This window comes from Roseomonas sp. KE2513 (genome assembly GCF_016107305.1).
GTDB lineage: Bacteria > Pseudomonadota > Alphaproteobacteria > Acetobacterales > Acetobacteraceae > Roseomonas.
Genome location: NZ_RCVR01000041.1, coordinates 1 through 41,468 on the forward strand (window position 1 = coordinate 1; position 41,468 = coordinate 41,468).

Sequence of the window (41,468 nt, forward strand, 5' to 3'; positions counted from 1 at the left end):
GGGAGCGCTGCTGGCCTAAACACTTAGGTATAGCGCTCTGACGCACTGGAGGGCGCAATTCATGCAAACATTCCTTTAAACATTTGAGGGACGTGATGGTAGAGCCGTCGCTCTCCGACGAGGAGGCGCAGGAACTGGCCGAGGTGTTCCGTATGCTGGGGGACCCCAACCGCCTGCGAATCGCGGTGCTCTGCCTTGGCGACCCGCTCTGCGTCGGCGATGTCGCCGAGCGGGTCGGGTTGTCGCACGCACTCGTTAGTCATCACCTGCGCGTCCTAAAGGCGGCGCGGTTCCTCACTGCTCGCAAGCGCGGCAAGCAGGTTTTCTACGTAGCAGCCGGTGACAGGGTGCGCTGTGTAGTCCGTGACATGGTGGGGCATGTCGCCCAACCACGTGATGGACTTGGCATCGAGACGGGCGGCACTGAGGAGAACGAAGGCAATGGTCAGTGATCGGCCGGCCCCGGGCGCTAGTGGAGAAGGGGTTGCTCGACCGCTCTGCTTCCGTGTCGAGGGCCTTGCCGGCCTGGACGAGGTTCGAGCTTTAAGGGCCGCGGTGGGACCGTTGGTGGGTGGGGAGGAGAAGCTCTCCTTTGACACGAAGGCCGGGCTTATGGCCGTTTTCGCGGGCACTGGGGTGACCGAGACGTTGGCCGCGGTGATGGCTGGCATCGGCATGCGGGCGGAGCCGAGCTATGGCGGAAAGTGGGTGATGGCACTGTGAGAAAGGCGGCGTATCGAGGTGGGTGACAAGCCTGCCTGAAGCTCCCGAAGGAGCGATACGCCGAGATGAGCAATAGCATTGTTGTCCCTCTTCGTCAGCCAGAGACGGTCGAGGATCCGTTGACGGCGGTGTTGAGGAGTGGGGCCCGCCGGCTGCTGGCCCAGGCCATCGAAGCCGAGGCGGAGGCCTTCCTGGCCGAGATGAAGGGCTTGCAGCTGCCGGATGGGCGCGAGCGCCTGGTGCGGCACGGGCATGGCCCGGAGAGGTCAGTGCAGACCGGGATTGGCCCGGTGCCGGTGCAGCGGGTCAAGCTGCGCGACCGCGGCGCCGACGAGGTGGCAGGTGGCGAGCGGATCCGCTTCACCTCGGCGCTTCTGCCGCGCTGGGCGCGGCGGACGCGGAGCCTGGATGCCCTGCTGCCGATCCTCTACCTGCGTGGGGTCTCGATGGGCGACTTCCAGGAGGCGCTCGGGGCCTTGCTGGGCAAGGAGGCGCCGAACCTCTCGCCCTCGGTGATCGGGCGGCTGCGGGACGAGTGGGGGGTGGACTATGCGCGCTGGCAGCGGCGCGACCTATCGGCCCGGCAGTACGTGTATGTCTGGGCCGACGGCGTCTACCTGCAGGCGCGCATGGAGCCGCAGGCCGAATGCATGCTGGTGCTGATCGGCGCCACGCCGGAGGGCAAGAAGGAGTTGCTCGGCTTCCAGGTCGGCCTGCGCGAGAGCGCGCAGAGCTGGCGGGAACTGCTGGTCGACCTCAAGGCCCGTGGCCTGGTGATCGCACCCGAACTGGCCACCGGCGATGGCGGGCTCGGCTTCTGGAAGGCGCTGGAGGAGGTCTGCCCGGCCACCCGGCATCAGCGGTGCTGGGTGCACAAGGCCGCTAACGTGTTGGATAAGCTGCCCCGATCCGTCCAGCCGGCGGCCAAGGCCGACCTGCGCGAGGTCTGGCAGGCGCCGGACCGCGATATGGCCGAGGCGGCGATCGCGACCTTCGCCGGGAAGTACAGGGCCAAGTACGAGAAGGCGGCCACCTGCCTGCTGAAGGACCGCAACGCCCTGCTGACCTTCTACGACTTTCCCGCCGAGCACTGGGACCATCTGCGCACCTCGAACCCGATCGAGAGCGTGTTCGCCACCGTCCGGCACCGGACGGTGCGCACCAAAGGCGCGCTGTCGCAGGACACCTCCCGCCTCATGGTGTTCAAGCTCGTCATGGCAGCTGCCAAGACCTGGCGCCGGCTGAAGGGCGAGAACCAGTTGCCCAAGCTCATCCAAGGCGTCACATTCCACAACGGCGTCGAGGTCACCAACACGCCGGCACAGAACGCCGCCTGATCACGGCGTCACCCAAATTCCAGCGTAGCTCCGGGCGGAGCGGCTGCTCGACGAGTTTGTCATCCGCACCGAAGCGCGGTTCGCAGCGTCCGCGGGGCCGCTGGTTTTCGCCGTGCTCGGGCTCGTTAGCGAGAACGAGGTCAGGGTGTTGCGGCAGATGGTGGGCCCGCTGGTCGGCGGCGGCGATCGGGTGTTCTTCGACATTGCGAAAGGCATTATGACAATCGCACCGGCATATGCCGTTCCAACGTCCGCGGTCGTTGAGGCTGTGGCGAGGATCGGGATGCGTGCGATGGCGCGGGTCGGCACTCCCGGATCGCCGGCGCTGCTCCTGCGGGTTCGAGGGCTCGGTGGAAAGAACGAGGTCGCGCTCCTCGAGCGCGTCATCGGTCCGCTAGCGGATGGCACTCACGCGCTTGCCTTCGATATCGGACACGGCGCGATGACCGTCGCTCCGCGTCCTGGCAGGCCCCTGCCGGTTGAAGCGATCCAGGAAGCGGTTGCGCTCACCGGCATGCACGCCGAGCCGTGGTCAGCGGCGGTCGAGCCTGCGGTCCCTGGTGCGTGCGGCATGGCTTGGCGCGGTAACGTCGCCGTGGCCACCGCCCCGCCGCAGCCGACGCACGTGTCCGACGCTGCGGTCTTTAAGGTTCACGGCCTGGGCTGCGGCAGCACCAGCGCCCGCACCGGCATGTGCACCGAACTCTGGCAGAAAGGGAAGCAAACTGCGGCCAGTGCCGCAGAGGATCGGCGTCGGCGCGTTCAGACCTGGCTGACAGCCGCAAGCGTCATCTTTATCGTCGTCGCCGTTACATTGCACGCTTGGCTGGGCGGTGGTTTCGTCGCGGCACTCGGTGCTGAAGAGGCGGCCGGTGGCACACCGCTGCCGGCGATCCTGACCTATGCTATCGCCATTGCCTGCGCCGTGCGCTACGCGGCGCCGGAAGCTTGGCTTTCGGTCCGTCACCTGCAACCCGATATGAACCTTCTTGCGGTCGTAACGGTCGCTGGCGCAGTTGGCATCGGTGAGTGGCTCGGGGCGGCCACCATCGCCTTCATCTTCGCCCTAGCCTCTTCGCACTCGAACCGTGGCGTCGTGACCGGGTCCGGCGGGCCGTGGCCCGCCTGATGGAGTTCGCCCCGCGGACGGCTCGGGTCCTGCTGCCCGACGGCACCGAGCGCGAGGTGCTGGCGGCCGACGTGGCAGCGGTTAGTGGCCTCGTGGCGCGCTATGGCGCCATAGCGATCGTGGGCGACGTTGTGAATGGCGCGCTCATCTCGGCGTGGCGATGTGGGCGATCGGCAGCGACGTGGCGACCGAAACGGCGGATGCCGTACTGATGCCCGACGACATCGCCAAGCTGCCCTGCCCGGTGCGGCACTCCAGCATCAAGCTCGCGGTCACGCGGACGTCCGCTGGCCTACGAAACTCCGCGCTTGCGGGCAGGGAGTGAATGTATGGCGGTGGATGCGACGGACTGGGTGCTTGCCGCGTGCTGGGCGCCGTCGAGGGAGAGACCGAAGTCCTGCCGGTTTCTTCGACCGACCACCTGATCCTGCTGGTGGACCTACTGGGCTTCCGCGCGCCGCCTGGCCGCGTCTTCGAGGTAGCCATCCAGCTCGGCACCATCCTGGCGATCCGCTGGGCGTATCAGACGCGGCTGTTCGGTGTCGCTGCGGGCCTCGGGCGCGATTCCGTGGCGCGGCGGTTTGCCACCGCGGTTGTCCTCGCCTTTCTCCCGGCGGCCGCCATCGGTGCCTTAACCCACAGCACCATCAAGACGGTCCTGTTCTTTCCCTGGGTCGTCGTCATTGCGCTGATAGCAGGATGGCTCGCCATCCTCGCCGTCGAGCGGACCGAGCCACAGTTCCAGGTGCACGAGGCGGAGGCCATCGGACCCGGCAGGGCCCTGGCCATTGGTGCCTTTCAGGTGTTGGCCATGGTCCCGGGCGTCTCTCGCTCGGGTGCGACTATCCTCGGCGCGATGCTGCTGCGAGTTGATCGTCTGGTGGCCGCCGAGCTCTCCTTCTTCCTTGCGATCCCGACGATGTTCGGCGCCATGGCCTTCGACCTGTACAAGAACCGGGCCGCGCTTGACGCCGAGAGTGGCGCGCTGGTGGCTATCGGCTTCGCCGCGGCGTTCGTGACCGCGCTCCTCGTCGTGCGACGGCTCGTAGCCTTTGTCGGGCGGCACGGCTTCGCGCCTTTCGCTTGGTACCGCATCGTGCTCGGCGCCGCGATGCTCGTCGTCCTCATCTGGACCGGGACAGCCTGAGTGGAGACGACGGATGCAACTGGGCTGACCGTGCGAAGCATGCTGGCAGCGAGCGGCGCGGAGCCCCTTTGTGTGCCGTGGTACAGGGGACGTGGCCGGGGCACGGCCGTGGGCATTGGCTGGCAGCATGACTTGGCACCTGCGCGGGGCAAGGATCTCGCGCGGGGCCACCGGCGGCTGGCCTGCTCACTCGGCTTGCGACGTCGTCACGCCAAGCATGCTTGGCGCGCTCGGTCTCGCCATCGCAACGCTTGTCCCTTTCGTCGCTATCCGCTTCCTAGATCCGGTGAGGACTCCGTCACGACAGCTTGGAGACCAAAATGAACAGCATCTACGGCGTATGGGGCGACGTCCCCGCTCATCTCGTTCGCCTCGCCATCGCTTTCGCACTGGCTCTACCGGTCGGCTGGGACCGTGAGAAGGAGGCGCGCAGCGTCGGCATCCGCACCTTTCCCCTCATCGCGGTGGCAGCCTGTGGCGTTGTCCTGCTCGGCATCGAAGTGCTCGGAGAGAAGTCAGCTGACCAGGCACGCATCATTCAAGGCCTGATAACCGCTGTCGGTTTCTTGGGTGGCAGCGTGATCCTGAAGCAGGGCGGCGCGGCATATGGCACTGCAACGGCGGCCAGCATCTGGAATGTCGGTGTTGTCGGCGCTGCCGTGGGTTCCGGGTACTACGATATTGGCTTCGTGCTTGCAGCCATCAACTTTCTCGCACTGCGGCTCCTAACGCCCCTCAAGGAGAGCGTAAATCGAGACCTGCCGAAGCCAGCCTCTCCGACCCCCGGCACCGCTGAGTGACCCAGAAGTTGCAGAGGTGACGCTCGCGTTCACCCGCACTGGCGCCCGTCTGAAGCTGTGTTTGACCTCAAACCCGGAAACTGGTCCGGGCTTTTTGAGAGTATTCCGCCAGGGATGTTGACCTGACGGAGGACGGTTCTTTGTGGAAGAGCCACTACACTGAGGAGCAGATTTCCTCTGCGTTGAAGCAGGCGGAGCTGGGCACACCGGTGGCAGAGGTCTGCCCAAGATGGGTCTCGGAGGCGCCCTTCTTCCGGTGGAAGCAGAAGTACGGCGGTCTGGGCCCGTCCGAGCCTTTCGCCGCCGCTGCTGCGGCGTAGGTGGGGCGTTGACGGCATGCGGCGATGTCGCCCGGGCATTCGGCCGGGGACATTCCAGGCGCCCGGATGATGCCCGCGAGCGGGATGACAGCCGAGCGATGCGACTGCAGTACATCACTAAGGGCCGACGTGCTCTCCCATTTCGCAGACTTGGCCATCGCCTATGCGCTGTCGTTCCCGCTGGTCGCAGTCGCGGGCTGCGGGTGCGTGCTCGTGGCCATTTGGGTGGCTGGGGACGAGCTCCGATCCGCAGGCGCGCCCTGCAGGGCCTGATCACCGCCATTGGCTTCATCGCCGGTGGCGCCGTGTTCAAGGGTGCGAACGCGGTGACGGTACGGCGATCGCCGCCAGCCTGTGGGCCACTGAGATGATCGGCACGGCGTCGGCTACGGCTTCTTCGACATCGCCGCGATACTAAGCGCAATCACCTACCTGACCTTGCGCTTGCTCTCTCCGCTCAAGGCCGGGATCGGGGCAAATGCGGAGGCGGCCCCGCGCCCGGGCGTGCGCGGCGCGCCGGGTGGTGCACCGGTCCGGAGCCGGCCGGCGCCCCGAGTGGTGGGGACCCCTAGTGCCAGGCGGAGGAGAGACAACGGGGTTCCGCGGCATTATATGACGCCCTCATGGACACCCCTGCCTTTCGGCACCGTGGCCGGGCTTCGCGCCGAAGCCACCGCCTTGGACCCTGCCGCGTGCGGGCGCCTGCTGAACGCGCTCCGCTTCAACGACCGCGGCCTAATGCCCGTTATCGCGCAGCAGCACGACACCGGCGAGGTGCTGATGCTCGCCTGGATGAGCCGCGAGGCGGTGGCGGAGACGCTGGCCACCGGCTGCGTCACTTACTTCTCCCGCAGCCGCAGCGCGCTCTGGCGTAAGGGCGAGACTTCCGGGCAGGTGCAGCGCCTAGTGGAGCTGCGCCTCGACTGCGACGGCGACACGCTGCTGGCGCTGGTGGACCAGACCGGCGTTGCTTGCCACACCGGGCGGCGAAACTGCTTCTTCCGAGCGCTGCGCGGCGGCGAACTGGTTCCGATCAGCGGGCCGCGGACGACAAGCGAGCCCGCCCGCCGCTGCAGGCCGGTGTAGCGCGCAAGACGTCAGGGCGCTGGCCGCCGGCACTCCGCCTGTGCGTCGGTCGGCCGAGAACTGCGGGGGCGGCAGGAGAACGCCCCGAATTGTGCCCGGATGGCAGTGATCCGGGGCCGTCAGTCGTCTTCGCGCCGCCACAGCTCCCGCAGGTCGTCAGCGGCCAACCTGAGATCGTACTGCCGCCCATCGGCGGTCCGGGCGTCGTCCACCTCCCAGGCGCGGCTGCCGTCCTCGCGCTCAATCTCGCCCCAGCGAACAAAGCCCATGTTGCGCAGCGCGGTTTCGATCTTAACGCGTTCCTCCGGCGAAGGTCGGTCTTCGACGGCCAGCGGCGCGGCGGCAGGGACGACGAGCGTGGCGACTAGGATCCAGCCGCTGGCGAGGGCGGCGAGGCGCATGCGCATCAGTGTTTCCTTTCGAGACCAACAAGATTGACAAACAATCTAACAGCTGTTTTCATGTTTTTGCAACTGGAGTGGCCTTTCAGGCCGATCGCCCGTGATCTCCGTTCCCAGAGGCTTTCATGAGTGATCGGACATTTGGGTGCCCCGCGCCGAGCACCGGCGTCCCCCCGCTCCTCCGACCCAGGCGCGCGCTGGTCCTCGTCAATGCCCGCAGCAGGAGCGGGGGGCAGACGCCTGCCGTCGAGCGGGCGCTCGCGGCCCTGGCACGTGCGGGCACGGCGTGCCTCCACGAGGCCTGCGCCTCCAGCGAGGAGCTCGCGCCGCTGATCCGCCGCCACGCGGCGGAGGGCGCGGTGGACGCGGTCGTGATCGGCGGCGGGGACGGCACGCTGAATGCGGCGGCCCCGGCGCTGCTGGATACCGGCCTGCCGCTCGGCATCCTACCGCTCGGCACCGCCAACGACCTCGCCCGCACCCTCGGGCTGCCGTTGGACCCGGCGGCGGCGGCCCAGGTGATCGCGGCGGGCCGGACGCGCCGGATCGACCTCGGCCTCGTGAACGGCCATCCCTTCTTCAACATCGCCAGCATCGGGTTGAGCGTCGCGGTCACCGGCGAACTCACAGCCGCGCGCAAGCGCCGCTGGGGCCGGCTGGCCTACGTCGTCGCCGCCGTTCAGGCGCTCGCCCGGGCGCGGCCCTTCTCGGCCGTCATCGCGCGCGACGGCTCGCCGCCGGAGCGGGTGCGCACAGTGCAGATCGCCGTTGGCAACGGACGCTACTACGGCGGCGGCATGGCGGTCTGGGAGGGCGCGCGCATCGACGACGGCTGCCTCGACCTCTACAGCCTCGAGGTCGAGGGGCTGTGGCGCCTCGTTCTCATGGCGCTCGCCCTGCGTGCGGGGCGGCAGCATCGGTGGCGCGGCGTCCGCACCTCCTGCGGTGGCGCGCTCGAGGTGCGGACCCGGCGTCCCCGGCGGGTCAGCGCCGACGGCGAGATCGTGGCCACGACGCCGGCGCACTTCGCCCTGCTTCCGGGTGCCGTACAGGTGTTCGCGCCCGCCCCTACGGGCGACGCGGCGCAGCCCGATCTGGCGACCGGCGGCCGAGGCGCTGCGACATGACGCTCGGCGTGCCGGCGTCCGCCTGGGCCGTGCCTGGATCATCGGCTTGACCTGGCGGTCGCCTTCTCCCTTTCGCTGCCGATCGGCTGGGACCGTCGGTGGGGGTGCGATCTTTAAGGGGCGGGCCACGGGCGCGGGTCGGGTACGGCGACCACGGCGGCGCTGTGGGTTACCGGACTTGGCGTCGCGGTGGCTAAGGCCTCTACGACATGGCTGTAATCCTGAGCGCCGCGACCTTCGCGCTGCTGTGCTGGCCTTGGCCGCTCAAGAGGGAACGGGCCACCGGCCGCTGGGAGGGTTCGACGAACCGGTGATGGGCTCCGCCATGTCCCCACGCTCTGCTTTTCGCCCTGTCCGGAGACAGTGTTCCATGCCTCGCCACCTGCCCACTCTGGTGCTGCTGGGCGCCCTCGTGGCGTCCACGACGGCCCGCGCCGACCCACAGAGCCTCAGCACCAATGTTCCTGTGCAGATCGAGGATGCGCTGCCGGTCCGCCTCGGCACCCTCGAGCTGCAAGGCGACAACCGGTTCACGCGCGACATCCATAACCGCAGGGGCAGCGATCTCCTGGCCTCCGGCCTGGTGCTCAAGCTCGGGCCGCTGCCGGGGCTGCAGGTGGGACTCAGTCCGTCATACCGCTTCGGCGGCCAGTCCGGCGCCAATGCCGGATACGGCGCCATCGACGTGCTCTACCGGTTCACCGACAACAATACCTACGTCCCGGCGCTCGCGCTGCATGGCTACTACGCCCAGCCCTACGGAGCGGGCCACAAGTCTGTCCAATACACGTTGCGCGGCATCGCCACCAAGTACCTGGGCGGCAGCGAGCGGTCGCCGCGCCTGCACCTCAACCTCAGCTGGTACCATCTGACCCAGCCAGGCTCGGCCCAGCGGGCGGACCAGCTGGAGCTGGCCGTCGGCTACTCCCAGCTGGTCTCGGACAACACCGCGCTCGTTGTGGACGTTGTGCGCGGCGCCAAGCCCGAAAGGAGGGCCAGCCAAACCATCGTCGACATCGGCGTCAGGCACGAGATCGGCGACGGCTGGGCCGTGTCGCTCGGTGTCGGCACGGGTATCGCCCAGCAGTCCCCGGCCTTCCGCGCGTTCTTCGCCGTGCAGAGAAGCTTCCCCGTGTTCTAGATCTCGGGAAGGTGCCGCTGATTGGCGCCATCGTGGCTCCGGGCAAGCGCACGGTGACCAGCCTCCTGCGCATCAGCGGGTTGGCCCGAGAACGGCGCTTCGTGAACTTCCACCGCGTCCTCAATCGGGCAGCCTGGTGCCCACGGGCGGCGTCACGTCTTCTCCTGGGATCGTTAATCGCCGCCTTCGCGCCGGGCGGACCGGTGGTGCTGGGCATCGACGACACCATCGAGCGGCGGCGGGGCAGACGCATCCTGGCCAAGGGCATTTACCGCGACCCCGTGCGCTCCTCCCACGGCCACTTCGTGAAGGTCTCCGGCCTGCGCTGGCTCAGCCTGATGCTCCTGGCTCCCATTCCTTGGGCCGGGCGGGTTTGGGCACTGCCCTTCCTGACGGCACTCGCGCCCTCCGAGCGGTTCTGCCGGGAGCATGGCCGCCGACACAAAAGGCTCACCGACTGGGCCCGCCAACTGGTCCTGCAGGCCCGCCGATGGTTGCCCGGGCGCGAGTTGGTGCTGGTCGGGGACAGCGGCTTTGCTGCCCTGGAGTTGCTGGCAGCCCTCGGCCGCCATGGTGTCGTCGGCGTCACGCGCCTACGGCTCGATGCAGCCCTCTACGATCCGGCGCCGCTTCGGGCACCCGGCACCAGGGGCCGCTCTCGCACCACGGGAGCGCGCCTGCCCAACCTGTCCGAGGTGCTGACCAGTGCCGAGACGGGGTGGCGGCGCGTCACGGTGCCGGGTTGGTATGGCGAAGGCGAGCGCCTCGTCGAGGTCTGCTCGGCCACCGCTGTGTGGCGCCACAGTGGTATGCCCGTCGTGCCAATCCGCTGGGTGCTGATCCGTGATCCTCGCCACCGATTCAACCCTCAGGTCCTGCTGTGCACTGACCCATGCTGCTCTTCCGAAGGGATCATCGGCTGGTTCGTCCAGCGCTGGCCGCCGGAGGTCACCTTCCAGGAAACCCGCGCTCACCTCGGCGTCGAAACCCTGCGCAAGCGGTCGGATCTGGCCATCAGTCGCACCACGCCCCGCCTGTTTGGGTTGTTCTCCCTTGTCATCTTGTTGGCAGCACACCTCAGCTCTGCCGAGCACCAAGCTGCCGCGACCAGCGCCTGGTACCCGAAGGTACGCCCGACCTTCGGCGACACACTTGCTGCCGTCCGCCGCCACATCTGGCACGAGCAGGGTTTGCTGATATCCCGGCGCAACCGCCACGGCCCGAAACCCCGAACAGCACTCCAGCGCGCTTTGGTCTATGCTATCTGCCACGTCGCCTGATGGCCAAACTCAAGCTCAGGCGCCCGCCATCGCCTCAAGTGCCATCTCGGCGACGGCGGTTGGTGAAGCACGCGTTGCCAAGGCCCGTGCCGATGGTCAGCGCGCCCCACCGCTCTACGTCGCGCATGGCGGGCAACTCGCTCAGCCCCTGCACCACCGCGTCGTTGTGCATGATCATCGACGGGCGGGCGCCACCGACAGGGGGCAGCGCCGCCGCCAGCCGCTCCAGCAGGTTGAAGCCGCTGCCCTCCCAGCCGCCGCCGGGCAGATTCTGCCCGCCCCGCTCAATCGTGCCATCGGCCAGGATCACACCGGGGCAGCCGACGCCGACCACCGGGGCGAGCCGCAGCCCTTCCCAACTGGACCGCTCCGCCAGCGCGCCGAGCATGGCGGCGAGGCGCGCGACCGCCTCGTCTCGGCTTACCTCCTTGCCCGCATGACGCCAGCGCTCGGCCGCGGCCACGCGCGCCCGCGCTAGGTCCGGCGCCACCTCCAGGCCCAGTGCGACCAGGCCCGCGCGCATGTTGGTGCCGCCGATGTCGGCGGCGATCATGGCGTCGTACCCGCGCAGCACCTCGGGCTCGACCAGGTGGGCCACGCCGCACAGCGCCGCCGCGTCTGGGTGGCGCGAGACCGGCACCATCCGCACCGCCTCGCCACCTGCCTTGAGCAGCACGCCAACCCGGCCAATTGCCATCAGTCCGACGCGGGCCTCCAGGAAGCCGCCGCCGACCGCAATGCGCTCGGTCCCGAGCCAAGCCGGCAAGCGCAGGAAGCGCCGCACCACCGCCGCCATCTCCTGCGCGAAATCCTCGATGGCCGAGTGCACTAGGCCCGCCGCCTCGGGGTCCTCGTCAGCCGCCTGCAGCACCCCGTCTAGTTCCCGACGGTGGATCTCGTGCGTGGCCCGCTCGCCGCCGAGCGCCTCGTCCAGCGGGTCCTCGCCGTCGGCGCCGCGGCGGACGCGCTCGCGCCAGTCTTCCAGTATTGCCACGAAGGCGCGGTTGCTGGCGCGGTCACCAAGGAAGCCCTCGCCCATAGGGTCCTGCAGCTCGGCGTTGTAGGCGTCTACCCGGACCAAGGGCAATTCGCGCGCGCCGTGCTGGGCTGCGATTTCCTCGCTACCTAAGGGAGGGGGAGCCCGTCCACTGGTCGCGTCACGAGTAGCCGCTCCGTCTCGCCGGTGGCCGCTTCGATAGACCGTAGTGTCGACGGCGGATGGCCGGCACACCGGGCCTACTTGACGGCAAGGGTGCGGAACATCAGGACCTTGCGCTCAAGGTCGAACGTGACGTGGCCGCTCTTGGCGAACAGCCGCAGCAGAGGCTGCATGTCATCCGCGTCCACATCGAGGACGTACTCCTCAACGCCACCGTCGAGGATGAGCTGCAGCGTGAACTCGCCCTCCTCGCCTCGCCCCCGCTCGGTCCAGGAGGCCTGGATGTCGGTGACCTGGCGCACCTTGTAGCGGCGCTCCAGACCTTGTTCCTGCTGGTTCTTCTGGTCGGGCATGAGAAGGCTCCGTGTCATGGGAGGGGAAACGAGCGGCGGCGGCCAGCCGACCCACCGTGCATAACGCGGTCACGGGTCGGATCGATCACAGCAAAAACCGTGGCTAGCAAAGTTAGCTGGCGGGCGATTTGTTCCAGTCCGGCCAGGTAGTGTCTGGGTTGCGGCGGAACCGGGTGCGGAGCGTGCGGAAATGGCGTCGCTGTTCAAGTCGGCGGCGGAGTTCGCTCCAGCGCTCACGGCTGACCCAACCGAGCTCGCGTGCGGCGGGCGGGCATAGCCGACGCCGAGCACCTCGGTGCTGACGACGGACACCACGCCGGAGCCGTGCACGCCGCCCCACTCGTCCGGGCTGAGCATCATGGCTGTGCTCCGCAGACACCTGCGGCGATGCCAAGCTGGTCACCCCTCCCGCGCGGCATGCGCCCTTTATTCCGACGACAGTGACGCATCCGCTTGCACCTTGCTGATGAGGAAGCGGCTTTGCGGGATGGCTGGCAACCGCGAACGATCGATCCGCAAATCCTGCTCCGGCACGTCGTACCGGAGGCGACAGGCAAGGAACTCCACCGCCACTTTCATCAGCTCCAGGGTGATCCACTCGCCGGGGCAGCGGTGGTTCATATAGTGATTCCCTGGTCCTTGCGGGATGAAGTTGAAGGGGCTCCCGTCCCACGTCTGGAACCGCTCCGGGCGGAATTCCTCCGGCGCGTCCCAGCTCCGCGCATCATAGTTGGTGCCGTACAAATCCAGCATCACCCGCCGTCCGCGCGGAAAGCGGTAGCCCTTCCAGTCGAAGTCGCGGCGCACCCGCGCCGCAACGGCAGGAAAGAACGGATAGAAGCGGCGCACCTCCTGCACGAACCGCCCCACATAGCCGTCCTCGCCGGCACGCAGCCGCTCCCGGCACTCCGGGTGCCGGTGCAGCGCATGGGCGGCGTGTACGACATACACCGAGACTGCGACCGTCGGCCGTAGCAGGTTCAGCAGCTCCACGGCCGCCACGCGCGGACGCAGCAGTTCGCCATTTAACTCGCGGTGCCAAGCGATCACGTGCGCCGGGCTCTCTTCGGGAGGGGTGAGCCGGCCGGCGCGAATCTGCCGGACGGTATCGCCAATCCATCGCTCGGCCCGGCGGCGGGCCAAGCGTGACCACCAGTGCCTCGGCCCGATCGCCCCGGCGGCATCGAACAGAGCCGTCAGTTGCTGCGTGCGGCGCGGCACCTCCGCCGCCTTCAACGGGATGCCGGCCCACTCGCACACGGCTCGGGTCAGCAGCTCCTGCACCTCGCTATAGAGCGTCACTTGACTGGAGGTCGCCCATTTCTGACTGAAGGCACGCCAGGCGTCCGCGCTGAGGGCACCCAATTGGCCGATGCGCTCAGTTGTCATCAGCGCCATGAACATCGCCTTGCGGTGCCGGTGCGCTGCATCGTCGAGCCCTTGTACGCCGCCCTGGCCCAGCAGAGTCTTTTGAATCCGCAACGGCATCGCGCCGCGCCGCTCGAAGCGGTCTATGTCACACAGCAGCTCTGCCGCCTCCGGCCCCTTCATGCAGATGGTCCGGCGCAGCAGAAGCCGGGCCTCGAACAGGTCAGATCGGTAGCGCGCACATCGGAGAGAGATGAAATCGCACGGCGCCGACAGGAACGCTAAGGTGCTGTCGAAGCGGGTGTCGCGCGGGATGGGCGGCATGAGGGCGATTTCCAGTCGGATGTTCGCGGGGCTTCACGAATTAATCGATTGCGACATCAATATTAAATGATGCGTCTGCGATGGCAGCGATGATTTACATGGCCTGACGGCCGCCGTGTGCGCCGGCCGGCATTACCTCTTGCGCGCCTGCCGTCCTCGTGACCGGTGACCATCGCTACAGTGTCCGCATCATCAGGCCGACCGGCAGCCGGAGGATCCCGCCCGCTTCGAGCCGCGGCCCGCGCAGACCGCGACGGTGCGCTGCAGTTCGTCGCGGAACTCTGCCAAGTGGTGAAGCCGTCGCTCGACGTCCGCGAGCCGGGCGCTGGCCACGGTATGGACCTCGGCGCGGTTGCGGATGGAGTGGTCGGCGAGGGCGAGCAGGGTGCGGATCTCGTCGAGCGGAATGCCAAATTCGCGGCCACGCCGGACGAATGCAAGCCGCGCCAGGTGCGTCGGTCCGTAGAGGCGATGACTGCCCGCGCTGCGATCCGGGGGCGGCAGGATGCCGGCGCACTCATACCAACGAATGGTGGTCGCCTTGACGCCGGTGCGGCGTGCGAGTTCACCGATCGTTATCTGCGGCGCGTCCTCGGCTGCTCCTGCCGCCCTGCAGCCTGCTTTCAGGGCACGTGTCGCATCGCGCGTCGCGGAAGCCATGGCTTTCAATCGTCCTCGCGCTCGATCTCGCCCCAGTGTACGAAGTCGAAGCCGCGCAGCGCGGCTTCGATTCTGGCACGCTCTTTCGCCGACGGACAATCATCGTCGGCACGCGGCGCGGCGGTGGGCAAGTCCGCCAGTGCGGCGGCCAAGATCCCGCCGAGGGGGACGGACACGCGGCGCAGACGTGTGGGCATCGTCAGGGCCTTCGCGGCTGCGGGACCATGCGCAGATAGGGCTTCAGGGCCTTCCAGCCGCCCGGGAACTTTTTCTTCGCCTCATCGTCGCCGAGGGACGGCACGATGATCACGTCCTCGCCCTGCCGCCAGTCGGCGGGCGTTGCGACGCTGTGCTCCGCGGTGAGCTGCAGCGAGTCGATCACCCGCAGGATCTCGTTGAAGTTCCGCCCGGTGCTCGCGGGATAGGTGAGCGACAGCTTCAGCTTCTTGTCGGGGCCGATCACGTAAACGGACCGCACCGTCAGCGTGTCGCTCGCGTTCGGATGGATCATCCCATACAGATCCGAGATCTTACGGTCGGAATCCGCGATGAGTGGGAAGTTGAGCGCGTGTCCCTGGGTCTCGGCGATGTCACCTGCCCAGACCCTGTGGTCCTGAAGAGGATCAACCGAGAGCCCGATGACCTTCACGCCACGCCGGTCGAATTCCGGCTTGAGCCGCGCTACGGCGCCGAGCTCCGTGGTGCAGACGGGGGTGAAGTCCTTTGGGTGGCTGAACAGGACGGCCCAGGAGCCCTCAATCCAGTCGTGGAAGCGGATCGGACCCTCAGTGGTTTGGGCCTCAAAGTCGGGGGCGATGTCACCAAGCTGCAGCATCGCTGTCTCCTTTGGCATCCGTTGATGTCGGCGTGACGCATCATCGCTGCGCAGGCCACCACCTCGTGGCTCCGTTGCCTGCAAAGGCGATGGAACATACGAGCATACCCTGCTCAAATGCTCAAACACCCGTTCCAATGTTTTTGCAAGAGAAACGGCGACATTACCTGCGATGGTCGCGGCGCGGCACCGGGCGTCCGTCGGTGCCGCAAGCCATCGTCCTCCGGCGCCCATGCTCTCAGCGGTGCCAGGACGGCAGGACGGACGCAGAAAGGGACAGTTCGTCCGCGCGGCCTGTCCGGCCGCGGCCGAGCGCGTCGTCAGTGCCTGCAAGCTGCTCGCCTGTTGTCAGCCCGTGGGGCAGACGCGAGACATGGCCTCGAGGGCCACGCCAAAGCCTATAAGTGAGAAGGTGACTCGCGCCGCGCCGCGGCCGCCGGGTCCTGGGCGCACCACTGCCGTCGCCTCCCGCCCTTTAAGGAAGGCCCGCACCGCCGCGCGCCCGTCGCGGGCGAAGGCGTCCCCGCCTTCGGAGCGGAAGGCCAGCCTCGTCGCTCCGACCGTCATCTCGACCGTCGCATCCCGGACCAAGGTGTAGTCGGGGGCAATCGCCACCCACTCCTCCGCGCGCCCCACGCGGCGCGCCACGACCAGCACCGCGCGCCGGCCGCCTGCCGTGCCCTCGGCACGCGCGGACCGGACGGAGGCGTAGCAGACTCTCCCCCCGCCCGCCCCGTGCTCGCCGGCCGACCACCCGGCGAGCATGATGGTGGCGGTGGTGGGCTTCGGCGCCGCGGGTTCCGAGATCGCCGCATGCGGGGAGGAGGCCACGGCAATGGTGAGGCCAATGGCCGCGAACGCGTCGACGACGAGGAGCAGAAGCTGTCGCGGTGGCATCCGACCGGTCCCGCTTGCCGCGCGCGTCAGAGGTGCATCGGCCGCCCGTCCACCGCCAGCGCCGCTTCCCGCAGCGCCTCCGGCAGCGTTGGATGGGCGTGGGTGGTGCGTCCAATGTCCTCGGCCGAGGCGCCGAACGTCATCGCAAGGACCGCCTCGTGGATCAGGGTGCCGGCATCCGGGCCGATGATGTGCACCCCGAGCACCCGGTCCGTCGCCGCGTCCGCCAGCACCTTCACCATGCCATCGGTCGCCCTGCGCGAGCGGGCGCGGGCATTGGCCGAGAAGGGGAAGCGTCCGACGCGGTAGGCAACGTCATCTTTCTTCAGCTCCTCCTCGGTCCGACCGACGCTCGCCACCTCGGGCCAGGTGTAGACCACGGCCGGGATCGTTCCGTAGTCCACATGCCCAGCCTGGCCGGCGAGGATCTCGGCCAGCGCGATCCCCTCCTCCTCGGCCTTGTGCGCCAGCATCGGCCCGGCGATCACGTCGCCGATGGCGTAGACGCCCGGCACGCTGGTCTGGAACCGCGCGTCCACCTTCACCCGCCTGCGCTCGTCCAGCGCCACGCCCAGCGCCTCCAGCCCGAGGCCCTCGGCGAACGCGCGCCGGCCGACCGCAACGAGCAGCACGTCGGCCGCCAGTTCCTCCGGTGCGCCGGCACCGTCGCCCTGCGCGGGCTGTACCGTGATTCGCACGTCATCGCCCGCACGGCGGGCGCCGAGCACCCGCGTGCCGAGACGGAAGCGGAAGCCCTGCTCCTCAAGGACGCGCTGCAGGGCCTCGGCGATCTCGGCATCCAGGCCGGGCGTGATCCGGTCGAGATACTCCAGCACCGTCACCTCCGCGCCCAGCCGCCGCCAGACCGAGCCGAGCTCCAGGCCGATATAGCCGGCCCCAATGATGGCAAGCCGACGCGGTACCTCCGGCAGCGACAGCGCGCCGGTCGAGGAGACGATCCGCTTCTCGTCGACCTCGATGCCGGGCAGCGGCGTTGCGTCCGAGCCGGTGGCGATCACCACGCCGCGCGTCGCGGTCAGCGTGCGCGGCGCGCCGCCCTCCGTGGGCGTCACCACGACCCGATCCGGCGCCTCGATCCGGCCGGTGCCGCGAACGCGGGTGATGCGGTGCTTGCGGAACAGGAAGTCGATGCCCTGGGCAAGGCCGCCGACCACGCGTTCCTTGTGCGCCATGATCCCGGCCAGATCGAACTCCACCTCCGGGACGCGGATGCCAAAGCCGGAGGCGCCGTGACGGATCAGACTATAGGTCTCGGTGGCGTCGAGCAGCGCCTTGGACGGGATGCAGCCCACATTCAGGCAGGTGCCGCCAAGTCGCTCGCCTCGCTCGATGCAGGCCACCCGCATGCCGAGCTGGGCGGCGCGGATCGCGGCGGGGTAGCCGCCGGGGCCGCCGCCCACGATAACGATGTCGAACGCGTCGCTCATGGCGGGCTGCCCTCCTTGCGGGCCGTCCCCGGCCGGGGGACGGTTACGGATCCAGGTGGTTCAGAAGCTGCGGCTGGCGAGGGCGGCGGAGGACGCCGGGCAGCCTGTGCCAAAGGTCCGCGCGCTGCCGACTGGGACCATCGCAGGTCCACGGCCGTCCACCTTGCGGCACTCGGCGGTTCGCCTGTAAGCCAGGGGTCGTACCCGAACGGAGGGACGTGTTGGTCCAGCAGGCCCGGGATTCGCTCGAAGCCCGCCAAGTGCCGATCTACTTTGGCGCGGTTGCGGTCGCTACGGCTCTGGCCCAGGCCTTTCCGGGGACGGCGGCGCTCGAGGCAGCGATCATCCCGGCGCTCGCCGCCATGCTTTTCGTCACCTTCCTCCAGGTGCCGCTCGGCGATCTCGGGCTCGCCTTCGCGCGGTGGCGCTTCATGGCGACGCTGCTGACCGCAAACTTCCTTGCGATTCCGCTCCTCGCCGCAGCCTTGGCGCAACTTCTGCCACCCGATCCGCTGATCCGGCTGGGCGCGCTGCTTGTGCTGCTCACGCCCTGTGTCGACTACGTCGTGACCTTCGCCCACCTCGGGCGCGCCGACGCCAAGCCGCTCCTGGCGGCGACGCCCGTGCTGCTTCTGCTCCAGATGGCGCTGCTCCCGGTCTATCTCGGCCTCCTGCTGAACGAGGACGCGGCCCGGCTGGTGCGGGTCGGCCCCTTCGTCCACGCCTTCCTGTGGCTCATCGCCGCGCCGCTCGCGCTCGCCGGCCTCGTGCAGTTGTGGGCGGGCCGCGCCGCGGGCGGGGCGAGGGCAGCGTCCGTTCTGGGCGTGCTTCCGGTGCCGGCCACGGCGATCGTGCTCTTCACGGTCGTGGCCTCCGTCGTGCCGCGCCTCGGCCGGGCGCTCGACGCTGTACTCACGGTCGTCCCGGTCTACGTGCTTTTTGCGCTGCTCGCGCCGTTGGTCGGGTGGGGCGTGGCGCGGCTGTTCGGGCTGCGCGCGGGCGAGGCGCGCGCCGTTGCCTTCAGCGCCGCGACGCGCAACTCGCTGGTCGTGCTCCCCCTGGCGCTCTCGGTTCCCGGCGCCCTGCCCGTGCTGCCGGCGATCATCGTGGCGCAGACACTGGTCGAGCTGATCGGCGAACTCGTCTACATCCGCGCCATGCCTCGGCTGGGACAGACTGCGCCGGCCTAGCCTCAATCCTTTGCCGCTGAGCCGCTTCAGCGAACCGGGGGGACAGTGCAGGGGGATCACGCGTGACGCCGCAGCAGGGGCAGCAGGTCGCGGCGCAGGACCTCCTCCGTGATGGCGCCGACCTGGCGCCATCTAATGGTGCCGCCGCGGTCGACCAGGAAGGTCTCGGGCAGGCCGTAGACGCCCCACTCGATGCCGAGGCGCCCCGTCTCGTCGCGGCCAAGCCGCGCGAACGGGTTGCCGTTGCGCCGCAGGAAGCCGAGCGCGTCGGACGGCGTGTCCTTGTGGTTGACGCCGAATATCGGCACGCCCTCGCCGGCGAGCCGCGTGAGCTGCGGGTGCTCGACCAGGCAGGGCACGCACCAGGAGGCCCAGAAATTCACCAGCACGGGTCGGTCCGGCGTGCGCAGGTCGGCCGAGGAGAAGGGCGGCACGCCCCCGCCCTCCAGCGGCGGCAGCGCGGCGAACTCGGGCACCGGGCGCCCGATCAGGGCCGAAGGCACGCCGCGCGGGTCGTAATCGCCCGTCCGCAGGCCCTGCAGCATGGCGTAGAAGCCCCCGCCCGCGGCGGCCGCGAGCCCGAGCGGGACATAGAGCAGGATGCGGCGGCGCACGGCGAACGTTATCCGACGGGAACGTGGTCGACCGCCGGCGATGCGGCGGCCTTCGGTGTCGGCGCGGCCACGCGCACGCGGCGGTCGGAGAGCGACAGGGCGCCGCCGAGCGCCATGATTGCAGCCCCAAGCCAGATCCAGGGCGCCAGCGGGTTGTGGTGCAGGCGGAGCACGGCGGCGCCATCGCGCTCCTCGCCGAGCACCGCGTAGAGGTCGGCCGACAAGGTAGCGTGGATCGCCGCCTCGGTCGTATTCTGTCGGCCGGCGGGGTAGAAGCGGCGTTGCGGCTCCAGCACCGTTACGGTGACACCGTCGCGCCGGATCGTCACCTGTGCTTCGCGTGCAGACCAATTCGGGCCGGCGACGTCGCGCACACCCTCGAGCTGCCATTCGTAACCAGCAAGGCGATGCGCTTTTCCAGGGCGGAGGGACACCAGCGTGTCGGTGGCAAGGCCCATACCCGCAATGCCTGCGATGGTCACGCCCATGCCGGCATGGGCGGTGGCCGCACCCCATGCGGCGCGCGGCAGCCCGCGGGCACGGTTCCAGGCCTGGCCGGGGCGGCGAAAGAGCCCGGTGCGATCGACGAGGTCGGCCGCTGCACCGGCCACCAGCCACACCGCCGCGGTGAAGCCGATAGCGGGCCAGACCTTCTCGCCTGCGAGGGCGACGCAGAGGAAGAGCGCGCCGGCTGCAAGCAGCGCGGCCCACCAGAGGCGCTGCAGGACACCACGGAGGTCCGCGCGCTTCCAGGGGAGCATCGGCCCAACTGCCATGGCGATCACCAGCGGAATGGCGAGCGGCGCAATCGTCGTGTTGAAGAAGGGAGGACCAACCGAAATCTTTGTGCCCATCAGCAGGTCCGCGAACATCGGGTAGAGCGTGCCGACCAGCACCACCGCCGCGATCGTGCAGAGCAGCAGGTTGTTCAGCACCAGCGAGCCCTCGCGCGAGATGACCGCGAAGAGGCCGGTCGGCGCCAGGGCCCCCGCCCGCCAAGCGAAGAGCGCGAAGGCGCCCCCAATATAGACCATCAGCAGGCCGAGGATGAACACCCCCCGCTCCGGGTCGTTGGCGAAGGCGTGCACCGAATTCAGCACGCCAGAGCGCACCAGGAAGGTGCCGAGCAGGGAGAGCGCGAAGGCGAGGATCGCCAGCAGCACGGTCCAGATCTTCAGCGCCTCCCGCTTCTCCACCACGATCGCGGAATGCAACAACGCCGTGCCCGCTAGCCAGGGCAGGAAGGAGGCGTTCTCCACGGGGTCCCAGAACCAGTAGCCGCCCCAGCCGAGCTCGTAATAGGCCCACCACGATCCCAACGCGATTCCGAGCGTCAGGAATGACCACGAGGCCAATGCCCAGGGTCGCACCCAGCGCCCCCAGGCAGCATCGACCCGCCCCTCGATGAGAGCGGCGATGGCGAAAGCGAAGGTCACGGCCGTGCCAACATAGCCAAGGTAGAGAAGAGGCGGGTGGAAGGCGAGACCGGGGTCTTGCAGCAACGGATTGAGACCTTGCCCATCCAGGGGCGGCGGCCAGATGCGGCGGAAAGGGTTTGAGGTCAACAGAATGAAGGCGTGGAAGCCCACCGCGACCAGCCCCAGCACGCCGATCACGCGCGCCTGTAAGGCGGTCGGCAGCCCGCGCCCGAACCCTGCCACGGCAGCCCCGCAGAGCGCCAGAATCAGCACCCAGAGCACCATGGAACCCTCATGGTTCCCCCAGGTGCCCGTCAGCTTGTAGAGTAGCGGCTTGGCAGAATGACTGTTCTGCATGACGGCCATTACTGTCGTGTCGCTGACGACGAAGCTCCACATGAGCGCACCAAATCCTGCCAATACGGCAAGCAACTGCCCGTAGGCGAGCGGGAGGCCTGCCGCCATCAGTCGCGGATCACGGCACCCGGCGCCCAGGATCGGCAGCGTACCCTGTGCGAGGGCAAGCGCGAGGGCGAGGGCGAGGGCGAAGTGGCCGAGTTCGGGAATCATAACGTCGTCTCCCCTAGAGGCGAGGATGCGTCATCCCGCCACATCCGTTCAGCACCCAGCGCCGTCACAGCCAAGCCTACCGATGGGCCGCCCGCCCGCGCCGCTCCAGGAACGCAAGGCCGAGCATTGCGAGTGCGAGGGGGACCGAGACCGCCTGGCCGAGACGCGCGAACGGCATCGGCGCGCCGGCCGCAAGCAGGTCCGCCGCGAGCCGCCAGCCATTGGCGTCGAAGACTCGGAGATCCCGGTCTGCGCTGCGCGCGCGAGTGCCAGCCCCGAAACGGCGATTAGCAGCACTGGCAGCGCGGCGAGCCGGGGGAGCGGGCCGCGACTCGCCGCGTGGCGCAGCACTGCCGCTCCTAGCAGGCCCGCAATGTCCATCCGCGGCGTCATGGCGAACCGCCGTGGAGACCAGCGCCCGGGCTCGCCGGCTCACTTTCCACCAAGAGGGCGCTCCACGGTCGCCAAGCAAAAGCGGTTCAGCGGAAGCTTGAGATAGGAGGTGCCGTTCGCTTCGGGCTCCGGCAGGCGGCCATTGCGGAGGTTGACCTGCAGCGCAGCGAGCATCAATCCAGGCAGAGGCAGCGTCCGGTCACGCTCCTCGCGAAGGCGCACGAACTCCTCCTCGCCAACGCCGTCGCGGAGGTGAATGTTGCGCGCCCGCTGCTCGGCCACGGTCGCCTCCCAGCGTGCTGCGCGCCCGCCCGGGCGATAATCGTGGCCGGTGAAGAGGCGAGTCTCCGGCGGCAGCGCGAGAATTCGTTGGATGCTGCGGTACAACGCCCGCGCGTCACCACCGGGAAAATCGGCCCGCGCCGTGCCCGCGTCCGGCATGAACAGGGTGTCGTGGATGAAGGCGGCGTCCCCGACGTGGTAGGTGACGGAAGCCGCCGTGTGGCCCGGGGAGAAGATCACCTCGACCTCCAGCCCGCCGACCCGAAACCGATCACCCTCGGCGAACAGGCGGTCCCAGTGCCGGCGGCCTTCTGTTTGCAGATCTGGCAGGTGGTAGATGTCCGCCCAGATCCCCTGCACAGTAGCAATGCGCTCGCCAATGCCGGTCGGTGCGCCTAGGCGGTCGCCCAGATAGGCCACAGCGGACAGGTGGTCGGCGTGCGGATGGGTGTCGAGCACCCACTCCACGGTCAGGCACCGCGCCTGAACGTTATCAGCGATCTCGTCCGCAAGCCAGGTATCGGTAGTGCCGGAATCGCGGTCGAACCCGAGCACCGGATCAATAATGGCGCACCGCGCCGTCCCAGGGTCCGCGACGATATAGGCAACGCTCCCGGTGCCCTCGTCGTAAAAGCCATCCACGATCGGTTTGCGTGGCGTCATCTCATTTCCTCTGTCGCTTGCTAGACCGGCGCGGTGATGGTGAGAACAGCCAGCATCACCGCGCCGAGCGCGATGCGGTACCAGGCGAAAGGCGCGAAGCCGTGGCGCCCGACAAAGGTGACGAGCCATCGGACGACCACGATTGCCGTGGCGAACGCCGCGGCGAAGCCGACGGCAATCAGCGCGCTCCCCTCGCCATCAAGGGCCGCGCGGTTCTTGTAAAGGTCGAAGACCGTAGCTCCGAGCATCGTTGGGATTGCCAGGAAGAAAGAAAACTCGGCGGCCGCCGGACGATCCACCCGCAGCAGCATCGCGCCGAGGATTGTGGCGCCGGAGCGCGATACGCCTGGGACCATCGCCAGCACCTGGAACGCACCGATCGCCAGAGCTGTCCGGAGTCCAATCGCGTCCGCCTCGTGCACCCGAGGCGGAGGCCGCGCCCGCTCCACCACCAGGATAGCGACGCCGCCAGCGATGAGCGCCGCGGAGACGATCCAAGGCGAGAAGAGCACACTCTTAATAGTCTCGTGCGCCAGGGCTCCGACCACGGCTGCCGGTAGGAAGGCTAGCGCTACCGCGGCCGCGAACCGCTGCGCCGCCGGGTCGCGCGGCAGGCCGGCAGCGGTGCCGAGCAGCCGTGCCCGGTACACCCAACACACCGCGAGGATGGCACCAAGCTGAATGGCGATCTCGAAGACCCGGCCGCGTGGCCCGCTGAAGCCTAACAAGTCCACCAGCAAGATCAGGTGACCCGTTGAGGAGACCGGCAGGAACTCGGTTACACCCTCGACGACGCCTAGCAATGCGGCGAGCGCCCAGTCGGTCCCAATCACCACGGCGCCAGTCATCCTTGAGTCGCGAGTACGGGCCGACCAGTGCCGGCCGGTGCCAGTGGCGCCATCGGCGGATGCGCGGCCGTCGTCTCGCCCCCACCCAGCAAGCGGAGCCCGTCTAACACGACGAGCAGCGGCGCTCCGACCTTGGCCGCGATGGCGCCTGAGAGGGAAGCGAGTCCGGCCGCCGTCAGTCTGGCAAAAAGCAGCTTCACTGCCACCAAAGAGCCGATGTCCTGCTGGATAATGCGCAGCGTCGCGCGCGAGCGCCGCACGAGCCAGGGCAGCTTGGCGATGTCGTCCGGCATCAGCGCGACGTCTGCTGTCTTAACCGCCGCGTCGCGACCGATCGCGCCCATGGCAATGCCGAGACTGGCACGCCCCTTGGCCGATGCGTCGTTGACGGTGTCTCTTACCATTGCCACCGCGCTGTGCCTGCGCGCCGGGCGGCGCCTTCCACGTCTCTCGTTGGTGAAGCCGGCACGATGGCCATCAGGCCCTTGGCTGTGTCGAAGATCAGGCGGCCCTCGCCTCCGGCCACGGTTCTGACCTCGCGCTTCAAGGCCGCGACCTCGTTCTGGCCATGCAGGTTTTCAACCCGGAAGCACAGGGGTGCACCTGCTCGGCCGGCGCGTCGATCACCGCTCATTACGTCCTTCCTTCTCGACCTCAGCCGCACTAACGAGGTCCCCGCCACAAGGCTCAGCGACGTGACCCACCATGTCGCGGATTACGCAGCGAACCCGATCGTCTGACGCGACGTAGAAGACCTGCTTGCCGCGCTTACGGGCGGTCAGAAAACGCGCCGCTTTCAGCACGCGCAGGTGATGGCTGACGAGGGCGTGCGAGAGCCCGACCCGCTCGGCGACTTCGCCTACGCACCGCGGATCGCCGAGGCAGGCCAGGGCGATGCGCAACCGGTTCGGGTCGCCCAGCATGCGAAACACCTCGGCGAGCTCCTGCGCTTGCTCGTCGGTGAGTGACCGCTCGTCCATCTAATCTCAAATGGTCAAAGGAGTGTTTGTATAAACGGACTTCAGGAAGCGCGTCAAGGCTGTCTGCCGTCTGCAATTGCAGCCGTTTCCTGGGCCCCTACCCAGAAACCTGTTTAAGGTCCTCTTCATTGGACGCTCCTCGAAGGCTCTTTCACCGCTGTCCGGAGCAGCGTGACCGTAGGCGCCCGCCCGAGCCGGGCGGGCGGTCGGCTGATCGACGGGTTTAGAACCGCGCCTGGCCGCTGCGGCCCGCGGGGTTCTTGATCTGCAGCGTGATGGACGTGCCCCGGGCGACCGGGCTAGCCGCCGTGCCGCTCAGCGTGTTCTCCGCGCCGGGTGCAAGCTGGACGACTTGGCGGCCCTGCCCTGAGCCGACCAGGGCCGAGGCCGTGTAGCCTGAGGCCGCCACGGGCTTTCCGGCCTCGTCGTAGAGGTGGATCGTGAGCGCGCGCTCAGCGGCCAGCAGCTCCGCCTGGACGCCCACCACGTCCTGCATCTTCCCGCCATGCGGGCCCTGCTCGTTGTGGCTGTGCGTCTGCGCGACGGCGGCGGTGGAAAGCGAGGCGGCTGCGATAGCCGCAAGGAAAGCTCTACGCACTTTATAAATTCCTCTTTGATGGAAGGTGGTTTCATCCGGTGGCTCCTGCTCGCGAGGAGCCACCGGTACGCTCACTCGGCCGGGGCGTGCCCAGCTCCAACCGGGGATTCGTCGGTCGCGGGTGCCTGCACCCGCCCGAACCGCACGTAGAGGGCGGGCAGCACCAGCAGGGTCAGCAGGGTCGCGGTGATCAGCCCGCCGATGACGACCGTCGCCAGGGGCTTCTGGATCTCGGCTCCGGCACCGGTCGCGATGGCCATGGGCACGAAGCCCAGCGACGCGACGAGCGCCGTCATGGCCACGGGCCGGAGCCTGGTCATGGCACCCTGGTAGACTGCGTCCCGCATGGACAGGTGCCCGCGGAGGATGAGGTCGTTGATGGAGGTCGCCATCACCAGGCCGTTCAGCACCGCCACGCCGGAGAGGGCGATGAAGCCGACGGCGGCAGGGACCGAGAACGGCATGTCCCGCAGCCAGAGCGCCAGCAGCCCACCCGACAGGGCCAGGGGCACCCCGCTGAACACAATGAGGGCGTCGCGGAGCGAGCCAAGAGCCGCGTAGAGCAGCACCAGGATCAGCAGGAAGCAGGCGGGCACCACGATGGTGAGCCGCGCGCGCGCCTTGGCCAGGTTCTCGAACTGGCCGCCCCAGGTGATGGTGTAGCCGGGCGGCAGCTGCACCTGCTCCGCGACCTTGGCCTGCGCCTCGGCGACGATGGAGCCGATGTCGCGTCCGCGGGCGTTGGCCTGGATGACGACCCGCCGCCGCCCCTGCTCGCGGCTGATCTGGTTCGGCCCCTCGACGACGCGCAGGTCCGCCAGTTGCTGGAGGGGCACCGAGTTCGCCGGGCGCCCGGCTAAGGGAGGCAGCGGCACCGGCAGGCTTCGCAGGGTCTCGAAGTTGCCGCGCAGGTTGTCGGGAAGGCGGACAACAATGGCGAAGCGTCGGTCGCCCTCGTAGACCATCCCGGCCTCGCGGCCACCGACCGCGGTCGCCAAGACCGCCTGCACGTCCGCGATACTCAGGCCCCGGCGGGCCACCTCGGCCCGGTTCACCGTGATCTCCAGGAAGGGCAGGCCAGTCGCCTGCTCCACCTTCACGTCCGCGGCGCCCCCGATGCCGTTCAGGATGGTCGAGATCTGCGCGGCCACCTGCAGCATGGGCCCGTACTCGTCGCCGAAAACCTTTACGGCCAGATCGCCACGCACGCCCGCCAGCAGCTCGTTGAACCGCATCTGGATCGGCTGGCTGAACTCCAGCGCGCTGCCCGGGATGCCCACGATGGATTGCTCGATGCGCCGGACGAGCTCCGCCTTGGGAAGGGACGGGTCGGACCACTGGTCGCGCGGCTTGAGGATAATGAAGGTGTCGGATGCATTGGGCGGCATCGGGTCGGAGGCGACCTCGGCCGTGCCGGTTTTGGAGTAGATCACCTGCACCTCCGGAACCCGGGAGATGCGGCGTTCCAGCACGGATTGCATAGCCTGGGACTGCTGAAGCGAGGTGCTCGGGATGCGGAGCGCCTGCATGGCAACGTTGCCCTCGTCCAGGGTTGGGATGAACTCTTGACCCAGGCGGGAGAACAGGCTGAGGGACCCGGCGAAGAGCAGCCCTCCCACGACGACGACCAGCACCGGCGCGCGCAAGGCGCGGCCGAGCGCGGGCGCGTAGAGGCCCTTGAGTGCCCGGACGATCCAGACATCCTTCTCCTGCACCCGACCCGTGATGGCGATGGCGATCAGCGCGGGTACCAGGGTCAGCGAGAGCACGAAGGCGAAGAGGAGCGCGATGATGACGGTCAACGCCATCGGCACGAACATCTTGCCCTCCACCCCGGTGAAGGTCAGCAGTGGCGCGTAGACGAGGATGATAATGGCCTGCCCGTAGAGCGACGGCCGGATCATCTCCCGAGCGCTCTCGGCCACAGTCCGGAGGCGTTCCTCTAGGGTGAGCAGGCGCCCCTTCTCGTGCTGGCGCTCGGCAAGGTGTCGGAGGCTGTTCTCGGTGATGATGACCGCGCCATCGACAATGAGGCCGAAGTCCAGCGCACCCAGCGACATCAGATTTGCCGAGATGCCACCGCGAACCATCCCAAAGGCGGTCAGCAGCATGGTCACCGGGATGACCAGGGCCGTAATAATCGCCGCCCGGATATTGCCCAGCATCAGGAACAGGATGACGACGACGAGGAGCGCGCCCTCGCTGAGGTTCTTGGCGACGGTGTGAATGGTGGCGTCCACGAGGATGCCGCGGTCCAGGACGGTCGTCGCCTCGATGCCGCGTGGCAGGGTCCGGGCGAGATCGTTGACCTTGGCGTGGACAGCCTCGGCGACGAGGCGGGAGTTCTCGCGGATGAGCATGAGCGCTGTGCCGACCACCATCTCCTGCCCGTTGCCGCTCGCGCTGCCGGTCCGCTGCGCCTGGCCGATGGTCACCCGCCCAACGTCCCGAAGCAGGATGGGGGTGCCTTCGCGGGTCGCCACCACCACCTGCTCCAGTTCGGCAATGCTGGTGACGCGGCCCCCGGAGCGGACCACGAGGCCCTCCCCACCCCGCTCCACGTAGCCTGCCCCGGTCGAGACGTTGTTCCGCTCGATGGCCGTGGACAGATCGGCGAAGCTCAGCCCGAGCCCGATGAGCCGGGCGGTGTCGGGCTGGACGACATATTGTTTGGTGTAGCCGCCGATGGAGTCCACGCCCGCGATGCCCGGCACGTTCCGCACCTGCGGCCGGATGATCCAGTCCTGAACCGTGCGGAGGTAGGTGGCGCGGTCGGCCTCGGTGGTGAGGCGCTCCTTCTCCGGCGTGAGATAGCTGCCATCCGCCTGCCATCCGGGTTGCCCGTCCGGCACGACGTCGCCCTGCTTGCGGTCGGCGAAGCGTACCGTCCACATGGTGACCTCGCCGAGGCCGGTGGAGACAGGACCGAGGCGCGGCTCCACACCCTCCGGCATGGCCTCCCGCGCCTCGATGAGTCGCTCCAGCACCTGCTGGCGCGCGAAGTAGATGTCGGTGCTCTCGGTGAAAACCGTGGTCACCTGGCTGAACCCGTTGCGGCTAATGGAGCGCGTGCTCTCCAGCCCCGGAATCCCAGCCAGCGCCGTCTCGATGGGGAAGGTGACCTGCTTCTCGATCTCGTAAGGCGAGAGCGAGGGAGCGAGGGTGTTGATCTGTGCCTGGTTGTTGGTGATGTCCGGCGTGGCGTCGATGGGGAGCCGGGCGACCGACCACGCGCCGATACAGGCCGCGATAACGGCGAAGAGCACGACTGTCCAGCGGTTGCGGACGGAGAAGTCGAGGATGGGGCCAATCATGTTTGGGCGCTCCTCAGTGACCGTGTCCGGCTTCGGACTTGCTCGTCTCAGCCCGGAGCGAGAAGGCGTTGGCCACCGCGATTTCCGTCCCGGCGTCCAGCCCGAAGATGATTTCGTAGCCGTTGGCGTCCTCGCGCCCGACCTCGACTTCCCGCAGCTCGAAGCCTTCCTCGTTCCGCACGAAGACCACCTTCTTGCCCTCCACCACCTGGACAGCGTCGCGGGGCACCAACATGTCGACCCGCTGCTCGGCGGTGGACAGGTGCGCGGTGACGAAGCCGCCCGGGCGCCACGCGCCGTCCCCGTTCGGGATTTCAGCCACGGCCCGGGCAGAGCGGGTCTCGGGGTCCAGGACCGGGCTGAAGAAGACGATCTTGCCCTCCGTGCGGGCGTCGCCCTCGCCAGTGACGAGCACCGTTTGCCCCTGGCGCGCCATGGGCACGTTCCGCGGCGGGACCGTCAGCTCCACCCAGAGGACGGACAGGTCGGCCACCGCGAAGACCTCGGCATCGGCGGCCACCGAGGCACCTAGCACGGCGTTGCGGACGGTGATCCGCCCGGCCATGGGCGCTCGGAGCTCCAGGCGCCGGAGCGTGGCGGCGGGCTGGCGCGCCAGGGCGGCGATCTCCGGCTCGGACAGGCCAAGGGCGGCCAGCCGGGCGCGGCCGAGGTCGACCTTGATGCGGGCTTCCTCCGCCGTTGTGCGGGCCTGGAGGAAGTCCTGCTCAGCCGAGATTCGCTGCCGCCAGAGGCGGGTCTCGCGGGCCAGAGTGGTCTCGGCCAGGGCGGCGGTTCGCGTGGCGGCCAGGAACTCGCCCTTGGCGTCCGCCACCTCCCGGCTTTCCAGCACGGCGAGCACGTCGCCGCGGGCGACCTCCTCGCCCAGGGTCTTGCGCACCTCGGCGACGATTCCGCCGAGGCGTGCCGTTACCCGCGCTTGGCGATCCTGGCTGGCGGCCAGCACGCCGGGCACAGCGGCGCGGGTCACCAGCACGCCCGGGGCGACCGCGGCTACGCGGATCCCCGCTGCCTCGACCTGCTCGGCCGTCATCTTGATGTGGCCTTCTTCGCTGTGGGGCTCGCCCCCGGCATTGCCGGAGTCACCGGCTCTCGGCGCGGCGGTCGCTGCAGGAGCTGCCGCCCGTGCTGCTCCGGCGGGGGTGGAGGCCATTCCCAGCAGGCTGCGGCCGGTTTCGGGAATGGAGGGGAAAGCCATGGCCAGGGCGAGGCCGCCGACAGCGGCACCTGCCATGAGGGTCATGCGGAGCATCAGCGGGCACTCCCATTCGGGGTGTTCACGGGCTGGGAGGAGATGGCCGGCAGGTCGCCACGCAGGCGTTGCACCTGGGCACGAAGGGCATGGAAGGCTTGGAACGCCTCAACAAGCTGGGCGCGGGTGTCGGAGAGCGCTCTCTGCGCGTCGAGCACCTCGAGGAAGCTGAAGCGCCCCTCCCCGTAGCCGAGGGTGGCAAACCGGGCCGCCTGCTCGGCCGAGGGAAGCGCGGTGCGGCGCAGGGTGTCCACGGACCGCCAGGCCAGGGCGAGCCGCTGCTCGGCCGTGACTAGCGTCGCGACGAGGACACTGCGCCCGCGCTCGGCCTCGGCCTCGGCCCGGGTCAGCTCGGCCTGGGCACGGGCGATGCCGCCCTGGTTCCGGTCGTAGAAGGGCAGCGGGATGGAGGCGCCCGCCACGAAAGCCGTCTCGTCGCTGCCGCCGAAGCGGCGCACGTCGCCGGAGATGGTCACGTCCGGCACGGCGGTGGCGCGCTGAAGGGTCAGGTTGGCTCGCTGCTGGGCAATGGCCGCTTCCAGCCGGGCCAACTCGGGGCTGCCCGAGAGGCGGGCCAGCGGGTCAGCCGGGACCGGGCGGCCGGGGTTAGGGCCGGTGTCGTCAAACCAAGGCTGCCGCGCGGCGAGATCCACACGGGGGACGCCGATGAACACGGCGAGATCCCCCAAGGCGATATCTAGCTCACGTTGAGCGCGTTCCGCCGCGATGTCGGCGGTAGCCCGGACGACCTCGGCGCGCTCAGCCTGCAGCAGCGGGTCGCGTCCGGCCTCGACCCTGGCGCGGGCCGCCCGGAGCGTCTCGGCAGCTAGCCTAGCGCGCTCGCGCTCAACGCCCACCAGCCGCCGGGCGGCCTCTGCGGTGGCCAGGGCAGTCACCACCTCGCGGGCGATCTCAAGTCGGGCACCGGTAAAGTCAAGCGCGGCCACCTCCCCACTACGGGCCGCGAGGCTAATCCGCGCCGAGCGCTTTCCGCCGAGCTCGATGCGCTGGGCGAGGCCAACGGTGCTCTCCAGGGCCCGGAAGCCGCGGTTCTCCTGACGGCCGCCAAAGCCGCCGAAGTTTTCGAAGCTGCCCCTCAACTCTGGGTTGGGTCGCAGGCGCGCCTGGAGCGTATCAGCCTGGACGGCCTGCCTGGCGGCTCCTGCGCCCCGGAGGGCAGGCGATACGGTAAGCGCGGCCTCAACGGCCTGCTGGGGAGAAAGAAGGACAAGTGGCGCGGCGGGTAAGCGGGCGTCTTGCCCGAATGCCGCTGCCGGAATGGCAGCGAGTGACGCCACCAAGCCAAAAACCTTGAAGTTCATGAATCACCTGGCGTTGCGGACGGTTCGCCGACCGGCTGCCATCTCTTCGAGATCAGCGGAGCCGAGCAGAAGGCACAGACGGGTCGCCTAGGCGCGAGGTGGTCTGGTCGGCAGGTTCGAGACGTCGGCGAAGAGGGCCGGCGGGGAAGCAAGTGCTGGCGCTGACAGAGGCCGGACCGGCATCCGTATGCCGGCTACGATCGCCGGCGAGATGGAAGGCAGCTTGCCACAGAGATGGTGGGCCGAATGGCAGAGGAGAGCGTCCGGTGTCGCCGGCTGATCGTCGTTATCGTTGTCGGGGGCGACAAGTGAGACTTGGCCAGCGCGAACTGATCCGGTGTAAAAGCCACTATCGATAGGAATGGTCGCCAGCATCAGCATAAGCGCGCACAGCACCACCGAAAGCATTCGGCGACCTGCAGAGACGATCAGCGATGCACTCTCAGCAGACGTCCCGGCCAGCAATCTAACAGGTCTGTGTTTCACTGTCTCGCACTGCCAGTTCCTGAAAGCGGCCACTGAGCAGCCGAAGGCGTTCATGATCATTACCCTATCAAAGGCCTGCCCCAGCGTCTTGGCCGATGCATTAAGGCACATCAGATAAAGTGTGTAGTCACTACAGGGTCAATGCCCTGGTCTCTGTTGAATTATTAAACTTCGGTGCCCTGGCAGATGCGACAGGCAGCAATGTGGAGATCCTCCGTTGGTACGAGCAGGTGGCTCTGATGCTCCTATAATGGTCAAGGTGCCGCTGACGCTGTGTTTCGTATGTCGGGCGGTCAACAGAGGTAGCCAAAGATCTCACGGGCGACGAAGCGTTTGAGGCAGCGGATGATCAGCTCGGGGTGATCGAGGGCCGTCCAATGGCGCTGTAGTAGGGCGCGAGTTCGCGGCAGATGTCGGCCAGCTCAACGAAGTGTTCGATGGAGCGCAGCAGGTGATCGGCGGGCACGTGGTCGTCGAGGTGTAAACCGTAGAACAGAGCCTCCTGCCGGACTGCTCGCTCGCCCATCATGGCCGTGAACCCCGTTGCTTGCACTGACGACTGGTTCAGCCTGGGCTTCCAACTACAACGGCCTTTTTCAACAGAATCCACCCTTCTCGGCGTAGCTGTGGCAGTAGGGCCCACAGCTAGCGGAGTGGGGACAGCGAAGCCGTCCTACATCCCAGGTCCCGACGAAGGGGGCTTCGGCGGGATAGTCGCCTGCTCAATCGCCCAACGAGATGCTTCGACCTCCACCCGCAGCTCTCGCAGATGCCGCTCAGCTGCTGTCGCCGGCCCTCCACGAAACTCCTGGATCACTGCGTCGAGCGCCTCCGTAAGTCGCGGAAGTTCTGACCTGACGGCTTCGGCCTGCCGCCTCATCCGGAACTCGCGCCCGACGTCCCGTCCCCGCAGCTCGTCCATCTGTACCCGCTGCTCGAAGCGGATGAAGGTGTCGATCGCCGCCTCCCGAGCCTTACGAGCCTCTCCCAGGAGATCCACTCCCAGCGGCTTGTAGGGCTTCTGTGACAGGTCCTCGCTCACCTTGCGCCATAGATCCTGGCTGGTGATCGGCGTGGCGTCGCCCAGAGCCTTGGTGCGCTTGATAGCCTCGAAGGTGGCGGCCTCGGCCACCATGGTCCAGCTGGTGCCCCGGGCCCGGCTCTCGGCCACATACCCCTTGAAAGCCGTCACGCCGCCCGTCCCCCTGGGCAAAGCGTTGATGTGCTCTTGCGAGGTGATGCCCTGGGCAGCGTCGATGGTCAGAGCGTGCCCATGACCCAGCAGCAGCCGGCCGGTCGGCTTGTCCCGGAGGACCCGCCACGGCACCTCCCCCACCCGTCCCCGCTTGTCCCTCAACATCAGCCCCGCCTCGGTCTGGCCGGCGACGGTCACCACATCACCGTTGCTGCCGAAGTTGGCACTCTTGCCGTCGATCGTGCCCATGGTCCGCCGGAACAGGCGCACCTTGTCCCCAGTTGCCAAGGGCAGGTCGTAGGTCTGCCCACGCTGGTCGACGGCCGGAAGGACCTGCTCGTCCGTCCCGATCTCACCCCGCGCCTTCATCCGTGTCCGGACGGCACGGCTGATGTCGGCCACGTCCTCGTTGGTCGGCGCCGAAATGGTGATGCCCAGCTTCGAGCCGCCGGCGGTCAGCGCGTCGCGGCGCGCCATGTAGAAGTCGGCGATCTGGTCCACGACCTGGTCCTGGTCACCACCGAGGAGCCGGGCCGAACCGTCGCCCCGCTCGCGCTTCAGGGCCAGGGCCTCCTCTGCCTTCCCTTCGCGGAACAGGCCAGCAATGAGCCGATCCTCGGCGCTGGTCTGGCGCACGGTGCTCAGCAGTTCGGTTTGTTCGGATGTTGGCAGGGCCCGGCGCATCAACTCCACGGCGTCGCCGGCCTCCACCGACTGTGCCTGCTCCCGGTCGCCCAGGACCTTGAGGGTCATCCCGGTTCGGGCCTGCACCTCCAGCAGGGTGAGCATGGCACGGGGGGCGACCTGGCTGATCTCGTCCACCACCAGCACGGTGTTGCGGGTGGGCACGAACTCGCCCGAAGCGATGGAGTCCAGCAGGGGAGACATCGCCACGGTGCGGCGGATGCCGGCGTCTTTCAAGGCCTCCGCCTGCCGCCAAGCGGTGGCCGCGCCGATCACCTCCCGGCCGCCCGCCTCGAGGCGGGTGTCGGCGTGCCATGCGGCGACCAGGGGCTGCAGCAGGGTAGTCTTACCCGAGCCCGCGACGCCGGTGAGCATGGACAGGGCGCCCCCCTGCCCCAGGGCGTAGATCGCGGCACGCTGGGCGGCGCCGTGCTCGGGGTCACGGTCGAAGTCCAGGCCGGAGGTCCGGATGGCGGCGGTGATGGCCTCGGCCGACAGAGCACCCGAGCGGTCGCGAGCGGCGCGGTGGGCCTCGGTCTGCAGGGTGTCCTCGATCCGTACCTGGGCCGAGTTGGTCACCCGCACCTTCTCGCCGGACAAGCCGGTGACCAGGGCGACGTGCTCGCCCCGGAGCTGGATGCCCCGCTTCTCGATCAGCCCCACCACGGTGTCGATGTCGTCGGGGCCACCGGAGATGCCGGTGCCGATGAGGCCACGGGCGGCATAGAGCCGCAGTTTGTCGTGGTCGATCACCGCGGCGGTGTGGAACTCGGTGGCCAGGTGCTTGGCGGCGAAGGCGTAGGCACGGTCGAAGCGCTCGGCATCGGTCAGCGGAGGGTGTTCTACCCCCTCCATGACGGTGGTGTGCTTCCAGCCGATCTCCTCGGCCTGGGCCTTCCAGACCTCCTGATCCGTGGCCTTGCCGGTCTTCGCCAGCCGGGCCGCCAGCCCGGTGACGGCGAGGATCTTGAACTTGCCCTCGGCCGACATGGCATCCCAGTCCAGCCCCTGGCTCTCGGCATAAGCCCTGGCCGAGCGCTCGACCTGCCGCCGCCCCTTGGAGAACGTGTCGGAAGCTTCCTGGGGGATGGCATTGAGGACCACGGCCTGCTGCTGACTGTCGTACGAGGTCCGGGCGCCGAGGTCGCGCAGGTACTCGGCCAGCCGCGCCTGGAAGTAGGCCCCGAACTCGTGGACGCGGGCGTGCAGGCGCTGGGTATCGAGCGAGCCGACGCGACCGTCCTCGGTGACGACGGCGTTGAACAGGGCGTTGTGGATATGGGCGTGGGGGTCACCGGCCACCGGGACTTCCGCCAGATAGGTGGCACCCTGGGTGCCATCGCGCACAGTCACGGTTGGCCGGGCGGTGTGGTGGCGGAAGCTGACCCACCCCACGGCGCCGGGGTCCGCCCCCTCCTCGCCGCCTGCCCCCTTGCGAGCCCAGCCGAGCTCACGGGCGACGTAGCGCATGGTGGCATCGTTGGCGCGGTCGATCGCGTGCCAGATGGCGGCGCCCTCGGCCGGGGAGGCGGCGAACTCGGCGGCTAACGTGACCGACTTATGTGGGGCAAGGGTCAGGTCGTAAGCACTGTTGGTCCGCTCATGCTTGGACCAAGCCTCGCCGTTGTCGGCACGCTTTGCCTCGAACAGCCGGTCGAGGGCTTCGTCCTTGGGCATGCGGGTGGTGTCGATGCCGAGGGTAGCGGCGATCGAGGCGGGCATGTCGGGACGCCAGACCGCTCGGCCATCGCGGCCGGTATAGTAGGCGGTGAGCCGCCCACCCGGGTCCAGGGGTCGGCCAGGAGTGATTGCTGGATCCTGCGTTGTTTCCGGGGTGCCCTCGGTGAAGTAGGCCCGGAGCAGCTTGCCGGCGCTGGCCGCGGCCAGCTTGCGGAAGGTCATCACGAGTGGAGATCCTTGTCCCGCTGGGCGCGAAGCACGGCGCGGGCGACCTCCGGCGGAAGATCGGTGCCGAGGGCAAGGGTACGGCCGTCCACGCGGGTCAGGACCATGCCGTGCTCCCGAAGCAGGGTGATGATGGTCAGGAGCATCTCGTCCAGTGTCGGCCCCTCCTTCTCGGGTGGGGTGACGGCCTTGGTGAGGGCGGTCAGCTGCTCGCCGACCGCCCGCAGCATGGCGGAGTGAGAGAGGAGAATCTCGCGGATCGACGGATCGTTGCTCTCCGTTCGCGCCGAATGGGAGTGAGTTGAGCCGTCCATGGGGGACCTCCGGGTTGCGGAGGGACCCTCTCACCGAGCGGCGCGAACGGAGAGCGAGAGATGCAGGGAAGACGGTTGGGCCGCAGGCCCGTGCACCATTGGTGCAATGGTGTATGGACCCTACTCCTCCATGGAAGCGAGACGGAACTGCGACGGCAGTTCCGCGGAAGCCGGGCGGAAGCCCGATGGAACCGAGATGGAAAAGCGACGGCAGTCGCACGGAACCTCGGAGGAAGAGCGGCGGAACCTAGACGGTACGGCGACGGAAACGCCGAAGGCGTAAGGGGAGCTCGGCGTGTCGCTGCGTAGCCGGAAGGCTCTGGCCAAAGCCTTTCAGGCCAACGCCAACCAGACACTCGGGCCGATTTATCGCTGGCTTTGGGAGCACCATCAAATCGTACGGGATGGACTGGACAGCCAGCGTGCAGGCTGGGCCACGGTCATTGCTCAAATGGTCCAGGACAATGTCACCGGCCGACACGGGAATGTCCCGACGGTGTCGGCGGTCGTCCGAGTATGGGGCCGGGTGTGTCGGGACAGAGCCAAAGCCGAGAGCGAGAGCGGCAAGGACAGCCCAGTCGTGAGGAAGGTGAACCGGTCTCCCCGTGGAAGCGTCACTATGCACGCCCCCGTTCCAGCGTCCGGCAACGATGCCGAAAAAGCGCCATCCCCGTTCGCACCGAACCCACCGACCCTGGCGACACCAGCCAATGGAAGGCCCTCACCTGATGAGGTCAGGGAGAGGGTCCGCCGGCAGCTGGACCCGCGTAGCAGGTACGCACCGCCGAGGAGCACGACGTGAACAAAGCAGTGAAGCCGATCAAGGAAGGCAGCACGGAGCAGACCGAAGTCGCCCCCGATAGCCGGGAAGCGCCACAGTCGCTGGTGATCCGCCAGGGTCGAGGCCGTCTCGGAGGCTCGACGCTCCTTGAGTATATCACGACGAGGGCGCGGCTCGGTGGCCGCCGGGTGATCGTCGGTGATGGCGACGTGGACCACGCCTCCCTGTCACAGGTCTACCGGGAGGGCACCGATGGTGCAGCCGTGCAGCCGGCCAGCGCGCAGCCCGCCGATCTCCAGCAGTGGGTGACACAGCTGATGGGTCGAGCTGTGGACGAGCAGTCTTCGCTGGTCCTCGACCTTGGAGGGGGCGAGGCGATTCTGCGGGACTACGGCCAGGAGACTTCGCTCGTGGACTTTTGCGACGAGGTGGATGTCCAGTCGGTCGGGCTGTTCATGTGCGGCGCCGATCCGGCGGACTTCGACCATATCGTCGGGATCTGGGACAGCGGGCACTTCCGCCCTCGCTGGCCGATCATGGTGTTGAACGAGTTCCTTGCGCCTCCCGGGCGCTCGGCACTGGGTGCGTTCAACTTCATTCTGGAAAGGCCGGAGTTCGGACGGCTCGCGCAGGAGGGTATGCAGATCCTGCCTATGCCCAGGTTGGTCGCAATGTCCGACATGCGGAATGCCGGTCTGACGTTCTTCGATGCTGTGGAGGGAAAGGCAGGTCGGGACGGACGCCCACTCGGCCCCATGCAGCGCTTTCAGATCAGGAAGTGGATGGAGCGGCTCGAAGCGAACCTGAGCTCCATCAATGGCAAGGAGTGGCTACCGTGAATGCGGTGACGCCGATCTCGGCGAAACCGGGGGCGGTCAACGAGGCCCTCCAGCAAGCCCTCAATGAAATGGACGCAGCGGCCTGGGACGCCGGTGTAAGCCCGGTAGAGCCACTCGGGCTGCTGTACCGAGCCCAGCGCTCGGTGCTGACGGCCTTCGCCAAGCTGGCGACAGGCCAGCAGCAAGCTGTCGAGACTATGATCCAGGACACGCGGGCTGCGATGGATGCGGAGGTGGAGCGGCTACACCGCGCCAACATGCTGGCCGAAGCGACGATCCAGCAGCTCAAGGCGGCCGGCACCGCAGGCGAAGCGGATGCTGAGAAGGTCTTGGCCAAGGTGGTGGAGTTCATCGCGCCGGAAGTCGCGGCAGTCCTGCGCGATACCGTGGTGGTGCGGGAGCACGTTCACAACAAACGCGCCCTCCGTCGGCACTACCTAAAGGGGGCAGGGCTGGTCCTAGCGCTTCTGATGGTGGGTTACGGTGCTCATGCCTGGCAGACCTGGGGCGCTACCACTGCGGTTCAGCGCTGCCTCGAAAACGTGGTCTTGGACGCCTCAGGCAAGGGCTACTGCGCGGTGGATCGGATCTTCGCTGATCGGGCACAGCCGCAGCAGGGCGCGGTGGCATCGCAGAGCCGATCTCCAGCTGCTTTGCAGCCAGTACGCTGAGGCATGGAGCCGGTCCCGACAGGGTCCGGCTCCATTCGCGTCGATCGCTGGGAGAGTGGCGGAAGTCGCGAAGGAGGCGACCACAATGACGAAAAAGCGAAACAATAGAGTGCCGCGGGAATTACCGGCGTGGGGCTTGGCTCTATCCCTGGGGGCCTTGCCTGCCCTGGCGCTGGCGCAAGCAGGTCCGATTACAATGAACGGGGTGCCAGAGCAGGTGATCCCGAGGGTGTTTGACGTCGGGCTAGGGTCGTTCACGATCGTGCCCGGCACAGGCGTTCCGAACACGACGGCAGGGGGTGGAACCGGTGGCACCGGCGAGACAGGGGGTGGAGTAGAGGCCGGAGCTAGCGTAGCGCTCGACACCATGACGTCGCGCAGCTGGGGCACTTCGGCGAGTGAAGGCGCCACAGCCGTCGGCGTGAATCCCTCTGCCCTGGCCGCGACCTGCATGGTGGAGAGCGGATGCCAGAATGTCGCCGCTCGCCCTGGAAGCCAGATCCGAGGGGCTTTCCAGATGCTGGACAGTACCTTCGAGAGCGGGCTAACGCAGGCAGTACGCTACAACTCGAATCTGGCCGGCACCATCCAGCGAGGGGTCGACGGGTCGATGGACCCGGGGAACCAAGCCATCTCGGCGGCGGCCACCCTGCGCAGCGAGGCTGCCAGGCTACAGGCGGCCGGCATCAGCAATCCCACGGTCCTCGACGTACGCGGCGGTTACAACTTCGGGGGCCTCTACACGGTCCCGCTTGCACAGGCGGGAGATACCCAACTGATGTCGGAGGTCTTGAGCCGGTATACGCCGACCCAGCTCCAAGGGAACGGTATCAGCCCATCGACCACGGTGGGCCAATGGCGCGCCAGTGTAGCGGCCAAGATGGGCGATGCGGCCTACCAGCCGGTGCTTGCAGGAATCTGAAAGGAACGACGACATGAGAACCGCAATCGGCGCGATGGCTGGATCCTTTCTGGTGACCTTCACCGTCATGGCGGCCGCACAGCAACCTCGTCAGCCTTTGACCGTGACGGGGCATCTTCAGGGTTACTCCTGCATGATGCTGAACCTGACGAATGAACAGCTCGCCGACTGGGAGAATGCTCCTGCGGTGCTTGCCGAGCCTTCGCCGAACGCAGCCAAGCTCGGCGTTGCGAGTGCCAACGTCATCGTCGCGGAGCCGAGACGCGAGGTGAATGGCTACCTGCAGATGCTGCACATGGACGGCCGGCCCGGTTGGATCGTTGCCAACAAGGTCGTTGCGTGGCGTAACGTCAGCAATCCACAAACCCGCTGCATCCCGGCGATGATGTCGAACAACCGGCCGGGCTTCGACTACATCAGGCCTCGTGGCTGACCGCGCGGAAGGGTAGCGCACAAAGGAGGGTCGCAGCTTCGCTGCGGCCCCCTTCACGATCCACTCGGTTCTCTGGTTCACTGTGCTACCGCGTTCCACGGCACCTACCGGCCAAGTGGCGCAGGAGATCTGAGATGTTCGCGAAGCTCATCAGCAAGGTACCGCCTGGATCGCTCTGGTTCGCAGCCGGGGCTGTGTTCTGTGTCCTCGGCGCCCTGCTGGCATCCGGTCCGCAGGCCCGCGAGGTGGCCCAGGTCGGCTGGTGCGGAGCGATCGGCTTCGTGGTGCTGATCCTGGCGTTCAGCGACCGGAAGCATCCCGACCGGGGCTGACGATGCGCGGTCCCGGGTGAGCCGCGACTAAGGCCGCAAGCATGGCGAGCCAGGCGGCCACATCCGGGTCGATCGGGCTGCGACCGTTGATCCAACGGCGGATGGTGGTCTGGTGACGGCCAGTGCGTCTGGCCAGCTCGCGCTCAGTCCATCCGAGGGTGATGAGCCAAGCCAATAGGCGGCTGCCCGAGACGGGCGAGTGAGGAAGCGGGGAAGTGTGTTCGCTTTGAACACACTCGCCGACTTCCGTCACGATGAGCCGAGAATCTGACAGAGCATCGGGCATCTGTGAAAGGTGCTCTGGTTCGGCGCGAACGGGATGCGCTGTGATGAAGACTGTTCCCCGGTGGTCGCCATGCGCCCTGGCGGGGCCGGGTTGCGCCGGGCGCGGCGTCGCGAAGCGGCGTTGCGACGGGGGCGGCCCTGCCCTGCCTGAGGGGGCATGGCCCGCGCGCCAGTGCAGCCCGTGCCTCACCGTGGCCCCGAAGGGGCCGCCGACAAAAAGCTCCGGCGCGTAGCGTCGTCCGCAGATCCCGCGGCCGGGCGCCATGCGGGTGTGGCGGGAGACGGCCGAGGTGCGGGGGGTCCAGGGGGGCAGAGCCCGAAGGGCGCCCCCCCTGGCCGGCGGTGGCAGGAAGGACGGGGACCGAAGCCCCCGCCCGGCGTGCCTACTTCTTGAAGGCGTCCATTTCCTCGACGGCGGAGCGGCGGGAAACGGTGCGGGTGTTGTCGGGGCGGCGGGTGTCGTAGGGCTTCCACGCCTCGCCCGTCAGGTGCTCGTAAGCGTCAAGCGCACCCTCGGCGGCGGCGAGAAGGGTTGCGGCCTGGATGCCCATTTCCCCGGCGAACTGGCGGGCGCGGGTGGCGCGGCTGTCGAACCCGGAAACCCCCTCGCGGTCCTCGTCGCGGTCGTCGTTGGCAATCTTGGCGGTGAGGTCGCGGGCCTGCGTCACCTTGTCGCTGTAGAACTTCCCGGCGCCGTAAGCGGAGCCGACGAAAGCGCCACAAATGCGCTGAAGGTGCATTGCAAGAGCGCGCTCGTTGAGGGTGTCGGTGAGGGCGGCGGCCTGATCCCGGATGCCCTGGTCCGTCGTGGTGCGGACGTGGAGCATGTCCACGCTCTCAAGGGCGAAGGTGCGGGCGAGGTTGTTGGCAAGGCCCTGGTGGGGGCAGAGGGCCACGGCGTCGGCCATGGTGATGGGGCCGCGCTGCTCGGGGGCCGGACGCTTGGCGGGCTGCTGCGCGGGGGTGGAAGCCGGGGCAGCCTTGGCGTCGGGCTTCGCCCTGCCCTTGGCGGGCTTGCGGGGGGCAGCGGCCTTGATGGCCTGACCCATGGCGGTATCGGTGGCGGCGCCCTTGTCGGAAGCGGCGGCGGTGGCGATGTTCTGAATAGCCTGGGACATGAGATGCAACCTTCTGTCTCTGGTGAGGCCGGGGGGAAGGGCTCCACCCCTTCCTTCCGGCCGTTCCGTCTCTCGGGAACAAGAGAACCTTATAAGTATTCGCGCCCGGTGTCTATAGTATCTACAGCCGCCCAGACTGCCTGTGTCCAAGTATTAAGAAAGTAATCAGACTTTCCTGAGCGCCCAGAGTGCAGAGGGCGGAGCCCTTTGCCCGCCGGAGGCCCACGCGTCCGACGCCCCCCGTCAGGGGGGTTGAGGTCGCGTGAACCCGGTAGAGGAGGCGCGCCACTTGGTTTGTGTGGATCAGCCTTTCCCTCGCGCAGCTCTCAGGTAGTAGGAGCGGGTTCCGTCTTGGTGCGCGGGCGTGGGTGGCTGCCCCGCGACGATGGCGTGGCGGGGGCAAGGCGCCAATCTCTCGGCAAGTATTCGTTCTTACGAAGACTTCTTCACTGCCATCTATGCCAAGCGACTACTCGCCATGCCGGCGGCGCGGGGTAGCCGCCCTA

Annotated in this window: 40 protein-coding genes and 2 pseudogenes; 17 read left to right on the plus strand and 25 right to left on the minus strand. The window is 68.2% G+C overall.

What is annotated here, in order from left to right; genetic code table 11:
- Nucleotides 1-95: 95 nt before the first annotated feature.
- The 8 genes and pseudogenes from D9599_RS25255 (at nt 96) to hisI (ending at nt 6,542) form a co-directional block, all read left to right on the plus strand.
- Complete coding sequence (locus D9599_RS25255) at nt 96-452, plus strand: helix-turn-helix transcriptional regulator (protein WP_198384106.1); 357 nt, start codon at nt 96-98, stop codon at nt 450-452.
- A gap of 115 nt (nt 453-567) precedes the next feature.
- Nucleotides 568-723, plus strand: coding sequence for a hypothetical protein (locus D9599_RS25260; RefSeq protein ID WP_198384067.1), 156 nt, complete (start codon nt 568-570; stop codon nt 721-723).
- Between the two features lie 65 nt (nt 724-788).
- Nucleotides 789-2,060 carry an IS256 family transposase gene (locus tag D9599_RS25265; protein ID WP_198384068.1) on the plus strand — a complete coding sequence of 424 codons (1,272 nt, stop codon included), beginning with the start codon at nt 789-791 and terminating at the stop codon, nt 2,058-2,060.
- A gap of 112 nt (nt 2,061-2,172) precedes the next feature.
- Nucleotides 2,173-3,189: a hypothetical protein gene (locus D9599_RS25270; RefSeq protein ID WP_198384069.1), complete on the plus strand. Its 1,017-nt coding sequence runs from the start codon at nt 2,173-2,175 to the stop codon at nt 3,187-3,189.
- Nucleotides 3,190-3,553: 364 nt separating this feature from the next.
- Nucleotides 3,554-4,336, plus strand: coding sequence for an undecaprenyl-diphosphate phosphatase (locus D9599_RS25275; RefSeq protein WP_309228709.1), 783 nt, complete (start codon nt 3,554-3,556; stop codon nt 4,334-4,336).
- Nucleotides 4,337-4,656: 320 nt separating this feature from the next.
- Complete coding sequence (locus D9599_RS25280; RefSeq protein ID WP_198384071.1) at nt 4,657-5,136, plus strand: MgtC/SapB family protein; 480 nt, start codon at nt 4,657-4,659, stop codon at nt 5,134-5,136.
- 140 nt (nt 5,137-5,276) lie between these two features.
- Nucleotides 5,277-5,429, plus strand: a pseudogene (locus D9599_RS25285) (transposase); the annotation flags it as partial.
- Nucleotides 5,430-6,134: 705 nt separating this feature from the next.
- Nucleotides 6,135-6,542 carry a phosphoribosyl-AMP cyclohydrolase gene (gene hisI, locus D9599_RS25290; RefSeq protein ID WP_375373072.1) on the plus strand — a complete coding sequence of 136 codons (408 nt, stop codon included), beginning with the start codon at nt 6,135-6,137 and terminating at the stop codon, nt 6,540-6,542.
- 119 nt (nt 6,543-6,661) lie between these two features.
- Here the strand turns inward: hisI and D9599_RS25295 are convergent, their stop codons facing one another.
- Nucleotides 6,662-6,949: a PepSY domain-containing protein gene (locus tag D9599_RS25295; RefSeq protein ID WP_198384074.1), complete on the minus strand. Its 288-nt coding sequence runs from the start codon at nt 6,947-6,949 to the stop codon at nt 6,662-6,664.
- Nucleotides 6,950-7,068: 119 nt separating this feature from the next.
- Here D9599_RS25295 and D9599_RS25300 point away from each other — a divergent pair, with 119 nt between their 5' ends.
- From D9599_RS25300 to D9599_RS25310, 3 genes are all read left to right on the plus strand, one after another.
- The gene (locus tag D9599_RS25300) at nt 7,069-8,070 is read left to right on the plus strand and encodes a lipid kinase (RefSeq protein ID WP_198384075.1); all 1,002 of its coding nucleotides are present in this window, start codon (nt 7,069-7,071) and stop codon (nt 8,068-8,070) included.
- Between the two features lie 370 nt (nt 8,071-8,440).
- A complete protein-coding gene (locus D9599_RS25305; RefSeq protein ID WP_198384076.1) occupies nt 8,441-9,211 on the plus strand; it encodes a hypothetical protein in 771 nt (256 codons plus the stop codon).
- An 11-nt stretch (nt 9,212-9,222) separates the two neighbouring features.
- Nucleotides 9,223-10,491, plus strand: a complete 1,269-nt coding sequence (locus tag D9599_RS25310) for a transposase (protein WP_198384077.1) — start codon at nt 9,223-9,225, stop codon at nt 10,489-10,491.
- A 34-nt stretch (nt 10,492-10,525) separates the two neighbouring features.
- On the opposite strand, the gene D9599_RS25315 is transcribed toward D9599_RS25310, so the two are convergent.
- The 8 genes from D9599_RS25315 to lpdA form a co-directional block, all read right to left on the minus strand.
- A complete protein-coding gene (locus tag D9599_RS25315) occupies nt 10,526-11,572 on the minus strand; it encodes an ROK family protein (RefSeq protein WP_198384078.1) in 1,047 nt (348 codons plus the stop codon).
- A 155-nt stretch (nt 11,573-11,727) separates the two neighbouring features.
- On the minus strand, nt 11,728-12,003 hold the full coding sequence (locus D9599_RS25320) for a hypothetical protein (RefSeq protein WP_198384079.1): 276 nt from the start codon (nt 12,001-12,003) through the stop codon (nt 11,728-11,730).
- Nucleotides 12,004-12,429: 426 nt separating this feature from the next.
- Nucleotides 12,430-13,695 carry a cytochrome P450 gene (locus D9599_RS25325; RefSeq protein ID WP_198384080.1) on the minus strand — a complete coding sequence of 422 codons (1,266 nt, stop codon included), beginning with the start codon at nt 13,693-13,695 and terminating at the stop codon, nt 12,430-12,432.
- 192 nt (nt 13,696-13,887) lie between these two features.
- Nucleotides 13,888-14,355 (minus strand): MerR family transcriptional regulator, encoded by a 468-nt coding sequence (locus D9599_RS25330; RefSeq protein WP_198384081.1) that lies wholly within the window; start codon nt 14,353-14,355, stop codon nt 13,888-13,890.
- 5 nt (nt 14,356-14,360) lie between these two features.
- Nucleotides 14,361-14,552, minus strand: coding sequence for a hypothetical protein (locus tag D9599_RS25335; RefSeq protein ID WP_198384082.1), 192 nt, complete (start codon nt 14,550-14,552; stop codon nt 14,361-14,363).
- Nucleotides 14,553-14,554: 2 nt separating this feature from the next.
- Nucleotides 14,555-15,190: a peroxiredoxin gene (locus D9599_RS25340; protein WP_198384083.1), complete on the minus strand. Its 636-nt coding sequence runs from the start codon at nt 15,188-15,190 to the stop codon at nt 14,555-14,557.
- A gap of 348 nt (nt 15,191-15,538) precedes the next feature.
- The gene (locus D9599_RS25345; RefSeq protein WP_198384084.1) at nt 15,539-16,087 is read right to left on the minus strand and encodes a hypothetical protein; all 549 of its coding nucleotides are present in this window, start codon (nt 16,085-16,087) and stop codon (nt 15,539-15,541) included.
- Between the two features lie 26 nt (nt 16,088-16,113).
- Complete coding sequence (gene lpdA / locus D9599_RS25350) at nt 16,114-17,535, minus strand: dihydrolipoyl dehydrogenase (RefSeq protein WP_198384085.1); 1,422 nt, start codon at nt 17,533-17,535, stop codon at nt 16,114-16,116.
- Between the two features lie 221 nt (nt 17,536-17,756).
- Here lpdA and D9599_RS25355 point away from each other — a divergent pair, with 221 nt between their 5' ends.
- Nucleotides 17,757-18,725: a bile acid:sodium symporter gene (locus D9599_RS25355; protein ID WP_232480896.1), complete on the plus strand. Its 969-nt coding sequence runs from the start codon at nt 17,757-17,759 to the stop codon at nt 18,723-18,725.
- Nucleotides 18,726-18,781: 56 nt separating this feature from the next.
- On the opposite strand, the gene D9599_RS25360 is transcribed toward D9599_RS25355, so the two are convergent.
- The 14 genes and pseudogenes from D9599_RS25360 to D9599_RS25425 form a co-directional block, all read right to left on the minus strand.
- Nucleotides 18,782-19,339: a DsbE family thiol:disulfide interchange protein gene (locus tag D9599_RS25360; protein WP_309228710.1), complete on the minus strand. Its 558-nt coding sequence runs from the start codon at nt 19,337-19,339 to the stop codon at nt 18,782-18,784.
- 8 nt (nt 19,340-19,347) lie between these two features.
- Nucleotides 19,348-21,327: a heme lyase CcmF/NrfE family subunit gene (locus D9599_RS25365; RefSeq protein ID WP_198384087.1), complete on the minus strand. Its 1,980-nt coding sequence runs from the start codon at nt 21,325-21,327 to the stop codon at nt 19,348-19,350.
- A gap of 432 nt (nt 21,328-21,759) precedes the next feature.
- Nucleotides 21,760-22,665, minus strand: a complete 906-nt coding sequence (locus D9599_RS25370) for an MBL fold metallo-hydrolase (protein WP_198384088.1) — start codon at nt 22,663-22,665, stop codon at nt 21,760-21,762.
- A 20-nt stretch (nt 22,666-22,685) separates the two neighbouring features.
- On the minus strand, nt 22,686-23,501 hold the full coding sequence (locus tag D9599_RS25375) for an undecaprenyl-diphosphate phosphatase (RefSeq protein ID WP_375373073.1): 816 nt from the start codon (nt 23,499-23,501) through the stop codon (nt 22,686-22,688).
- An 8-nt stretch (nt 23,502-23,509) separates the two neighbouring features.
- Nucleotides 23,510-23,917 carry a hypothetical protein gene (locus tag D9599_RS25380; protein WP_198384090.1) on the minus strand — a complete coding sequence of 136 codons (408 nt, stop codon included), beginning with the start codon at nt 23,915-23,917 and terminating at the stop codon, nt 23,510-23,512.
- On the minus strand, nt 23,911-24,147 hold the full coding sequence (locus D9599_RS25385) for a hypothetical protein (RefSeq protein WP_198384091.1): 237 nt from the start codon (nt 24,145-24,147) through the stop codon (nt 23,911-23,913). Before D9599_RS25385 ends, D9599_RS25380 begins: the two co-directional genes overlap by 7 nt.
- The gene (locus D9599_RS25390; RefSeq protein ID WP_198384092.1) at nt 24,137-24,493 is read right to left on the minus strand and encodes a helix-turn-helix transcriptional regulator; all 357 of its coding nucleotides are present in this window, start codon (nt 24,491-24,493) and stop codon (nt 24,137-24,139) included. The genes D9599_RS25385 and D9599_RS25390 overlap by 11 nt, the downstream gene beginning before the upstream one ends.
- A 223-nt stretch (nt 24,494-24,716) precedes the next feature.
- Entirely contained in the window at nt 24,717-25,091 is a 375-nt protein-coding gene (locus tag D9599_RS25395; protein WP_198384093.1) for a hypothetical protein, read from the minus strand.
- A gap of 71 nt (nt 25,092-25,162) precedes the next feature.
- Nucleotides 25,163-28,405, minus strand: coding sequence for an efflux RND transporter permease subunit (locus tag D9599_RS25400; protein ID WP_198384094.1), 3,243 nt, complete (start codon nt 28,403-28,405; stop codon nt 25,163-25,165).
- Nucleotides 28,406-28,418: 13 nt separating this feature from the next.
- Nucleotides 28,419-29,675: an efflux RND transporter periplasmic adaptor subunit gene (locus D9599_RS25405; protein ID WP_198384095.1), complete on the minus strand. Its 1,257-nt coding sequence runs from the start codon at nt 29,673-29,675 to the stop codon at nt 28,419-28,421.
- Complete coding sequence (locus D9599_RS25410) at nt 29,675-30,997, minus strand: TolC family protein (protein WP_198384096.1); 1,323 nt, start codon at nt 30,995-30,997, stop codon at nt 29,675-29,677. The genes D9599_RS25405 and D9599_RS25410 overlap by 1 nt, the downstream gene beginning before the upstream one ends.
- 841 nt (nt 30,998-31,838) lie before the next feature.
- Nucleotides 31,839-32,012: pseudogene (locus D9599_RS25415) on the minus strand (IS5/IS1182 family transposase); the annotation flags it as partial.
- 144 nt (nt 32,013-32,156) lie between these two features.
- Complete coding sequence (gene mobF, locus D9599_RS25420) at nt 32,157-35,264, minus strand: MobF family relaxase (RefSeq protein ID WP_232480897.1); 3,108 nt, start codon at nt 35,262-35,264, stop codon at nt 32,157-32,159.
- Complete coding sequence (locus D9599_RS25425; protein ID WP_198384099.1) at nt 35,264-35,581, minus strand: hypothetical protein; 318 nt, start codon at nt 35,579-35,581, stop codon at nt 35,264-35,266. The genes mobF and D9599_RS25425 overlap by 1 nt, the downstream gene beginning before the upstream one ends.
- A gap of 798 nt (nt 35,582-36,379) precedes the next feature.
- Here D9599_RS25425 and D9599_RS25430 point away from each other — a divergent pair.
- From D9599_RS25430 to D9599_RS25450, 5 genes are all read left to right on the plus strand, one after another.
- Entirely contained in the window at nt 36,380-37,201 is an 822-nt protein-coding gene (locus D9599_RS25430; RefSeq protein ID WP_198384100.1) for a hypothetical protein, read from the plus strand.
- Nucleotides 37,198-37,872 carry a hypothetical protein gene (locus tag D9599_RS25435; protein WP_198384101.1) on the plus strand — a complete coding sequence of 225 codons (675 nt, stop codon included), beginning with the start codon at nt 37,198-37,200 and terminating at the stop codon, nt 37,870-37,872. Before D9599_RS25430 ends, D9599_RS25435 begins: the two co-directional genes overlap by 4 nt.
- A 517-nt stretch (nt 37,873-38,389) precedes the next feature.
- Nucleotides 38,390-38,794 (plus strand): hypothetical protein, encoded by a 405-nt coding sequence (locus D9599_RS25440; RefSeq protein WP_198384102.1) that lies wholly within the window; start codon nt 38,390-38,392, stop codon nt 38,792-38,794.
- A gap of 13 nt (nt 38,795-38,807) precedes the next feature.
- Nucleotides 38,808-39,227: a hypothetical protein gene (locus tag D9599_RS25445; RefSeq protein WP_198384103.1), complete on the plus strand. Its 420-nt coding sequence runs from the start codon at nt 38,808-38,810 to the stop codon at nt 39,225-39,227.
- Between the two features lie 134 nt (nt 39,228-39,361).
- Nucleotides 39,362-39,559, plus strand: a complete 198-nt coding sequence (locus tag D9599_RS25450; RefSeq protein WP_198384104.1) for a hypothetical protein — start codon at nt 39,362-39,364, stop codon at nt 39,557-39,559.
- On the opposite strand, the gene D9599_RS32355 is transcribed toward D9599_RS25450, so the two are convergent.
- Both D9599_RS32355 and D9599_RS25460 read right to left on the minus strand, forming a co-directional pair.
- Nucleotides 39,528-40,109 carry a helix-turn-helix transcriptional regulator gene (locus tag D9599_RS32355; protein WP_309228711.1) on the minus strand — a complete coding sequence of 194 codons (582 nt, stop codon included), beginning with the start codon at nt 40,107-40,109 and terminating at the stop codon, nt 39,528-39,530. The two genes, D9599_RS25450 and D9599_RS32355, sit on opposite strands and share 32 nt — an antisense overlap.
- A 118-nt stretch (nt 40,110-40,227) precedes the next feature.
- Nucleotides 40,228-40,962 (minus strand): hypothetical protein, encoded by a 735-nt coding sequence (locus D9599_RS25460; protein ID WP_198384105.1) that lies wholly within the window; start codon nt 40,960-40,962, stop codon nt 40,228-40,230.
- Between the last annotated feature and the right edge of the window lie 506 nt (nt 40,963-41,468).

Coding starts and splice junctions, on each gene's coding strand:
- D9599_RS25255 (WP_198384106.1), top strand. CDS start 96: ATGGTAGAGCCGTCGCTCTCCGACGAGGAGGCGCAGGAACTGGCCGAG.
- D9599_RS25265 (WP_198384068.1), top strand. CDS start 789: ATGAGCAATAGCATTGTTGTCCCTCTTCGTCAGCCAGAGACGGTCGAG.
- D9599_RS25280 (WP_198384071.1), top strand. CDS start 4,657: ATGAACAGCATCTACGGCGTATGGGGCGACGTCCCCGCTCATCTCGTT.
- D9599_RS25295 (WP_198384074.1), bottom strand. CDS start 6,949: ATGCGCATGCGCCTCGCCGCCCTCGCCAGCGGCTGGATCCTAGTCGCC.
- D9599_RS25300 (WP_198384075.1), top strand. CDS start 7,069: ATGAGTGATCGGACATTTGGGTGCCCCGCGCCGAGCACCGGCGTCCCC.
- D9599_RS25305 (WP_198384076.1), top strand. CDS start 8,441: ATGCCTCGCCACCTGCCCACTCTGGTGCTGCTGGGCGCCCTCGTGGCG.
- D9599_RS25320 (WP_198384079.1), bottom strand. CDS start 12,003: ATGCCCGACCAGAAGAACCAGCAGGAACAAGGTCTGGAGCGCCGCTAC.
- D9599_RS25325 (WP_198384080.1), bottom strand. CDS start 13,695: ATGCCGCCCATCCCGCGCGACACCCGCTTCGACAGCACCTTAGCGTTC.
- D9599_RS25330 (WP_198384081.1), bottom strand. CDS start 14,355: ATGGCTTCCGCGACGCGCGATGCGACACGTGCCCTGAAAGCAGGCTGC.
- D9599_RS25335 (WP_198384082.1), bottom strand. CDS start 14,552: ATGCCCACACGTCTGCGCCGCGTGTCCGTCCCCCTCGGCGGGATCTTG.
- D9599_RS25340 (WP_198384083.1), bottom strand. CDS start 15,190: ATGCTGCAGCTTGGTGACATCGCCCCCGACTTTGAGGCCCAAACCACT.
- D9599_RS25345 (WP_198384084.1), bottom strand. CDS start 16,087: ATGCCACCGCGACAGCTTCTGCTCCTCGTCGTCGACGCGTTCGCGGCC.
- lpdA (WP_198384085.1), bottom strand. CDS start 17,535: ATGAGCGACGCGTTCGACATCGTTATCGTGGGCGGCGGCCCCGGCGGC.
- D9599_RS25365 (WP_198384087.1), bottom strand. CDS start 21,327: ATGATTCCCGAACTCGGCCACTTCGCCCTCGCCCTCGCCCTCGCGCTT.
- D9599_RS25370 (WP_198384088.1), bottom strand. CDS start 22,665: ATGACGCCACGCAAACCGATCGTGGATGGCTTTTACGACGAGGGCACC.
- D9599_RS25380 (WP_198384090.1), bottom strand. CDS start 23,917: ATGGTAAGAGACACCGTCAACGACGCATCGGCCAAGGGGCGTGCCAGT.
- D9599_RS25385 (WP_198384091.1), bottom strand. CDS start 24,147: ATGAGCGGTGATCGACGCGCCGGCCGAGCAGGTGCACCCCTGTGCTTC.
- D9599_RS25390 (WP_198384092.1), bottom strand. CDS start 24,493: ATGGACGAGCGGTCACTCACCGACGAGCAAGCGCAGGAGCTCGCCGAG.
- D9599_RS25400 (WP_198384094.1), bottom strand. CDS start 28,405: ATGATTGGCCCCATCCTCGACTTCTCCGTCCGCAACCGCTGGACAGTC.
- D9599_RS25405 (WP_198384095.1), bottom strand. CDS start 29,675: ATGCTCCGCATGACCCTCATGGCAGGTGCCGCTGTCGGCGGCCTCGCC.
- D9599_RS25410 (WP_198384096.1), bottom strand. CDS start 30,997: ATGAACTTCAAGGTTTTTGGCTTGGTGGCGTCACTCGCTGCCATTCCG.
- mobF (WP_232480897.1), bottom strand. CDS start 35,264: ATGACCTTCCGCAAGCTGGCCGCGGCCAGCGCCGGCAAGCTGCTCCGG.
- D9599_RS25425 (WP_198384099.1), bottom strand. CDS start 35,581: ATGGACGGCTCAACTCACTCCCATTCGGCGCGAACGGAGAGCAACGAT.
- D9599_RS25440 (WP_198384102.1), top strand. CDS start 38,390: ATGCTGGACAGTACCTTCGAGAGCGGGCTAACGCAGGCAGTACGCTAC.
- D9599_RS25445 (WP_198384103.1), top strand. CDS start 38,808: ATGAGAACCGCAATCGGCGCGATGGCTGGATCCTTTCTGGTGACCTTC.
- D9599_RS25450 (WP_198384104.1), top strand. CDS start 39,362: ATGTTCGCGAAGCTCATCAGCAAGGTACCGCCTGGATCGCTCTGGTTC.
- D9599_RS32355 (WP_309228711.1), bottom strand. CDS start 40,109: ATGGCGCCCGGCCGCGGGATCTGCGGACGACGCTACGCGCCGGAGCTT.
- D9599_RS25460 (WP_198384105.1), bottom strand. CDS start 40,962: ATGTCCCAGGCTATTCAGAACATCGCCACCGCCGCCGCTTCCGACAAG.